54 protein-coding genes (2 of these 54 only partly in view) are annotated in these 57671 nt (G+C 59.0%); 33 read left to right on the forward strand and 21 right to left on the reverse strand.

Annotation, left to right across the window (positions count from 1 at the left end; translation table 11 throughout):
* From HB633_RS00525 to HB633_RS00565, 9 genes are all read left to right on the forward strand, one after another.
* Positions 1 to 152: the end of a gluconate:H+ symporter gene (locus HB633_RS00525; RefSeq protein WP_213776133.1), read on the forward strand. It extends 1234 nt beyond the left edge of the window; 152 of the gene's 1386 nt are visible here — the last part of the coding sequence; the start codon falls outside the window, past its left edge; its stop codon occupies positions 150 to 152.
* 91 nt (positions 153 to 243) lie between these two features.
* The gene (locus tag HB633_RS00530) at positions 244 to 534 is read left to right on the forward strand and encodes a DUF1272 domain-containing protein (protein WP_213776134.1); all 291 of its coding nucleotides are present in this window, start codon (positions 244 to 246) and stop codon (positions 532 to 534) included.
* Between the two features lie 133 nt (positions 535 to 667).
* On the forward strand, positions 668 to 1207 hold the full coding sequence (gene fae, locus HB633_RS00535; RefSeq protein ID WP_213776135.1) for a formaldehyde-activating enzyme: 540 nt from the start codon (positions 668 to 670) through the stop codon (positions 1205 to 1207).
* Positions 1208 to 1255: 48 nt separating this feature from the next.
* Positions 1256 to 2293, forward strand: coding sequence for an aldo/keto reductase (locus HB633_RS00540; RefSeq protein ID WP_213776136.1), 1038 nt, complete (start codon positions 1256 to 1258; stop codon positions 2291 to 2293).
* On the forward strand, positions 2290 to 3735 hold the full coding sequence (locus HB633_RS00545) for an NAD-dependent succinate-semialdehyde dehydrogenase (protein WP_213776137.1): 1446 nt from the start codon (positions 2290 to 2292) through the stop codon (positions 3733 to 3735). Before HB633_RS00540 ends, HB633_RS00545 begins: the two co-directional genes overlap by 4 nt.
* 139 nt (positions 3736 to 3874) lie before the next feature.
* A complete protein-coding gene (locus HB633_RS00550) occupies positions 3875 to 5224 on the forward strand; it encodes an MFS transporter (protein WP_346730250.1) in 1350 nt (449 codons plus the stop codon).
* Between the two features lie 366 nt (positions 5225 to 5590).
* Positions 5591 to 6151: a fimbrial protein gene (locus HB633_RS00555; RefSeq protein WP_213776138.1), complete on the forward strand. Its 561-nt coding sequence runs from the start codon at positions 5591 to 5593 to the stop codon at positions 6149 to 6151.
* An 84-nt stretch (positions 6152 to 6235) separates the two neighbouring features.
* Complete coding sequence (locus HB633_RS00560; RefSeq protein WP_213776139.1) at positions 6236 to 6979, forward strand: fimbria/pilus periplasmic chaperone; 744 nt, start codon at positions 6236 to 6238, stop codon at positions 6977 to 6979.
* Positions 6980 to 7159: 180 nt separating this feature from the next.
* Positions 7160 to 9874: a fimbria/pilus outer membrane usher protein gene (locus HB633_RS00565; RefSeq protein WP_213776140.1), complete on the forward strand. Its 2715-nt coding sequence runs from the start codon at positions 7160 to 7162 to the stop codon at positions 9872 to 9874.
* A gap of 74 nt (positions 9875 to 9948) precedes the next feature.
* Here the strand turns inward: HB633_RS00565 and HB633_RS00570 are convergent, their stop codons facing one another.
* A complete protein-coding gene (locus HB633_RS00570) occupies positions 9949 to 10839 on the reverse strand; it encodes a LysR family transcriptional regulator (RefSeq protein WP_213776141.1) in 891 nt (296 codons plus the stop codon).
* Between the two features lie 284 nt (positions 10840 to 11123).
* Here HB633_RS00570 and HB633_RS00575 point away from each other — a divergent pair, with 284 nt between their 5' ends.
* Positions 11124 to 13505, forward strand: coding sequence for a GNAT family N-acetyltransferase (locus HB633_RS00575; protein WP_213776142.1), 2382 nt, complete (start codon positions 11124 to 11126; stop codon positions 13503 to 13505).
* An 11-nt stretch (positions 13506 to 13516) separates the two neighbouring features.
* On the opposite strand, the gene HB633_RS00580 is transcribed toward HB633_RS00575, so the two are convergent.
* Both HB633_RS00580 and HB633_RS00585 read right to left on the reverse strand, forming a co-directional pair.
* Entirely contained in the window at positions 13517 to 14062 is a 546-nt protein-coding gene (locus HB633_RS00580) for a hypothetical protein (RefSeq protein ID WP_213776143.1), read from the reverse strand.
* Between the two features lie 72 nt (positions 14063 to 14134).
* On the reverse strand, positions 14135 to 14965 hold the full coding sequence (locus HB633_RS00585) for an IclR family transcriptional regulator (protein WP_213776144.1): 831 nt from the start codon (positions 14963 to 14965) through the stop codon (positions 14135 to 14137).
* A gap of 190 nt (positions 14966 to 15155) precedes the next feature.
* Here HB633_RS00585 and HB633_RS00590 point away from each other — a divergent pair, with 190 nt between their 5' ends.
* From HB633_RS00590 to HB633_RS00610, 5 genes are all read left to right on the forward strand, one after another.
* Positions 15156 to 15503, forward strand: coding sequence for a UxaA family hydrolase (locus tag HB633_RS00590; protein ID WP_346730239.1), 348 nt, complete (start codon positions 15156 to 15158; stop codon positions 15501 to 15503).
* Positions 15500 to 16789, forward strand: a complete 1290-nt coding sequence (locus tag HB633_RS00595; RefSeq protein WP_213776146.1) for a UxaA family hydrolase — start codon at positions 15500 to 15502, stop codon at positions 16787 to 16789. The genes HB633_RS00590 and HB633_RS00595 overlap by 4 nt, the downstream gene beginning before the upstream one ends.
* 22 nt (positions 16790 to 16811) lie before the next feature.
* Entirely contained in the window at positions 16812 to 17870 is a 1059-nt protein-coding gene (locus HB633_RS00600) for an aldo/keto reductase (protein ID WP_213776147.1), read from the forward strand.
* Entirely contained in the window at positions 17867 to 18709 is an 843-nt protein-coding gene (locus HB633_RS00605; protein ID WP_213776148.1) for an amidohydrolase family protein, read from the forward strand. The genes HB633_RS00600 and HB633_RS00605 overlap by 4 nt, the downstream gene beginning before the upstream one ends.
* A 213-nt stretch (positions 18710 to 18922) precedes the next feature.
* Entirely contained in the window at positions 18923 to 19771 is an 849-nt protein-coding gene (locus HB633_RS00610) for a fumarylacetoacetate hydrolase family protein (RefSeq protein WP_213776149.1), read from the forward strand.
* 76 nt (positions 19772 to 19847) lie between these two features.
* Here the strand turns inward: HB633_RS00610 and HB633_RS00615 are convergent, their stop codons facing one another.
* Positions 19848 to 20288, reverse strand: coding sequence for a PaaI family thioesterase (locus HB633_RS00615; protein ID WP_213776150.1), 441 nt, complete (start codon positions 20286 to 20288; stop codon positions 19848 to 19850).
* Between the two features lie 266 nt (positions 20289 to 20554).
* Positions 20555 to 21670 carry an AGE family epimerase/isomerase gene (locus HB633_RS00620; RefSeq protein WP_213776151.1) on the reverse strand — a complete coding sequence of 372 codons (1116 nt, stop codon included), beginning with the start codon at positions 21668 to 21670 and terminating at the stop codon, positions 20555 to 20557.
* 161 nt (positions 21671 to 21831) lie between these two features.
* Here HB633_RS00620 and HB633_RS00625 point away from each other — a divergent pair, with 161 nt between their 5' ends.
* The 6 genes from HB633_RS00625 to HB633_RS00650 all read left to right on the forward strand — a co-directional run bounded on the left by HB633_RS00625 (position 21832) and on the right by HB633_RS00650 (position 26122).
* Positions 21832 to 22515 carry an MgtC/SapB family protein gene (locus tag HB633_RS00625; protein WP_213776152.1) on the forward strand — a complete coding sequence of 228 codons (684 nt, stop codon included), beginning with the start codon at positions 21832 to 21834 and terminating at the stop codon, positions 22513 to 22515.
* 139 nt (positions 22516 to 22654) lie between these two features.
* Positions 22655 to 23056, forward strand: a complete 402-nt coding sequence (locus HB633_RS00630; protein ID WP_213776588.1) for a hypothetical protein — start codon at positions 22655 to 22657, stop codon at positions 23054 to 23056.
* A gap of 233 nt (positions 23057 to 23289) precedes the next feature.
* The gene (locus HB633_RS00635) at positions 23290 to 23442 is read left to right on the forward strand and encodes a hypothetical protein (RefSeq protein ID WP_200945775.1); all 153 of its coding nucleotides are present in this window, start codon (positions 23290 to 23292) and stop codon (positions 23440 to 23442) included.
* Positions 23443 to 24047: 605 nt separating this feature from the next.
* The gene (locus HB633_RS00640; protein ID WP_255580680.1) at positions 24048 to 24350 is read left to right on the forward strand and encodes a hypothetical protein; all 303 of its coding nucleotides are present in this window, start codon (positions 24048 to 24050) and stop codon (positions 24348 to 24350) included.
* A 205-nt stretch (positions 24351 to 24555) separates the two neighbouring features.
* Positions 24556 to 25497 carry a 3-hydroxyacyl-CoA dehydrogenase family protein gene (locus HB633_RS00645; RefSeq protein ID WP_213776154.1) on the forward strand — a complete coding sequence of 314 codons (942 nt, stop codon included), beginning with the start codon at positions 24556 to 24558 and terminating at the stop codon, positions 25495 to 25497.
* Entirely contained in the window at positions 25490 to 26122 is a 633-nt protein-coding gene (locus tag HB633_RS00650; RefSeq protein ID WP_213776155.1) for a flavin reductase family protein, read from the forward strand. The genes HB633_RS00645 and HB633_RS00650 overlap by 8 nt, the downstream gene beginning before the upstream one ends.
* A 19-nt stretch (positions 26123 to 26141) precedes the next feature.
* Here the strand turns inward: HB633_RS00650 and HB633_RS00655 are convergent, their stop codons facing one another.
* On the reverse strand, positions 26142 to 28127 hold the full coding sequence (locus tag HB633_RS00655) for a methyl-accepting chemotaxis protein (protein ID WP_213776156.1): 1986 nt from the start codon (positions 28125 to 28127) through the stop codon (positions 26142 to 26144).
* Positions 28128 to 28524: 397 nt separating this feature from the next.
* On the opposite strand from HB633_RS00655, the gene HB633_RS00660 reads away from it, so the two are divergent.
* The 4 genes from HB633_RS00660 (at position 28525) to HB633_RS00675 (ending at position 32690) form a co-directional block, all read left to right on the forward strand.
* On the forward strand, positions 28525 to 29703 hold the full coding sequence (locus tag HB633_RS00660; protein WP_213776157.1) for a glycine betaine/L-proline ABC transporter ATP-binding protein: 1179 nt from the start codon (positions 28525 to 28527) through the stop codon (positions 29701 to 29703).
* Entirely contained in the window at positions 29696 to 30598 is a 903-nt protein-coding gene (gene choW, locus HB633_RS00665) for a choline ABC transporter permease subunit (RefSeq protein WP_213776158.1), read from the forward strand. Before HB633_RS00660 ends, choW begins: the two co-directional genes overlap by 8 nt.
* Before the next feature lie 48 nt (positions 30599 to 30646).
* Positions 30647 to 31660, forward strand: coding sequence for a GlxA family transcriptional regulator (locus HB633_RS00670; RefSeq protein WP_213776159.1), 1014 nt, complete (start codon positions 30647 to 30649; stop codon positions 31658 to 31660).
* Between the two features lie 76 nt (positions 31661 to 31736).
* Positions 31737 to 32690 (forward strand): choline ABC transporter substrate-binding protein, encoded by a 954-nt coding sequence (locus tag HB633_RS00675; protein WP_213776160.1) that lies wholly within the window; start codon positions 31737 to 31739, stop codon positions 32688 to 32690.
* Positions 32691 to 32716: 26 nt separating this feature from the next.
* On the opposite strand, the gene HB633_RS00680 is transcribed toward HB633_RS00675, so the two are convergent.
* From HB633_RS00680 to HB633_RS00685, 3 genes are all read right to left on the reverse strand, one after another.
* Positions 32717 to 33823: a GlxA family transcriptional regulator gene (locus HB633_RS00680; RefSeq protein WP_213776161.1), complete on the reverse strand. Its 1107-nt coding sequence runs from the start codon at positions 33821 to 33823 to the stop codon at positions 32717 to 32719.
* A 206-nt stretch (positions 33824 to 34029) separates the two neighbouring features.
* A complete protein-coding gene (locus tag HB633_RS30725) occupies positions 34030 to 34164 on the reverse strand; it encodes a hypothetical protein (protein ID WP_255580681.1) in 135 nt (44 codons plus the stop codon).
* Positions 34165 to 34401: 237 nt separating this feature from the next.
* Complete coding sequence (locus HB633_RS00685; RefSeq protein WP_213776162.1) at positions 34402 to 34686, reverse strand: hypothetical protein; 285 nt, start codon at positions 34684 to 34686, stop codon at positions 34402 to 34404.
* Between the two features lie 309 nt (positions 34687 to 34995).
* Here HB633_RS00685 and HB633_RS00690 point away from each other — a divergent pair, with 309 nt between their 5' ends.
* Genes HB633_RS00690 through HB633_RS00715 form a run of 7 tightly spaced genes read left to right on the forward strand, consistent with a single transcriptional unit; the run spans position 34996 to position 42357 of the window.
* The gene (locus tag HB633_RS00690; protein WP_213776163.1) at positions 34996 to 36390 is read left to right on the forward strand and encodes an L-serine ammonia-lyase; all 1395 of its coding nucleotides are present in this window, start codon (positions 34996 to 34998) and stop codon (positions 36388 to 36390) included.
* Between the two features lie 52 nt (positions 36391 to 36442).
* Entirely contained in the window at positions 36443 to 37687 is a 1245-nt protein-coding gene (locus tag HB633_RS00695; RefSeq protein ID WP_213776164.1) for a sarcosine oxidase subunit beta family protein, read from the forward strand.
* A gap of 20 nt (positions 37688 to 37707) precedes the next feature.
* A complete protein-coding gene (locus HB633_RS00700) occupies positions 37708 to 38010 on the forward strand; it encodes a sarcosine oxidase subunit delta (RefSeq protein WP_213776165.1) in 303 nt (100 codons plus the stop codon).
* Positions 38007 to 41009: a sarcosine oxidase subunit alpha family protein gene (locus tag HB633_RS00705; protein WP_213776166.1), complete on the forward strand. Its 3003-nt coding sequence runs from the start codon at positions 38007 to 38009 to the stop codon at positions 41007 to 41009. Before HB633_RS00700 ends, HB633_RS00705 begins: the two co-directional genes overlap by 4 nt.
* On the forward strand, positions 40999 to 41649 hold the full coding sequence (locus HB633_RS30730; RefSeq protein ID WP_255580682.1) for a sarcosine oxidase subunit gamma: 651 nt from the start codon (positions 40999 to 41001) through the stop codon (positions 41647 to 41649). Before HB633_RS00705 ends, HB633_RS30730 begins: the two co-directional genes overlap by 11 nt.
* Entirely contained in the window at positions 41646 to 42086 is a 441-nt protein-coding gene (locus tag HB633_RS00710) for a dihydroneopterin aldolase (RefSeq protein WP_346730240.1), read from the forward strand. Before HB633_RS30730 ends, HB633_RS00710 begins: the two co-directional genes overlap by 4 nt.
* Before the next feature lie 7 nt (positions 42087 to 42093).
* Entirely contained in the window at positions 42094 to 42357 is a 264-nt protein-coding gene (locus HB633_RS00715) for a hypothetical protein (protein ID WP_213776168.1), read from the forward strand.
* A 1-nt stretch (position 42358) separates the two neighbouring features.
* Here the strand turns inward: HB633_RS00715 and HB633_RS00720 are convergent, their stop codons facing one another.
* Entirely contained in the window at positions 42359 to 42970 is a 612-nt protein-coding gene (locus tag HB633_RS00720) for a hypothetical protein (protein ID WP_213776169.1), read from the reverse strand.
* Positions 42971 to 43250: 280 nt separating this feature from the next.
* On the opposite strand from HB633_RS00720, the gene HB633_RS00725 reads away from it, so the two are divergent.
* Positions 43251 to 43469 (forward strand): hypothetical protein, encoded by a 219-nt coding sequence (locus HB633_RS00725; protein WP_213776170.1) that lies wholly within the window; start codon positions 43251 to 43253, stop codon positions 43467 to 43469.
* A gap of 105 nt (positions 43470 to 43574) precedes the next feature.
* Here the strand turns inward: HB633_RS00725 and HB633_RS00730 are convergent, their stop codons facing one another.
* The 11 genes from HB633_RS00730 to betI all read right to left on the reverse strand — a co-directional run.
* Complete coding sequence (locus HB633_RS00730; RefSeq protein ID WP_255580683.1) at positions 43575 to 44678, reverse strand: glycosyltransferase family 4 protein; 1104 nt, start codon at positions 44676 to 44678, stop codon at positions 43575 to 43577.
* Positions 44679 to 44715: 37 nt separating this feature from the next.
* A complete protein-coding gene (locus tag HB633_RS00735; protein ID WP_213776171.1) occupies positions 44716 to 45807 on the reverse strand; it encodes a polysaccharide pyruvyl transferase family protein in 1092 nt (363 codons plus the stop codon).
* Positions 45794 to 46849 (reverse strand): glycosyltransferase family 4 protein, encoded by a 1056-nt coding sequence (locus HB633_RS00740; RefSeq protein ID WP_213776172.1) that lies wholly within the window; start codon positions 46847 to 46849, stop codon positions 45794 to 45796. Before HB633_RS00740 ends, HB633_RS00735 begins: the two co-directional genes overlap by 14 nt.
* Complete coding sequence (locus HB633_RS00745) at positions 46846 to 48297, reverse strand: hypothetical protein (protein WP_213776173.1); 1452 nt, start codon at positions 48295 to 48297, stop codon at positions 46846 to 46848. The genes HB633_RS00740 and HB633_RS00745 overlap by 4 nt, the downstream gene beginning before the upstream one ends.
* Positions 48294 to 50531 (reverse strand): polysaccharide biosynthesis tyrosine autokinase, encoded by a 2238-nt coding sequence (locus tag HB633_RS00750; RefSeq protein WP_213776174.1) that lies wholly within the window; start codon positions 50529 to 50531, stop codon positions 48294 to 48296. Before HB633_RS00750 ends, HB633_RS00745 begins: the two co-directional genes overlap by 4 nt.
* Entirely contained in the window at positions 50531 to 50986 is a 456-nt protein-coding gene (locus tag HB633_RS00755) for a low molecular weight protein-tyrosine-phosphatase (protein ID WP_213776175.1), read from the reverse strand. Before HB633_RS00755 ends, HB633_RS00750 begins: the two co-directional genes overlap by 1 nt.
* 4 nt (positions 50987 to 50990) lie before the next feature.
* Complete coding sequence (locus tag HB633_RS00760; RefSeq protein ID WP_213776176.1) at positions 50991 to 52175, reverse strand: polysaccharide biosynthesis/export family protein; 1185 nt, start codon at positions 52173 to 52175, stop codon at positions 50991 to 50993.
* A gap of 61 nt (positions 52176 to 52236) precedes the next feature.
* Entirely contained in the window at positions 52237 to 53625 is a 1389-nt protein-coding gene (locus HB633_RS00765; protein ID WP_213776177.1) for an undecaprenyl-phosphate glucose phosphotransferase, read from the reverse strand.
* Between the two features lie 527 nt (positions 53626 to 54152).
* Positions 54153 to 55841 (reverse strand): choline dehydrogenase, encoded by a 1689-nt coding sequence (gene betA, locus HB633_RS00770; protein WP_213776178.1) that lies wholly within the window; start codon positions 55839 to 55841, stop codon positions 54153 to 54155.
* Between the two features lie 10 nt (positions 55842 to 55851).
* Positions 55852 to 57321 carry a betaine-aldehyde dehydrogenase gene (gene betB / locus HB633_RS00775; protein WP_213776179.1) on the reverse strand — a complete coding sequence of 490 codons (1470 nt, stop codon included), beginning with the start codon at positions 57319 to 57321 and terminating at the stop codon, positions 55852 to 55854.
* Positions 57322 to 57332: 11 nt separating this feature from the next.
* Positions 57333 to 57671, reverse strand: partial view of a transcriptional regulator BetI gene (betI, locus tag HB633_RS00780; protein WP_213776180.1) — the 3' portion only. It continues 261 nt past the right edge of the window; the window shows 339 of its 600 coding nt (coding positions 262–600); its start codon lies off the right edge, out of view; its stop codon occupies positions 57333 to 57335.

A 57671-nucleotide genomic window follows, 5' to 3' on the forward strand; every position in this document is an offset into this window, starting at 1 on the left:
TCTGTCATGTCAACGATGCAGGTTTCTGGATGATTCGCGAATATTTCGGCCTGCAGTTGAAACAGACCGTGTACGTCTGGTCGGTGCTTCAGACCATCGTCTCGGTGGTCGGCCTGGCGCTCACTTTGGTAATGTGGGGCGTGCTGACCTGAATGAGAACATACATGCTGACGTGAATTGTGGGCAGATTGGCGTGGCAAGTGGAACTCCAAACTTAAAATACAAAGAAAGGAGATATCGATAATGCTTGCCCTGCGCCCAACTTGCGAATGCTGCGCAAAGCCGCTCCTCCCGGACGCGCGCGACGCCATGATCTGCAGCTTCGAATGCACATTCTGTGAGTCGTGCGTACTCTCACGGCTTCAAAATGTTTGTCCGAACTGCGGCGGCGGCTTCCAGTTCCGCCCGATTCGTCCAAAAGCGCGACTTGCGAGCCGCCCGGCCTCGACCGAGGTCCATCCCGCAGGCGTAGACGAACAACAACATCGCGCGTTCCTGGACCGCTACGCCGACATCCCGCCCTCCAAACGATAGTCATCGGCCACGCCTCAGGGAATCTACCGATCTGAGCGCCGCTCATACCCGTGCTCAGGAATCATCGATTCCTCCTCGACAGCGCGGGCTCGCACAATCTGTTCATCGATCCACTCCTTGAACGGAAGCCAACATGTCTGCATCCCAATCCGAGCGCAACCTTCACATCGGCGAAGGCTTTGAAGGACCTGGCGTCAATCTCGCCCATATCAACGTCCTAGTCGGACCCCGCAACGGCCCAGCCGGACAGGCGTTCGCAACCGCGCTCTCTACGCCGTCGGCGGGCCACGCGCCGTTTGTCGTCATCGCCAAGCCGGGTGTTCCAACGAAGCCTCTCACGTTGTATGTAAACAAGGCGCAAATCGCCAATGAGTTTCATGGAAACGCGACCTGGGGCGCGTCGCAGGCAGGCATCGCGAAGGCCGTTGCAGAGTCGCTCGAAAACGGCACGTTGCCTCCGGAAGCGGAAAACGATTGGGTGGTCGTATCGGCGAATTGGGTAAATCCAGCGGCCGACGATCTGGACGCTGTGTTCCTCAACAATTACCGCGCGACCAAAAACGCCATCAAGGCCGCCATGGCCGGACTGCCGTCAAAGAGCGACGTGTTCGCCGCCGCACGCGAAGTCTCGAATCCTTTTTACACGCCGCGTTTGCCGCAGGCCGCCCTTTAAATCCGCATACGGGCGCTGCATGCCGGTGCTCGCTTGGAGACTTGAATAATGGAATATGTTCGCCTTGGCCAGTCAGGCCTGAAAGTGTCGCGCCTGTGTCTTGGCACCATGAATATAGGCACGCCGCAATGGAAACCGTGGATCTTCGATGAACAGAAGAGCGAGCCTATCGTTCGCCACGCATTGGAAGCCGGCGTGAACTTTATCGACCTTGCCGATTTTTACTCGGCTGGCGTCGGCGAAGAAGTGGTTGGCAGGATCCTCGGACGTCTCGCGCGACGCGAGGAAATCGTGGTGACCACCAAAGTCGGCTACGACATGGGCGCATACCAAAACGCGGGCGGTCATTCACGCAAGCACGTGCTTGATGGTATCGACGCATCCTTGCGGCGGCTGGGCATGGACTATGTCGACATTTACATGCTGCATTACTTCGATACGTCCACACCCGTAGAAGAAACCATGGCTGCGCTGGACGATATCGTCCGCTCGGGCAAGGCGCGTTACATCGGTGTATCGACCATGTACACGTGGCAGCTCGCAAAAATCATTCAGGTTTGCGAACGAAATGGCTGGCATAAGCCGATCAACATGCAATTGCAGTTGAATCTCGCATACCGCGAAGAAGAGCGCGAGATGATGCCGTATTGCGCGGATCAGGGTTTGGGCGTGTCCGTGTTCAGCCCGCTGGCGCGCGGTCTTTTGACGTGCGACACGGCGTCTACACGCAACCAGACCGACTTTTTTACCTCGCAAATGTACGGCGATACCGCATCGCGTGAGATCGCCGCCTCGGTAGAGCGCGTCGCGACGCAACGCGGCGTGAGCGCCGCGCAAATTGCGCAGGCTTGGGTGCTTCAACGCGCAGGTGTATCGAGCATGCTGGTCGGCGCCGATTCGCCTGCCCAGTTCGACAGCGCACTTAATGCGCTCGGTACGCAACTCGACGGCGACGAGCTGTACGAGCTCGAGCGCAACTACACGCCGTGCGATGTCATCAACGACTACACGGCTGGCCGGCGGATCGCGCGCGAACCCCGCATGCCACAGGGTGATTTCATTCAGGCAATGAAGGACGCAGCATGAATCTACTTCGAAGAGAACATTACATCGATGGTGTATGGCTGAGCAGCGCCGAGACTTATGCGGTCTTCAATCCCGCTACAGGGGAGGTGATCGCGGATGTCGCGAAAGCAGGTGCCCTTCAAACCCAGCAGGCCATACGGGCGGCGGAAGGCGCGTTTCCAGCGTGGCGCGCGCTGACAGCAAAGGAACGGGGTGCTCGCGTGCGGCGCTGGGGCGAACTGATGCTCGAACATCGCGACGCTCTCGCGGATTTGCTTACGCGAGAGCAGGGAAAGCCCCTTGCGGAAGCAAAAGGTGAAGTGGCCTACGCAGCGAGTTTCCTCGAATGGTTTGCTGAAGAAGCGAAGCGCAGTTATGGCGATGTCATTCCGAGCTCCAAGGCCGGATCGAAGATCATTGTCACGCGTGAGCCGGTCGGAGTCGTGGCGGCCATCACGCCCTGGAATTTCCCGCTCGCCATGATTACGCGCAAGGCCGGACCTGCGCTGGCCGCGGGTTGCACGATGGTTCTCAAGCCATCGGAGGAAACCCCGTTGAGCGCGTTGGCGCTTGCCGTGCTCGCTGAAGAAGCAGGCGTGCCGGCGGGCGTGTTCAACGTCATTTCGGGTGACGCGGTGGCAATCGGGGCAGAGTTGACTGCATCGCCAGTGGTACGCAAGTTGTCGTTTACCGGCTCAACGCGAGTCGGCAAGCTTCTGGCTGCCCAATCAGCCGAGACACTGAAGAAGCTTTCACTGGAACTCGGCGGTAACGCGCCGTTCATCGTTTTCGACGACGCCGATCTGGACGCCGCAGTGCAAGGCGCCATGGCATCGAAATTTCGAAACACCGGGCAGACGTGCGTATGTGTGAATCGATTCTTCGTTCAGGCTGGGGTCTATGCTGAGTTCACACGACGCTTGACACTCGCCGTTGTCGGGCTCCGTGTAGGTAATGCACTGGAGCATGAAGTCGATCAAGGCCCGCTTATCAACGATGCAGCACTCAGGAAGGTGAAAGACCATGTGCGCGATGCCGTAACCAAGGGCGCGATTGTCATGACCGGCGGTCGCGGACACTCATTGGGCGGTACGTTTTATGAGCCCACTGTGCTGGCGAACGCCAAGCAAAGTATGTCGATAGCGCAGGAAGAAACGTTCGGGCCGGTCGCTGCCTGCTTCCAGTTCGAGACAGAAGCCGAAGCAATCAAACTTGCCAACGACACTCCCTTTGGACTCGCCGCGTACTTCTATACGCGCGATTTCGGACGCGCGTGGCGGGTTGCGGACGCACTTGAGACGGGCATGGTCGGCGTCAACGAGGGAATCATATCTACCGAGGTCGCACCGTTTGGCGGCATCAAGCAATCGGGTTTGGGCCGCGAAGGTTCTAAATACGGACTCGACGAATATATGGAACTCAAATACACGATGATCAGCGGTCTGATGGCAACGGGAAGCTGATTGTCGCTGATTGGTCGCAGGCGCGCTGTTGCCGTCGCATGTAATCGGCAACGGCGCTACACATCGGTAAGGAGACGCAGTGAGTCATCAGGACACCTCAAGCAGTGCATTCCCCATCGGTCCAGGGCCACACGCAGGCATCGCGCCGATCCACACACACGACACCCCCGCCTCGAAGCCCGTTCTGCTCGATGACATTCCGCTGAACCGCTTTCACGTGAAGATCGCGGGCCTGACATTCGGCGCGCATTTCACCGAGGGCTATGCCTTGGGCACGGTGGGTTACGCGCTGGCATCGATGAACCGGCAGATGCCACTCGATTCCTTCTGGATGGGCGCGATCGGCAGCTCGGCGTTGATCGGCATTTTCCTCGGCAGCCTGATCTTCGGACGTCTGTCAGATCGGCTTGGGCGCCAGCGGATTTTTCTCACCAGCTTCGTCATCATCACGGTGGCAGCATTCCTTCAGTTTTTCGCCACGTCACCGATGGAACTGTTTGCGCTTCGTGTCTTGATCGGCTTCGGCATGGGTGGAGATTTCACCGTGGGTCACGCCATCCTCGCGGAATTCTCGCCTCGCAAGCACCGTGGAGCGCTTCTTGGATCATTCAGCGTCGTGTGGACCGTTGGTTATGTGGTGGCGAACGTCCTTGGCATGTCATACGCAGATGCGGGTCCGTCTGCCTGGCGTTGGCTGCTTGCATCGGCGAGTCTTCCTGCGTTTATCGTGCTGTTGTTGCGCATCGGCACGCCGGAGTCGCCGCGCTGGCTGCTCGGTAAGGGGCGCGTGCAGGAAGCGCGCGCAGTGGTACGCAAGCATTTCGGCCCCGACGTTGTCCTTGAAGCTGAACCGGAAACTCGGGTTATGGGCGGAAAGCAGGGTTATGCTCGACTGTTTCAACCCGACTTGATTCGCAGGACTCTGTTCAACTGTGGATTTTTCGTGTGTCTCGTCATTCCGTATTTCGCGATTTACACATTCCTGCCGGGGATTCTGAAGGTGATCGGGTTGAGCGGCGGTTTCGGCGCGGATTTGTTGCTCAATTCGGTGCTGGTCATAGGCGCGGTGCTTGGGATCTGGCTCACCATCAAGTTGCCTCGCCGGCACTTCCTGATCGGATCGTTCGCCGTGACCTGCGCCATGCTCGTAGCCATGAGCTTGCTGCCGGCGTCAGCAACGCTTGCGATGATCATTGCGTTTGCCGTCTTCACATTAACCATGTCGGCGTTCAGCAATCTGGTGGGCGTATTTCCACCCGAATGCTTTCCGACTGAGGTGCGGGCATCGGGCGTCGGTCTCGCGATTGCGTGCAGCAGGCTTGGCTCGGCTATCGGTACGTTCCTGCTGCCGGTTGGCATCGCGCAGATCGGGTTTCACTACACCATGATGATCCTCGCCGGCGTTTTGTTGATCGGCATGATTGTCTCCATTGCCTGGGCTCCGGAAACACGCAACTTGACACTGCGAGCCGCGAGCGGATCATCATAAGCTTCACGTGTGCTGCCGAAAACACGGGTACAGCACACTAGCTCCCGAAAGTTCTCACCCCAGAAAAAGGCGTCCGCTTGCGGACGCCTTTTCCGTTTGAAGCTGCAACTACATCGCTGAAAAAATCGCGCTGTTTCGATATTAGGAATTCTTAATTTTGTCCTAGTTCTTTCGGAGACTTCCGAGGGCAATCCAAAGCGTCGGGTCTTAATATTCATTCACTCGCAGACGAACCAGCCCATCGCCTCCCACAAGAATCCAGACGATGAACAAGGCAACTCGCACTGCGCGGTCGGCATCAACAGGACACGCAGTCCAAGCGCCGCTAGTTTTCGAAACTCGTTAATTTTTCTATTAGGAAACGTCATGAAATCATTCATCTCCACCGTCGCTGCTGCTGCAACTATCGCGACCATCGCTCTGGCATCGACTGGCGCGAGCGCTGCTGACGGCACGATCACGTTCACCGGTGCAGTGACCGACACAACGTGCTCGATCGATGCAAAAGCCGTTGGTTCAGCCGACAAGAACGTCACGCTGCCGACTGTAACGAACAGCACCCTGGGTTCGAAGGGCTCGACGGCCGGCACGACCGCCGCAACCGACCTGACGTTTGCGCTGAGCGGTTGCTCGACTGAAACGAAGGCGGTCGCACGTTTCGAAAACGGCCCGACGATCGACCAGTCCACCGGTTATCTGACAAACCAGGCTCCTGCCGGTGCGGAAAACGTGCAAGTTCGCTTGCTGAACGCGTCGCATCTGCCCATCAACGTCGTGACGGGCGAGAACAACGATATGGCCGGCAACGGTGCGGCCATCGTGTCGGGCAACGCCGACCTCAAGTATTTCGCTGAGTACTACGCAACGGGCAAGGCCACGGCTGGCCCGGTCAACACGTCGGTTCAGTACACAGTCGATTACCAATAAGTCATATCGACAGGCATCTGCGGGTGCAGATGCCTCTTTTTTCTAAAATTTTCGAGATACGTTTTTTACGGAGATGCATCAATCATGAAGTCCCTCAGGCAAATTGCATGTGGTTTGGGCGTGGTCATGGCCCTGCTTGCCGGAAGCGCGGGCGCAAGCGTGACAGTGGGCGGAACACGCGTGGTGTATCCCCTTGAAAACCGTGAGATGACGGTCAAGCTGACCAATGACCGCAGCGAGCCGTCGCTGGTACAGGTCTGGATGGACAAGGGCAACGCGGCTGCGAAGCCCGGCGACGCAAGCGCGCCCTTCGTGTTGACGCCGCCGATCTTTCGCATGGATGCCGGCAAATCCCAGACGCTGCGCATGATGTACACGGGCGACGCGCTGCCGCAAGACCGCGAATCGGTGTTCTGGCTGAACGTACTCGACGTACCGCCGAAGACCGCAAAGGATTCCGATGTCAACACGCTCCAGTTTGCGTTCCGGACTCGAATCAAAGTGTTTGCGCGTCCGAAGGGCTTGCCTGGAACTGCCGATGACGCGCCTGCAAAAGTGACATGGCAGCTCGTACCCGCAGCCGATAACAAAGGCTACGAGGTGAAGGCGACCAACCCGACGGCCTACTACGTGTCGTTCAGCAAGATCGATGTAATCGGCGCGGGTCAGACCTACGGTAACGATGTAGGCGGCATGGTCGAGCCTCATGGAAATGCACAGTTTCCGATCAAGAACATGAAGACGGCGCCTGCCAATGCCCACGTCAAATTTTCGAGCATCAGCGATTTTGGCGGCGCCGTGTCGCTCGACGCTCCTCTCGCGCCATAAGACGTCGCCCTGATCAGGGCGGCCCTTACCCCGAGTAACTGAAGGCGTCGCGGGCATCAACTGGCCGGCGCCTTCCTCAAGAAAACCATCACGTGTTTGCCAAACGGACTGTCCGAACAGCCCGGCGGGTCAACTCGCGCCCGAATCGACTGAATAGACCGGATTAACGCAGGCCGAATCATGAAACAAGCTGCTCAACACGCTTTCACGCGCCAAAGCCAGGGTGCGTTCCGGCTTCGTCTGAAGCCCATTGCCGCGCTCGCTTTCTCGATGATGGCGTGCGCAACAATTCCGCAGGCAGCGGCCGAGTCGGCCCGATCGGATCAAGGCAAGAACGGTACTGCTGCTGAAGTCAGCTTCGACAACACGTACCTGCGCCAGGATGGAAATGCCCCGATCGACACCAGCCGGTTCACACGCGGCAACGCGGTTTCGCCCGGAACCTATTCGGTTGACCTATTCGTGAACGGGGCCCGCCTGAGCCGCGAAGACATCCGCTTTGTTTCGAACGGTGGCGCATTTGGCTCGAAGCCGTGTTTCAGTCGCGAAATGTTGCAACACGCGGGCATCGATCTGGCCAAGGCGGATGCGGCCAGCGGGCGGGCAGCATCGGAAAAAGCATCGGCAAAAGCAGTGGCGGCGACCACGGCATCGACCCCTGTGGCCAATCCCGACACGTGCGAAGACATCGGTACGCTCGTGCCGGGCGCAACGGTCGATTTCGACTTCACCCAGCAAACGCTCGAACTGAGCGTGCCGCAGGCATATATGCGCAACTCGGCGCGAGGTTACGTCCCGCCCGAACAATGGGACCAGGGCGTCAATGGCGGATTCGTGAGCTACAACGCCAATACATTTCGCACCGACGGCTCGGGGCCAGGCTCGACACAAAGCTACCTTGGCCTCAACGCTGGCATCAACCTGGGCGCATGGCACATCCGCCATCAATCGTCGGTGTCGTCGGGAACGGGGCAGGCCACGCAGTTCGACAACATCGCGACCTACGCACAGCGTGACGTCGAAAAACTCGGCGCGCAACTGACACTTGGCGATGCAAGCACGAGCGGCGAGATCTTCGACAGCGTGTCGTTTCGCGGCGCGCAACTCGCCACCGACGACCGCATGCTGCCCGACTCAATGCGTGGCTACGCGCCGGTCGTGCGCGGTGTCGCGGAAACGAACGCGCGCGTCACGATCCGGCAGAACGGCCAGGTGCTGGAAGAAACGAACGTTGCCCCCGGACCGTTCGAGATCAATGACCTGTATTCAACCGGCTACGGTGGCGACCTTGTGGTGACCGTGACCGAGGCCGATGGCCGCAGCAAGGAGTTCACCGTTCCGTTCGCATCGGTCGCGCAATTGCTGCGTCCCGGCGTCACGCGGTTCAGTGCGACGGCCGGCCAGTTGCGCAACGATTCCCTCGATACCAAACCCGTCTTCGGACAGTTCACGCTGCAACACGGGCTGACGAACATGGTCACGGCTTATGGCGGCGTGGTTGCATCGAGCGGCTATGGCGCGATGAATTTTGGTGGCGCGTTGAACACCGGCATCGGCGCATTTTCGATGGACGTCACCGGCGCCACGACCAGTGTGCCCAACGCCCAGTCCATGCGCGGCACGAGCTTGCGCGTGGGCTACAGCAAGTTCGTCGGGGCGACCAATACGAATGTGTCCGTTGCGGCTTACCGGTTCTCGACGGCAGGCTACTTGAACCTGAACGACGCCGCGTCCATTCGCGATATTGCCGAGCATGGTGGCGACACCAACGCCATGTACCGGCAGCGCAACCGCATGCAGGTATCGGTGAACCAGAAGCTTGGCGATCACGGCACGATGTTCGTCACTGGTTCGTCGCAGAATTACTGGAATCGGGGTGGCACCGATACGTTGTTCCAGGCCGGCTACACCAACGCGTTCAAGTACGGAACCTATAGCCTGACGGCCGGCCGCACGCGAACGATGGACGGGCAGTTATCGAATGAATTCTTGTTGAGCACGACCATCCCGCTTGGACATTCCGCGCACGCGCCGATGTTGACCACGAACGCCTCGTACAACTCGGATGGTGCAACGAACATGCAGGCGAACGTGAGCGGTTCGCTAGGAGCCAACAACCAGTTTTCGTACAACGGTTACGGCACGTACAACGTCGGCGGCAATTCTTCCAACAATGGCAATGCCGGCATGAGTGCAACTTATCGCGCGCCGTACGCCACGGTGAACGCATCCGCGAGCGGTGGCGGCGGCACACGCCAAGTATCGGCGGGCGTGCAGGGTTCGGTCGTTGCGCACCCCGGCGGCGTGACGTTCTCGCAAACGGTGGGCGATACGTTTGGCATCGTGAATGCGCCTGCCGCCGCCGGCGCGGGCGTTACGAATGCACCCGGAACCACGATCGATTCGCGTGGCTATGCAGTGATTCCGTATCTTTCCCCGTACAGCATGAACGTGGTCGATATCGATCCGAAAGGCACGTCCACCGATGTCGAATTTAAATCGACATCGGCACAGGTGGCGCCGCGTGCAGGCTCTATAGTGATGATGAAATACGAGACGGTGAGTGGCCGGGCGGCACTGATTCAAGCGCCGAAACTGGGTGGTGGAACGTTACCATTTGGAGCGAGTGTGGAAGACGAACATGGAAAGATGGTGGGCGTGGTTGGTCAGGACAGCAGAGTATTTGCGCGGGGTCTCGAAGACCAGGGTGCGCTCACGGTAAAGTGGGGCAATGGTCCGGTCGAGCAATGCCGGATCAGCTATACATTGCCAAAGAAAGATCCGAAGGCATATAACCCCGGGTATCTATCAGTGCAATCGCATTGTGTGCCGGGGAGCGAAATGCAGGCGGGCGGGGGTACGCAATCAGGGGCACCAGCCACTGCCGTTCGCTGAAAAAAATCGGCGATTGAAAACACGCAACGTTCCGGCCAGATACGCGCAAGCGTGTTTTTGCGCAATCTGGCCGGTTACGATGGGCCTGCCAACTCACGCGCTTCATCACGCAACCATGCGGCGAACGCGCTCACCGTTTCAGCCTCGCGATGCGCCTCTGGCACATCGAGCCAATATCCAAACGGTCCGATTATTTCCACGTCCGACATTCTCACGAGCGCACCTTCGGCCAGCTCGTCGTCGATCATGTTCAGGTCGACGACCGCAAGCCCGACACCCCGCCGTGCAGCATGTATCGCCTGTTGCAAATTCGAAAATTCAATGCCGTTGTCCGCGTAGCGCGCCGGCATTCCGGCTTTGGCCAACCAGTTCGGCCACAGTTTCAAACGGACATCTTCGTGTAGTACATGCAACGCAGGCAACTCATCCACCAGGCGCTCGACCGGCAAGCGGGCGAATTCAGGCGCGCCGACCAGCGCGTGCCGCTCCATGAGCAACAGCTCGGAGCTGCCTTGCGTGGCAAAGTCGCGTGCCGGTTCACGTCCGAACCGGACGCTGCAATGACACTCGCCGCTTTCCTGTGTGCGTATCGATAAATCCACGTCTGGCAGTTGCTCCGCCAATGCGCCCAGCCGCGACGAAAACCATTGCGTCGCAAAGGTGGGCGGCAGCGACACAACGAGGCGTCTGCGCTCCACGGCGCCGGTCAAATGCCGGGTTCCCCGCTCGATGACATCAAACGCTTCCGTTACCGACGGCATCAACATCACGCCGGCCGGCGTCAGCCTGATTCCCTTGTGGTCGCGTTCGAAAAGCTTCACGCCCAGCGATTCCTCCAGCAGCCGGATTTGCCGGCTAACAGCCCCCTGCGTGACGCACAGCGCTCGCGCTGCGCGATTGAAACTCAAATGACGCGCCGTTTCTTCAAAAAACCGCAGCGCAATTAACGATGGAAGGTGTCGCATAGTGATTCCTTACAGCCAGTCTCTTTGATTGTTGTTATTAGCCAGATGCACGCGCCTCCCTGATCGCGAGGCAAAGTCATTGTCTCGCGTTCGATAAAATTACCTTGATTCCGGGTGCGAAACAATAGACCTTCCGGCCAACGTTGGACTAGCAGTAATTCTCATAAGCGGCTATCAGGAAAGGTCAGAACGCGCGAAGAAAATGCCGGGGAGTAGGCCATTCGGCTAGTAGTTGCCGCGGCCCGAATCGCCTATGCTGGATACATCCCGTTCCAGGAGGCCGCATGACCGTACGCAATCTCGATGCCCTGTTCAGCCCGAAGTCGATCGCCGTGATCGGTGCATCGTTGCGCGCGGGCAGCATCGGCGAAATGGTTTGGTCGCGGCTCAGCAACGCGAAGTTCGCGGGTCCGGTCTGGCCGGTGAACCCTCAACATCGACAGCTCAATGACGTCGCCGTCTTTGCGAGCATCCTGGATTTGCCCGACGCGCCCACCGTAGCGGTGTTATGCACGCCGCCGTCCACATGGCCGGCGATTGTCCGGCAGCTCGGCGAGCGGGGCACTCGGGCGGTGGTGATTGTCGGACAGGCGAGCGAAACAAAGGATCAGGCGGTCAACAGCTGGACAAGCCGGACACTCACCGCCGCACGGCCGTTTCTGTTGCGTGTCGTCGGCCCGGCGAGCCTGGGTGTGATGACGCCGTCGGTGGGCGCCATTCTCGGCGCGCCTTCGTCGCCGGTCGCGGCGGGTGGGGTGGCGTGGGTATCGGCGTCGAACGCGCTGACTAATGGCGTGCTCGGTTGGGCAAACGCCCGCGGCCTTGGGTTTTCCCGAGTGGTGGCGCTGGGAGACGAAGCGGACGTCGACGTTGGGGATACCCTCGATTTCCTGGCAAGCGATGCTCGTACGCGCGCGGTCCTGCTCGCCGTCGAATCGGTGCGGATGGCACGCAAGTTCATGTCGGCGGCACGCGCCGCTGCGCGCAACAAGCCCGTGCTGGTTCTGCGTACCGGACACGACGATCCGTTCGACGCGCTCTACAGTGCCGCATTCCGGCGTGCGGGTCTGGTTCGCGTCGATTCCCTTGACGACCTGCTGGATGAAATCGAAACGCTTGGTGTCGGGCGCGTGGCGGCGAGCGATCGCGCAACCGTGATCACGAGTGACCGGGGCGTCGCCACGCTCGCGTCCGATGCCTTCGCCGCCGCCGGCGACTCGCTTGCGCTCTGGTCCGACACGGCGCGCAAATCTGTCGCCGCGGCCTTGCCGGGGGCGCGGCTCGGCAATCCGCTGCAACTGGGCGATGCCGCCACCGCTATCGACTTTGGCGCGGCGCTCGAGGCGCTGGCGCCGCATCGTGAGACGGGAACTGCGTTTGTTGTCCACGCCCCGACTCATTCCGCGCCGGTCGCCGAGGTCGCGCGCATGATGATCGCGCAAAAGAATCACGCGTATCGCGGGTTGCTGGCGTGCTTTTTTGGTTGTGTCGATGAAGCGACGCGCGACGCCTTGCACGCCCAAGGCATCCCGGTTCACACCACGCCACAGCGGCTCGCAAGGGGGTTCGCCCGGCTGGTCGATTATCGGCTGGGCCGTGAGCTGTTGATGCAGACGCCGGACGGACCGTTGCCCCAGGCGGCAGCCGCGCTGGACAGCGCACAGGCTCAGATTGCGGCCGCGTTGACGGCAGGCGTCGCCGAACTCGACGGCGAGCGTGCATCGCGCGTTCTGGGGCAATTTGGAATTGTCGTGAAAGCGGGTCCAACGGGGCCTCGCACCGACGACGCCATCGAAATCGATGTCCGCTTGCTCAACCATCGGGTATTCGGGCCGGTGTTCGAGTTCAGGGCCGCAGGCGCGCTCGGTTTGCCGGACTCGCTTCACGAGTTCGCCTTTCCGCCACTGAATCCCCTGCTGGCTCGCGATCTCGTGATGCGCTCACCGCGTGCACGCGAGCTTCCAGCCGAGAGCTTGTTGAATGCGCTGACGGCTTTGTCGAATGCGGTATGTGAAATAGAGCAAATCGTTGCCTTGCGCCTGACGGTGCGCGTCACGCGGCAGGCCGTGGTGGTTTATGAACCGCATTTGACGCTTGCCGCGCATCGAACACCGCTGGCCATTCAGCCATATCCGCGCCGGCTGGAAGAAACGCTCGACTGGAACGGCTTGCAGGTCACCGTGCGGCCTATCCGGCCCGACGACGAAGCCGCCCACAGCGCTTTTGTCGCGGCAATGACACCTGAGGATCTGCGCCTGCGTTTCTTTAGCTCGGTACGCAGCTTCGATCACTCACAGCTCGCGCGCATGACGCAAATCGATTACGACCGCGAGATGGCGTTTATTGCGGTGACGGGTGAAAGCGATGCGATGCAGACACTGGGCGTGGCCCGCGCAATAGCCGATCCGGACAACGAGACGGCCGAGTTCGCGGTGGCAGTGCGTTCTGACCAGAAGGGCAGGCGCCTGGGAATGTTGTTGCTGGCGCGGATCATTGCGTATTGCAAGTCGCGCGGTACGCGGTGGCTCGCCGGCGAAGCACTGCGCGAAAACACCGGAATGATCGCGCTCGCGCGCCGCTGCGGTTTCCAGATCACGTCAACAGAAGATCCGGGCGTGGTGGGATTCCGCATGCGGCTGACCGACGCCGGCCCGGCGCCGCCGTAGATCTCCAACGCTTAAGCGGCAAGCTTGGCGAGCGCTTCATCGACCTGTGTTCGCGATACCGCCAGCTCTTCCAGCCACGCATCGGCATAGACGCTGCCGGTTTCGCGTTCCAGACGCGCGATGGTTGCGGCGCAACGAGTCGCGTCCTTGGGTGTTGCAATAAACGACTTGACCGACGCGCCCGACGTGAATGCTTCGAACAACGGCACGCGGATGTCGTCGGGCAATGCGCGGCTTGTCCATTGATACGGCTTGCCGTTGAACGACAACTGCGGAGGCATTACGCGCTCTTTTTTCGCTGCGGGAATCAGGCCGAAGTTGCGGGCGGCATCGGCGATCTGGTCGGCGGTGAAAAGCTCGTCTGCGCTGATGTCGAATTGCTGGATGAACGTTTCGATGCTTTGCATTGCCGCCGCGCGGTCGTCGCGCTTTTTCTGCGCGCGGGCAACAATGTCGCGCAATTCGTCGGCTTCTTCGCTCGTGATCGTGAAGCTGGACTGTTTTTGCTGAAGTTCGGAGAAGCGCTGGAATTCGGGATCGGAGAGAAGTTTCGCCATGGCCTTGCGTAGAAAAAGACGCGGCAGGTCGCGCACAACGACCGGCCGCTTTTTGAGAGGGGCGCCATTCTATCAAGCTGCGCTGGAATCCCGTGCATCGCGCACGCCATCGAGTTCGACTTCAGGTTCGCGATACATCGACAGCGCCGCCGCCGCGTCGCCGAGCATTGCGCTGACGTCGTCAATTGATGGCGCGACGTATTCGTCGATACGCCTGAGAAACGGGCACGTCAGCGTCGCGATGGCATGACCCGACGGCCCCAGCAGCGGAAAACTGACGTCCATCACGCCAAACGTCTGCTGACTCTCCTTATGCAGGAACCCGTCGGCACGGATCTTCGCGTACGCGCTTTCGAGCGCGACCGGGTCCAACGCCGTCTCGCCCTTGACCTGAGTATGTTCAGCGAGCATGTGCGCACGCTGTTCCGCGCTTTGAAACGCCAGCGTCACACGTCCCGAACCGGTATCGATCAAGCCGATGCGCGCGCCAAGCCGCACCGAAATGCCCCAGGTGCCGGGCCCATCGACCTGCGCGATCACCAGAAGGTTGCCCCGGTCGTAGGTCGCAAGATGACAGGACTGCTCGGCGCGGTCGGCGAAACGCTGCATGATCGGCAGCGCTTCTGTGATCAGGCGGTTCATCGGCGGATGGCGATGTGCGAGCGCATACAGCTTGAGGCTCAGCGAATACCGGTCGCCGGCCGGCGAGCGCACCACGTACTGCCGCGCGACCAGCCGCTCGAGCATCCGATACATCTCGCTTGCGTTGCGCCCGAGCGATTTCGTGATCTCGGCGCGCGTCAGGCCATCCTTCTGCTCGGCGAGCAATTCGAGGATATCGAGCCCCTTGTCCAGCGCGGGCGCGCGGTATCGGTCGGAGTCGGAGGGATCTTCTGCCTGCATGTCAGCCTTGTTAAAAGCGATCGATCAGCGATAAACACGAGATGCTAAGGGAAAACACGGACCGTTTCGATGTGCACTTAGCTTGACTTGATCTTGTCCGCATATGAATAATACGTTCACTGATAAACGATTGTACCGATACAAACCCGTACCATCGATATACCGCCGAAACGAATTCAAGGAAGTCTGCGTGCCGCAAACCCCGCACAAACCCACCGACTCACGTTTGATTCTCCAGAGCCCGCAGGACAATTGCCTGATTGCGGGCGCGCGTCTGGAGGCGGGCGAGCGCGTCGAAATCGAAGGGGAAATCGTCACGCTTGCGAAGACCATCGACCTTGGACACAAAGTCGCGCGCTACGCGCTGCGCACCGATCAAAAAGTGCTGCGCTACGGCGCGATCATCGGCCACGTGAGTTCGGATGTTCAGCCCGGCGACCATTTGCACACCCACAATCTCGAGAGCGACTACATCCCGACCTACACGCACGACGCCGGCCACGCGTTTGTGGATCACCGGGAACAGCCAAGCCAATGACAGCATCCATCGCTCCTCAGCTTCAAGGCTTTTTGCGCGCCGACGGCCGCAAGGGCATTCGCAATGTGATCGCGGTTGCGTATCTCGTGGAGTGCGCACATCACGTGGCGCGCGAGATCGTTACGCAGTTTCGTCCCGCATTCGATGCCTTCGATGACCCAAATGCCGAGCAAGAACCACCTGTTCACCTGATCGGCTTCCCCGGTTGCTATCCGAACGGCTATGCCGAGAAGATGATGGAACGGCTGACCACGCATCCGAACGTGGGCGCGGTGCTGTTTGTATCGCTGGGATGCGAGAGCATGAACAAGCACTATCTCGTCGATGCCGTGCGCGCAAGCGGCCGTCCCGCCGAGGTCCTGACCATCCAGGAAAAGGGCGGCACGCGCAGCACGATCCAGAATGGTCTCGACTGGATTCGCGAGACGCGCGCGACGCTCGCAGCCCAGCCAAAAGTCCCGATGGCGCTCGATGAACTCATCGTCGGAACGATTTGCGGCGGTTCCGACGGCACCAGCGGCATCACGGCGAATCCAGCGGTGGGCCGCGCGTTCGATGCGTTTATCGACGCCGGCGCCGCATGCATTTTCGAAGAAACCGGCGAACTTGTCGGCTGCGAATTCCATATGAAAAGCCGCGCGGCGCGGCCGGAACTCGGGCAGGAAATCGTCGCGTGCGTGGACAAGGCTGCGCGCTATTACTCGATCCTCGGGCACGGTTCGTTCGCAGTCGGCAACGCGGATGGCGGCCTCACGACGCAGGAAGAAAAGTCGCTTGGCGCGTACGCGAAGAGCGGTGCATCCCCGATTGTCGGCATCATCAAACCGGGTGACATCCCGCCGGTAGGCGGCCTGTATTTGCTCGATGTCGTGCCGGACGGCGAGCCGCGTTTCGGTTTCCCGAACATCAGCGACAATGCGGAAATCGGCGAATTGATCGCCTGCGGCGCGCATGTGATCCTGTTCACGACCGGTCGCGGATCGGTGGTCGGTTCGGCCATCTCGCCCGTGATCAAGATCTGCGCGAACCCCGCGACGTATCGCAATCTTTCCGGCGATATGGACGTCGATGCCGGCCGGATTCTTGAAGGCCGCGGGACACTCGACGAAGTGGGCCGCGAGGTATTCGATGTCACCGTCAAAGTCGCGGCAGGCGCTGCGTCCAAATCTGAATCGCTGGGTCATCAGGAATTCATCCTGACTTACAAGACGTTCGATCCGGTTGGCCCCGCCTGCTTGCCGGCAAATGCGACGCCGCGGCACGCCGTACCGATTGCTTCGGTTTGATCCACGCATCGACATCCAAGCGATGAACCCAATCACCGGAAATCCCGTCGTGAAAAAGCGCAAGGTTGGAAAAACATCGCTGGAAGTTACAGCGTTGTCGCTGGGCAGCGCGCCGCTTGGCGGCTTGTACAGCGAGTTGTCGGAGGAAGACGCACAAGCCACGGTCGACGCCGCATGGCAAGCCGGCATCCGCTTCTTCGATACCGCGCCGCACTACGGCCACACGAAAGCTGAACATCGCGTAGGGGACGCGTTGCGGCGCTATCCGCGCGAAGACTACGTGCTGTCGACCAAGGTCGGACGTCGCTTTGTCCCTCGCACGACGCCGTACGACGGCAGCGAAGGCTGGGCGAATCCGTTGCCTTTCCAGGCGATCTACGACTACACCTACGGCGGCATTCTTCGTTCATTCGAAGACAGTCAGCAGCGCTTGGGGATCGTGGATATCGACATTGTGCTGATCCATGACATCGGCCGCGTCACGCACGGCGAAAAGAACGCGTTTTACTGGCGGCAACTTACGGACGAAGGCGGTTTTCGTGCGCTTGATGAACTGCGTACATCGCGTGGCGTAAAAGCAGTCGGACTCGGCGTGAACGAAGGCGCGGCGGTGCTGGAAGCGATGGCGGAATTCGATATCGATTGCGCATTGCTTGCCGGCCGATACACGCTTCTGGAGCAAGCCGTCCTCGACGACCTTCTACCTGAATGCGAAAAACGCGACGTCAGCATATTGCTCGGCGGTGCGTTCAACTCGGGCATTCTTGCGCGCGGTTTGACGCACGATGTGCCGCCAAAAGCGATCAACCAGAAGTTCAATTACGGCGATGCGCCGCAGTCGGTCATCGAACGTGTCGATGCGCTGGAACAGATCTGCCGCGAGCATGACGTCGCGTTGTCGAGCGCGGCCCTGCAGTTTCCTTATGCGCATAAAGTTGTCGCCACCGTGCTGATGGGCGCGCGTAACCCGGATGAGGTGCGGCTGAACGCGGCGTCATTCGCCGATCCGTTGCCTGCCGATTTGTGGGATGCGCTGAGAGCAGCGGGACTGCTGCATGCTTCCGCGCCGGTGCCCGTATGAGCGCTGAATTTATCGATGCGCATCAGCATTTTTGGGATCCATCGCGCGGCGACTATGGCTGGTTGACGCCTGAGTTGAGCGGGTTGTATCGCGTGTTTGGTCCCGATGACTTGAAGCCGCTTCGCGAAGCGGCGAACGTTGCGCGGACGGTCGTCGTCCAGGCGGCGCAGACTGTGGATGAGACACGTTATCTGCTCGATCTTGCGCGTAACGATTCATCCATCGCGAGTGTAGTGGGATGGGTCCCGCTCGACGCGCCCAACGCGGCCCGATTGATCGACGAATTAGCGCACGAACCGAAGTTCAAAGCCGTGCGCCCGATGCTTCAGGACCTTCCAGATGATCGCTGGATCGAGAATCCCGCATTGACGCCGGCAATCCATGCGCTGATCAAAAACGATCTTGCTTTTGATGCCCTGATCTTCCCGCGCCACGTTGCATCGCTGAAGATTTTTGCAGAGCGTTTCCCCGACCTGCGAATCGTCATCGATCACGGTGCGAAACCGCAAATCAAGGACGGCGACGCCGGGTGGCAAATCTGGGCAGATGGCATTGCAGAACTGGCTGCGTTGCCTCAAGGATTGCGCTGCAAGCTCTCGGGCCTTGCGACCGAAGCCGCGCCCGGCTGGACGACGGCGACGCTCAAACCATACGTCGATCATCTTCTCAAGCACTTTGGCTCGGATCGCCTCATGTGGGGAAGCGACTGGCCGGTGCTCAATCTGAACGGTGACTATGCAAGATGGAATGACGCAGCGCGGCAATTGACGTTGCATCTGGATGCAGCGCAACAGCAAGCAATTTTCGGCGACACCGCGAAGACGTTCTACCGTTTATAAGACATGAAGAATCGGCACGGTATACGCGGAATTTCGCATCAGCAATCGCAACGAAAGCCGGGAATGGTAAAAAGATGTGTCGCGTGAATGCTATGGTTCTGGTTCTATCGCACGATATTTGAAACGCCGCTCCCGGCGAACCTTGGCCACAAGCGGGCCATACCGAACACCTTATCAACCGAATCAAAACCTGAAACTGAAGGATCACTCACGATGAAACTGCTGCGCTTTGGGCCGAACGGTCAGGAAAAACCGGGTTTGCTGGATCAGAACGGCAAGATTCGCGACTTGTCGGGTGTCGTTGACGACATCGCCGGCGAAACACTATCCGACGCCACGCTCGCGAAACTCCGCGCAATCGATCCATCCACGCTGCCCGAAGTGACGGGCGAACCGCGCATCGGCCCTTGCGTTGCACGCGTGGGCAAGTTCGTGTGTATCGGCTTGAATTACGCCGATCACGCCGCGGAATCCAACCTGCCGGTTCCGACCGAACCGGTGCTGTTCGGCAAGTGGACGAGCGCCATTTGCGGTCCGAACGACAACATCGAAATTCCGCGTGCATCGAAAAAGACCGACTGGGAAGTCGAGCTCGGCGTGGTGATCGGCAAGCACGCGAAGTACGTCAGCGAAGCGGACGCGCTGGATTACGTGGCCGGCTATTGCGTAATCAACGACGTTTCCGAGCGCGAATGGCAGATCGAGCATGGCACGCAATGGGATAAGGGCAAGGGATTTGATACCTTCGGCCCGATCGGTCCGTGGCTCGTTACAAAGGACGAAATCGCCGATGTACAGCATCTCGACATGTGGCTGGAAGTCGACGGACATCGTTATCAGAACGGCAACACCAAGACGATGGTTTTCGGCGTCGCGGAACTGGTGGCGTATCTGTCGAAGGTGATGAGCCTGCAGCCGGGCGATGTCATCTCCACCGGCACGCCTCCGGGCGTGGGAATGGGCGTGAAACCCGCGCCGGTATATCTCAAGGCAGGCCAGACGGTTCGCCTTGGCATCCAGGGTCTGGGCGAACAGCAACAAACCACGGTCGACGCAAAGTAAGCGCGAACCGATAAAAGAAAGGGGCCGTTCCAGCATAAGTTGGAACGGCCCCTTGTTCGTTTTACCGCACAGATAGTCAGGCGCTGACCGGTTCCAGCTCCGCCGCCATTTCGCTGATCCGGTGAATCGTCCCTTGCGCGACTGCAACGAGGCGTTCCGTGCCGCCATCGGTGACATACACGTCGCATTGACATGTGGCCTGCGTCATTCCCGCGTAGATCACGCGCGCGCGGGCCAGCAATGTGCCCGATACCGCTGGCCGCAAATAGTTGATTTTGTACTCGCCGGTGACCACCTTCGGACCCAGGCGCAGTGCGCCGGCGAAGGTCAGGGCGTTATCGACGAGATAACTCACCACGCCGCCGTGCACAAAACCATGTTGCTGCCTCAGTTCATCGCGGATGGTCAGACATAGGGTGAGACTCGTGGAGTCGACCTGCATGAGTTTCGTTCCCAGCAGGGCGCTAAACGGCTGCGCGTTCAACGCGCCCCGTGCGATATCGACAATTTCGGCCATTCGGACACTCCTACATTTGGTTTCGGTCCAGTCAGCTTGAGTCCCACAATCCGCATCGGGGCGAGCGCCGTCGTCGCGGTCCTGCAAAGGACTGTAGGTAGTGCATGTCCACTGCGCAAGGACGATCTCGAATTCGCGGACAAATTACCGGTTTAAACGTGATTTATCAGCGGCTTGAATCCAAAGCAGCGGTTTTTCCGGCTGAAATGCAAAACGCCTCGCGTGAATGGCGAGGCGTTTGAACACGTCAAGACGACGCTGAAGTTTCAAGGCAACGCGTCGTACGCGGTCGCGAGATGGTAGGGCGTGGTCGAAGGCATTTCGGCACGCACGATGACGCCATCGGCCGTCTGGCTTTCAATCCATCCGTTCGGCCGAAGGAAACGCTTTGTGAAGCGTTCGATCTGGGCGGGTAACTGCGCGCGCACCTCAGCGCCGGAATGCGTGGCGAGCGCGCGCAGATATTCGGTCTGCGCCCAGATACGTTGCGTCGAATCGATAACACCGCCGCGCTCATCGACCGATGCAGCCACGCCGCCCGTCACCGGATCCACGCCGGTTTGCTGCACGAAATTGAACGCGCGGAACAACGCCCGGTTCAGCCCAGCCGCTTTGAAAGCCGCGTGTGCGCTACCTTCCACCAAAAACAGCCATTCGAATTGATGCCCGGGTTCAAGCCAGTTGTTGGCGCTCCCAATCGGCAATTCGGCGATGCACCCCGTTTCCTGGTGCACAAAAGCACGCGCGACAGCCGCGCCGAGCTTTTCCAGACGATGATCGAAGACCGCGAAGCCCGTGGTTTGACGCGCGGCAAGCCACGCTTCGGTCAGGTGCATCAACGGATTTTGCAGCGGCGAATTGAGCGAGACGGAAAAGTCTTCGCTCATCGCGGCATGGAACAGATTGCCTTCGGCGCTCATCTGCCGTTCGATGATCGCCGAGGTCTCTTCCAGCGTCGCCAACGCTTTTTGCGCGGCAGCGGGCGACGCGTGACGGGCGTATTCCGCGCACGCAAAAATCACGAACGCGTGCGTATAGAGGTCCTTGTGGCGCTCGTGCGGCGCGCCAACAGCATCGACGCTATAGAACCAACCGCCGTTTTTTCTGTCCTGAAAATAGGTCAGAAGCGAATCGAACAGCGTATCGGCGTGGCCAATGTCCCCCGCGTGCGCGAACACGAACAACTGCCGGGCGCATGCCATGGCGCGGTATCGATGTGCGGGCACGGGCGTTACGCCATCCTTGGCGACGGCTTCGTAAGCGAGACGCATCGCTGGATTGAAGCCCGGTCCGCGCCAGATAGGCAGTACGACGCGCTCATAATGCGCCTTCAGGGTCGCGCCGGTCGGGGGTGTTCCAGCAGTGAAATCTGGGTCGTGCATACGGCTTTATCGATGATGGTTGAGCCCGGCGGCGCTCGCCACCGGACGCGGGCACCAAGGATAAATCAAAACGGCCGCTTGCCGGACCATCATCGACGCGCGAAGGCCCTCGCGGACACATTGCGGCCACCATAAAACGCATTCTAAGGAGAAAACCACTCATGTTAGGCAATATGGAACTCATCGCGCGGCTCATCCTGGCCGCCGCGCTCGGCAGCGTGATCGGCTTCGAGCGGGAGCGGCTGTCGTGGGCGGCCGGGCTGCGCACGCACATGCTCGTGTGCGTTGGATCGACGCTCATCATGATTGTCTCGGCGTTCGGTTTCGCCGATGTCCTCGGCGGCGATCACATCGTCCTCGACCCGTCGCGGATCGCGGCGCAGGTCGTGTCAGGGATTGGCTTTCTCGGCGCGGGCTCCATTCTGCTGCGCGGCGAGATCATCCGCGGTCTCACGACGGCAGCGAGTCTGTGGTCGGTCGCCGCGATCGGGCTCGCCGTCGGCGGCGGGCTCTACACCGCGTCGATAGCTGCAACCATCATCATCCTGATCATTCTTGCGGGCATCAAACCGCTCGAGCGGCGGTTCATATCGGTGAAACAGCGGCGTCAGCTGACGCTGCTCGTGGATCGCGGCACGCTGAATTTTCACGCGCTGCACGAGGCGCTGGGCGCGGGCAGCGTGCGGGTAAAGCAGTTCGTCGTGCAGCAAAGCGATGATTCCGCCGACCTGGATGAAGTGCAGATATCGCTGTCGCGAGTGTCGGCGGCGGAATATCAGGCGATTTGCGCACGGCTGCGCGCCCTTGAAACCGTGCGTGAATTCAAGGAAGAGGGCGCAATGTAGTCATGCGGTCGCCGAAATAATCGGCACCGGCGTGCGACAATGCGCGCTCAAAAAATCCAGCAGACGTTTGGCGCCAGGCCGCTTATTGGCGGCGGTGGTCGCTCGCTTCGCTTTCAGCGTTGTAGTTCATCCTCGACTTATGCCCGATTCCGTTGTAAATCCCGCCCGTTCGAGTGAACCCGCTCCTTCAGCCGATGACCCCGCTATCGGCCAGCCTCGCTCAGTCCGGCCGGCACAGCGCGACGCGACGCCAAACCCCGCGCCATACGGCGCTCCGACGCTCGATCTGTTTGCCGAAGATGCCGAGCGTGCCACGCTCCAGGCGTTGAACACGGACATTCGGCAGGCCACGCTCCCGGGATTCGAACTGCCCGATGTGTTCATGGCGGCCGTTTCGGCGGCATCAGCCTTGCCGGCTACGGCACGGCGCGGGGCTGCATCGGACGATACTGGCGCGTGTGCTTTTCCTGATGGCGCCGCCAGCGCGAACCCAGTGCCGACGCTCGACCTCTTGTTCGATGAGCCGGCCGCCGAATCTTGACATGGTCTCCTGGCGACCATTAAATCGAGCCCCAATTTTGCCCTCATGCGAAGCGGCGATCGAATCCGGTAACACCTACTGATTTCAAGCCAAGCTCCTGAAACAAACGTTGCTAAAACGCATTGATGTAGAAAAACTACGAGAAAAATGTTGCGTTGCGCTAGGAATCGATCAGTGGAAACCCTATAATGATGCCTAAGGGATAACCCTGAACCAACCCACTGGAGTCCGACATGAGCTACCTCTTCGCATTGCTGCAAAAAATCGCATCGCTGTTCGAATCGCCGCACCTTCCCATGGATTCGGACTACTCGTACCAAGCCCGTCAACGCGAAGCAGAGCGCGTTCGGAAGGCACGTGGTACGGTTTTCGGAATTCGTCTGTGAGCTGTCGTGAAAGCAGCGCGGGCTGCGTAGAAAAATAGATCGTTTTATTGGTTTTAGCTTGACATCTGTTTTTCGTAGTGCAGCTCGCCTGTTTTCTCAAGTTTGACGTTCTGTAGTTTTTCTAGCTTAAATTATTTTACCGATAGACCGTCGTTCCGGGTCAATCGTCGCCCAAGCATCTGCTGTCTTCGTTGTCCTATAGCGCCACTGCGCGCGTCTTCGTTTGCCCTCCCTCGCGTTCGCTGCCCACGATCGAACCCGGCATGCACATTACAAATCAATAACTTCGCATGTAGTTGAAAAGCGTTCGTAATGAACGGCTTGCCAGAGCGGTGTTCCATATTTTCGTTGCTTACATAGCGCACGACAAAACCCCTTGCGACGCCATTTCCGATGCGGCTTAAAAACGAATCCAATCAGTGGCTTACCAAGTCAGTAGCGGAGATTTGGTAATGCGCGCGATTGATACGAACACTTACAAGCGCTCACGTCGTGCAATCTGCCGCATGGCTACAGTGTTCTCAACGACGCGGCACTGACGGCACAACGGCCAGTTCCACCGCGCGTCTTTAAAGATGATTCAAGCTGAACATGGGAGAACAGTCATGAAAACCTCACGCACGATCATTGCCGCCATGCTCGCCGGCGGCGCGCTGATGACCGCTACGGCCGCATTCGCTCAAGTCGACAACGGCATGATTCACGGACCGGCAGTCCAACAAAACTACGGCGAGCCGCACATGATGAAAACCGCCGTGGTCATCAATCTGGGCTGGCACGGCGACCGTTACTGGGACGGACACCGTTATTGGCAGCGCGACGAATGGATGCGCCACCATCCGCACGATGCAGGTCCGCGCCATGCGCCGCCGCACGCTGATCGCCACGACGATCATCGTCACGGCTAACCGGATGGGTTGACGCCCGACCGCGTTGCGCGACGAAACCGGCTCGCTGAATAGGCAGCCGGTTTTTTTCGTCCCGAATCCGGCGCTTCGATTCACGTCATAGCCCATTTGGCCGAACCGCGTATTCGAGGCCGCTGCGCTATCCTAGCTGGCACGGGCGGGTGAACACGTCCCGCGAATTGGCTTGGAAAACAGCGGAGAAAACTTGAATCAGATCACTATTGGCGTGGTGGGCAGCGGCCTGATGGGCGTCGGCATTGCAACACAAGCGGCGCTGCACGGCTACGCGACCATCGTCCATGACATCGATGCCGCGCGGCTGGCGTCGGTGCATGCAAAAGCAGAAGCGGTCCTCGACGAATTGATCGACGCCGGCGTGTTCCATGCGGACGATAAAGCTGGCGTGCTTGGGCGCATTGAAACCACCGAAAAGCTGGAGCGCGTGGCGACGGCGGGATTTATCGTGGAAGCGATCCCCGAAGTGCTCGAACTAAAGAACCGGACCTACCGGGCGCTCGAGCCGCTATTGCGTGAGGACGCCATTTTTGCCAGCAACACCAGCGGTTTTCCGCCCGATCTCCTTGCGCAAGTGTTGCAGAACAAAGCGCGTTTTGTGATCGCGCACTTCTGGAATCCCCCGCATACCATCCCCCTCGTTGAAGTTGTACCGGGCACCGAAACCGATCCTGAAGTCACGCGCCGCACCGCAGATTTGATGACGGCCATCGGCATGGAACCGGTTGTGCTGACCAAGGCAATTCCGGGCTTTGTCGGTAACCGATTGCAGTTTGCGGTGTTGCGCGAAGCGCTGGCTATTGTGAGGTCGGGCGCGGCGACCCCGGAAGTCGTGGATGCGGTCATGAAATCGTCGCTCGGCCGTCGATACGGCATGGTCGGGCCGCTGGAAAGCGCGGATCTAGGCGGGCTCGATACGCTGCTGGACATCGGCCTGCATCTCATGCCCGAGCTTGCAAAAGATGAAGACGCCCTGCAATTGATGCGCGAGCGCGTGGAAAAAGGTCATGTGGGCGTGCGCAGCGGGCAGGGCTTCTACGACTGGAACGACGCGCACCACGCGCGCGTGAAGGCTGGGCGCAAGCGCCTGATTCACCACGTTGCAAAGAAATCCAGGAAGAACCATGAGTGACAGCAGCAGCACCTCCGGCACGCATTTTTATCATCCTGACGAAGGACATCAGCTCCGCCATGATCCGTTCAAGGCAATCGTCGCGCCACGGGTCATCGGCTGGATTTCGAGTCGCGATACCGACGGTCGCGTGAACCTCGCGCCTTACAGCTTCTTTGGCGCGTTCGCAACGTTTCCCTACATCATTGGATTTTCGAGCGAGGGGTACAAGGACAGCATCAGGAACATCGAGGAGACCGGCGAGTTCGTGTGGAACCTCTCGAGCAGGCCGCTCGCCGAGCAAATGAACAAGACCTCGGCGCCTGTTTCGCATGAAACCGATGAGTTCGAACTCGCCGGACTGACCAAGGCGCGGGGCGTCAACGTCGCCGTGCCGCACGTGGCCGAATCCCCGGCCGCGCTCGAATGCAAGCTGCTGCAGATCATCCGGTTGAAAGCGCTCGACGGCACGCCAATGAACAACTGGCTTGCACTTGGTCAGGTGGTCGGCGTTCATATCCGCCGCGAATTCCTGAAGGACGGCATCTTCGATACCGCCGCCGCGCAACCGATCATGCGTGCGGGGTATCGTGGGGATTACGCGGGCATCGGCGAAATGTTCGAGATGATCCGGCCGGCTTCGTAACCCGGCGGCCGGCGCATGGTCAAAGCCGGAACACGCTCACCGCGCGGCTGAGCTGCTCGGCTTGCTCGAGCAATTCCGTTGTGGATTGCTCAGCCTCGCCAACCAGCGCTGCGTTTTGCTGTGTCGCTTCGCCGATCTGCGCAACCGCGAGATTCACCTGTTCGATACCGCTCGACTGCTCCCGCGACGCCACGCTGATTTCGCCGATGATCGCATTCACTCGGGCCACGCGTTCCACGATCCCGGTCATCGTGCCGCGTGCTTCTTCGGCAATCCGGTAGCCTGTGGCAACACGGTTAACCGATTCCGCGATCAGCGCCTCGATTTCCTTGACCGCCGCGGCGCTGCGTTGCGCGAGGCCCCGCACTTCCGAGGCCACCACGGCGAAGCCCTTGCCGTGCTCGCCCGCGCGCGCGGCTTCAACGGCCGCGTTCAAAGCGAGAATGTTCGTCTGGAACGCGATTCCTTCGATCACGGAAGTGATGTCCGAGATCTTGCGCGCGGATGCATCGATTTCGCTCATCGTGGTGACCACGCGGCTTACTGCTTCGCCGCCGGCGCGCGCAGCGTCTGAAGCCGATGCCACCAGTTGATCCGCCTGCGCCGTGTTGGCAGCGTTCTGTTGCACGGTCGATGTGATCTGTTCCATGCTCGCGGCGGTTTCCTCGAGACTGCTCGCCTGCGTCGCGATGCGCTGCGAGATGTCGCTGCTGCCTGCCGCAATCCGGCCTGTGCCATCCGACATATCCGCCGATGCACTTCGCACCTGCGTGACGATGCGCGCCAGGCCCGTCGCGATTCCATCGATTGCCGTCATCAACCGGCCGACATCGTCTTCACGCGTGGTCGCGAGGCGCACGCTCAGGTCGCCTGCCGCGATCTGCTCGGAAGCGTGCGTGAGCGCTTCCAGCGGCTGCGTCACGAGCTTGCGCACGGCAAAAAGCAGCACGGCGACAAACCCGGCGATCACCAGCAAACCCAGCAGCAAAAAGCGATGACGCATGGCGCGCATATCGGCGAGCAGTTCGTCGCGATACGCAATTCCGCCGATCACCCACTGCCACTCGGGCACGGAACGAAACACGATTTCCTTCTCGCCGCCATGCACTTGCGGATTCGTAAGCTCGGGCGTGTCAAGTGCGTCGAACGAAAGACGGCCTTCCTTGGCGTCGAGCATTTGCTTGAACGGTGCGATGCGTTCATCGGCTGGTTGGATCGTCGTATCGGCCGTACCGTTCGAACCGCCTACGGCTGGATGCACCAGGAGCTTGCCGCGGTTCGGCCCGTTCGATGCATCGATGACAAAAAAGTAGCCATTCTCACCCACCTTCAGATCGCGGATATTCTGCTGCAGGGTGGCGATTTCCGCGCTGATGTCCACGCCCACGAACAACGCGCCGATCACGCGGCCCGATGCATCGGCAACAGGTTTGTACTCGGTGATGTACTGCTTGCCGAACAGCGACGCCATACCGATAAACCGTTTGCCGCCAAGAATCAGCGCATACGCCGGGCCCTTGCGGTCAAGCAATGTGCCGATGGCACGTTCGCCATCCTGCTTTTTCAGCGATGTCGTCACGCGCACAAAATCGTCACCGGTGCGCGCGAACACCGTCGCGATAGCGCCGCTGCGTTCGAGGAACTGGTCGGGAATCGAGAAATCGAGGTTCATCGGCTTGTCGCCGGCCTTGAACGTTGGCGTCGCCATTCCGCCGATATCGACTTTTTGCGCTTCGTCGAGCGCGAAATCCGTCGGCAGGAAGCTTGCGAACAGTGTCATGGCGCGTTCGACTTCAGCGCTGACGGATTTATCGTAGAGATGGATCATCGTGCTGATTGCACGATTGTCGTCGTCCATGCGGGCGAGGGCCTGGGCATCGATCTCCTGCCCGGCGGAATGCGTCACCGCGATGGTAAAACCGGCCACGACCACGGCCGCCAAAGCACACGCTAGAGCAGCGAACTTCGCGCCGACACTTGCACGGCGGAGGTTGAATTTCGACATAGTTGATTTCTGAGGGACATGTAGGGAATATGAATGGTTATCGGCGGCGCGGCGCGAATCTTGACTCCGGGACGACCGTTCGTATTTACCGGCAAATCCGTCCCCATTTCTGAAATATGATGAACGGGCGCCAAAAGAGCCGTGCGTGCATCGAGAAATCGAATAAAAACGGTCGTCACTTGCTCTGGCGCGACATGCCGAAAACAACCAGAAATCCTGGGTAGCTGCTCGCAAACCCTTGCCCTGCAAGGCTCCGCCTTTTCATCTGCCAGAAAAAGCAAATCAGGGTGTCGTATTTCCACATGTGAGCGTCGGAAATAGTCGGCAACCCGCACTTTTTTCTGGCAACTATGTATAGAGAGCGCGGACGCACGTCCGCCAACCAGGAGAGCGTTCGATGAAATCCGAAAAGGTCGTGGTCGAAAACCTGTGCAAGGTCTTCGGCACGAGCCCGAAGCAGGCGATCGACATGCTTGCCGGCGGCGCAACGAAAGAAGAAGTGTTTGCCAAGACCGGCCAGATTGTGGGCGTCCACAACGTGTCGTTCGATGTGCGCGAGGGCGAGATCTTCGTGCTGATGGGCCTGTCCGGCTCCGGCAAATCGACGCTCATCCGGTTGATCAACCGGCTGGTCGAGCCAACCGTGGGCAAGGTCCTGATCGATGGACGCGACGTTGCTTCCGTTCCCCGCTCGGAACTCACGTCGCTCAGACGCAAGGACATGAGCATGGTGTTCCAGTCGTTCGCGCTGATGCCGCAACGCACGGTTTTATCGAATGCCGCGTTCGGGCTGGAAGTGGCGGGCGTCGGGCGCAAGGAACGCGAAAAACGCGCGATGGGCGTGCTCGAACAGGTGGGTCTTGCACCGTTCGCGCAGAAACTGCCGGCGGAATTGTCGGGCGGGATGCAGCAACGCGTGGGGCTCGCACGGGCGCTGGCCGTGAATCCGTCGCTGATGATCATGGACGAGGCGTTCTCCGCGCTCGATCCGCTCAAGCGCAAGGAAATGCAGAACGTGCTGCTCGACCTGCAGCGCGAACAGCAGCGCACGATCATGTTCGTGTCGCACGATCTGGAGGAGGCGCTGCGCATTGGGACGCGCATCGCGATCATGGAAGGCGGCCGCGTGGTGCAGATCGGCACGCCGCAGGAAATCATTTCGAATCCCGCCGACGACTACGTGCGCGCGTTCTTCGAAGGTATCGATACAAGCCGCTACCTGACCGCCGGCGACCTGATGCAAACCGACGCGGTGCCGCTGATGAAACACGGCTCGCAGATCGACGCGTCGAGCGTCTCGCAAGCGCTCAACGGCAGCGCCGACTATGCGTTCGTGATGGACCAGGAGCGCAAGATTCGCGGTTTCGTGTGCCGCGATTCGGTGGGACAGGCATCGCCGGAAATCAACGTCATTGAATGCATTCAACGCACCACGCCGCTCGACATTGTTGTCAGCCGCGTGGTCGCGAGCCGCGCGCCGCTGCCGGTGGTGGACGCGGACGGATCGTATTGTGGTTCGGTCAACAAGACGAACGTCCTCAAGGCTCTGACTCGACATAGAGGCTCCCATGTCTGAAATTATCCCGCTCGGCAGTTGGGTCGATCACGGCGTCAAATATTTGCTGGACCACGACGCGAAAACCTTCGACGCGATCGGCCGGGTTATCGAGAGCTTCGCGGCGCTGGTCGAACACGGTCTCCAGGCCATTCCGATGTGGCTGATGATGGCGATCTTTGTCGGCATCGGCTTGTGGCGGGTTGGCTGGCGATTTGCACTGTTCGTGTTGTTGTCGCTCTTGTTGATTTACGCGACCGGCTTCTGGGATCAGATGGTGATCACGCTCGGTCTCACGCTCTCGTCCACGTTGATCAGCTTGCTGCTCGGCATTCCGCTCGGAATCTGGACGGCGAAGAGCAAGACCATCGAGACCATCGTGCGTCCCGTGCTCGACCTGATGCAGACCATGCCCGCGTTCGTGTACCTGATTCCGGCGGCCATGCTGTTCGGTCTCGGACGCGTTCCCGGCATCTTGTCGACGGTGATCTTCGCGATGCCGCCTGCCGTGCGTCTCACATCGCTTGGGATCAAGCATGTGAATCGCGAGATCGTGGAAGCGGGTCAGGCGTTCGGATGCACGCCGTGGCAATTGCTTTACAAGGTGCAGTTCCCGAACGCGCTGCCCTCCATCATGACCGGCGTGAACCAGACCATCATGATGGCGTTGTCGATGGTGATCATTGCATCGATGGTCGGAGCCGGTGGTCTCGGCAACGACGTGCTTGCAAGTATTCAGCGGCTGGATATCGGCTTGGGATTCGAAAGCGGCTTGTCGGTGGTGTTGCTCGCGATCATCCTGGACCGCATCACGGAAAGCTTTGGTCGTTCGCCGGGTATGGCGCGCGCACCGTTGCTCTCAGGTATTCGCAGCGTCATGCGTGTGCGGCGCACGCCGGCTGCGCAACAAAGCTGAAGCTTCATATGAAGGCACGCGGTCAAACCAGCCAAGGATAAAAACCCGATGAAGCGCGACGCGATGGTGCCGGACCGGATTCATCCAGCGGGTCAGCCGCCTGATTCGCCGTTATCGAAGCTGTCGCACTTCGGGTTTTTGACGCTGCCAAATTTTTCGATGATCGCTTTCACGAGCGCTATCGAAGTATTACGGATGGCGAACTATGTAGGCCGCGCGGAACATTACACGTGGTCGGTGATTACGCCCGACGGCGAGCCGGCGCGCGCGAGCAATGGCATCACGGTCAAGCCCACGAAGACGCTCGCCGAAGCCGGCATGCCGGACGTGTTGATCGTGTGCGCGGGCTGGCATGTGCGAGATTACGTGGATGAGAAGGTGATCGCGCTGCTGCAGGAAGTTGCACAGCAGGGCATGCCGCTCGGCGGCATTTGCACGGGCGCATACGCGCTGCTCGCGGCGAATTTGTTGGACGGTTACCGTTGCACCGTGCATTGGGAAGACATGTCGCCGCTGCACAAAAGCTACCCTCATGTGCGTTTCGCCGATGAAATCTTTGTCATCGACCGGGATCGTGTGACGTGCACGGGGGGCACCGCGCCGCTTGACCTGATGTTGAACCTGGTCGGCATGCGGCTTGGGCAGGCGCACGCGGCGCAGGTGTCCGAGCAGTTCATCGTGGAACGGATTCGCGGCACGACCGATCATCAACACATACCCGTGGATGCCCGCGTTGGCTTTTCGCGTGCCGAGCTGATCGAAGTCGTGCGGCTGATGGAAGCGAATATCGAAGAGCCGCTTTCACTCGAAGAACTGGCACGGCTCGTGAAACTTTCGCAACGGCATTTGCAGCGCATGTTCAAGATGTTCCTGAGCGTATCGCCGACGCATTATTACCTGACGCTGCGGCTTCGGCGCGCGCGCGAACTATTGCGAAACAGCGACGCCTCTATCTCGCGCGTCACCGCGATCTGCGGTTTTCATTCGCCTTGTCATTTCAGCAAGGCATATCGCGCGCAGTTTGGCCACGCGCCGAGCATCGAGCGCAGGCAATCAGCTTGATCACCTGTTTCAAACGTGACGCGCTTGGTCGAGCGCGGCATTGTCGTGTCTGCAGTTTCCACAACATGGAGAAAATATGAAACTTCACGGAATTGCGTCGTCGTGTGCGCTGGTGGTCTTATTGAATGTCGCGTCGTCCGGCGGCGCGTATGCCGCTGATGCGGCAGCGTGCCAGAACGTTCGTTTCGCCGATGTCGGCTGGACCGATATTGCCGCTACAACGGGGCTCGCGACCACTGTGCTGCAAGGTCTTGGATACAAGCCCACGAAGACGATTGCTTCCGTGCCGATCACGTTTGCCGGTATCAAGAACAAGCAGATCGATGTGTTCCTCGGCTACTGGTCGCCGACGATGGACCCGATCGTCCAGCCTTTCACGAAGGCAAGTCAGATCAAGGTCTTGCCCACACCCAATTTGACCGGCGCGAAATACACGCTGGCCGTTCCCGATTATGCGTACCAGGGAGGCCTGAAGTCCTTCAACGATATCGCCAAGAACTACGACAAGCTCGACGGCAAGATCTACGGCATCGAGCCGGGTAACGATGGCAACGCGTTGATCAAGAAGATGATCGACTCGAACCAATATGGACTCGGCAAGTTCAAGATGGTCGAGTCGAGCGAAGCCGGCATGCTGGTTGAAGTGGGCCGCGCGATTCGCGAGAAGAAGTGGATTGTGTTTCTCGGATGGGAGCCGCATCCCATGAATGTATCGATGAAGATCGATTATTTGAGTGGCGGCGATGACGTGTTCGGCGCGAATTACGGCGAAGCGAAAGTGCTCACGGTGACACCGCCGGATTATGCCGCGCGATGCCCGAACGTGGCGCATCTGGTCGATAACCTGAAGTTCTCAACGGACATCGAGAATCACGTGATGACCCCGATCATGAACAAGACCGATCCGAACAAGGCCGCGAAAGATTGGTTGAAGGCGAATCCGGCAGTACTGGACAAATGGCTGGCCGGGGTCAAGACGTTCGATGGGAAGGATGGACTGGCCGCGGTCAAAACTTATGTAGCGCAGTAAGCTTCGCTCGCGCGGGTTGAGCGGCTTCAGATAGCCCGCGCGCGTCCGGGAAACGTCTCATCGAAATCCGCGGCGAGTTCCAGCGTCGCAACGCTCGCTGCGTCTTCCGGTGCGGCCGTGCCGCGTTGCTCGCGATACATCATCGGCGCAAGCCCGAACTGTTTCCTGAACTCGCGGCCGAGATGCGATGCATCGGAAAACCCGCAACTCGATGCAATGTCGGCGACGGTTTTATCGGAACTGGTCAAAAGCCACGCGGCCGTGCGTAACCTGACTTGCTTTGCATAAGCCTGAGGCGCTTTTCCCGTCTCGGCCTTGAACAATCTCTCCAGTTGCCGGGTCGATAAATCCAGCTTGTGCGCAAGCTCATCGAGCGTCAGGGATCGTCCTACGTGCTGCTCCATCAGCAGTATTGCGCGCTTCACTTTTGGGTGCGTGGCAGGTGCAAGACCTGGGGGATGCGGTTGAGGCGCGTTGCCTTTTTGCATGTCGTCGACGAGCAGGATACGCAGCGCTTTCTGCACCGTCGCCGCCTCGAAATGGCGCAGCAATATTGCTGCCGCAACGTCAATCGATGCGCGTCCGCCCGAACATGTAATGCGCCGGTGATCCATGACGAATAACCGGTCCGCGACAAGCATGTCCTCATTTACCCCGGGAAATCGTTCCACGAAATCCCAATAGTGAAACCAGCTAACGCAAATTCGATAACCATCCAGCACGCCCGCGCGCATCAACGAAAACACGCCCGTGCAAATCCCGACGAGAGTGGCGTCCGTGGTGGCGGCGCGGCGAATGAATTGCAGCGTGGCGTCGCTTGCGCCCGTGCCGGAATGCAACAGACCGCCCACTACCACAACGTAATCGAACGTTTCGGCGCGATCGAAGGTTTCCCACGGTGTGATCTGAATGCCGCAACTTGCGCGCACGGGTGCGAGCGTCTCGCCGATCACGCTCCACGAGCACCTTACCGGTTTGCTGAAATCCCCTTCATCGGCGGAAAGACGGAGTAGATCGACAAAGCCGGAAAACGCGGTAAGCGTGAAGTTCGGCAACAAGACAATGCCGAAGCGGATGCGCTGTTTGGATGCCGTATCGGGCGATTGAGCGGGAAGAAGGTCAGCGGGATTCATGCGCTTGCCGTGGATATGCAGCCAAAATCAGGGAATGCGGATAAGAAACGCGACACAATGATAAAGCAGCATATCACTGCCATTAAGCGTTGAAATTTCGAACTGTCCAAAAGAAAACGGCTTGCCCGGCAACGAGCAAGCCGTTTATCTATAACCGTTAGCTGGCCAAACACTCCCGCCACAGGCTATTAAACCATCGCCGATACTTAGTGAGCCGTATGCGTAACGTGCTTGGCTTTCGGAAACTTGTGGTGATGATGCGGCTTTGCGTAAGAGACAGCCGGAGCCGCAACTGCAGCAACAATAAGAACGGCGAGGAATTTCTTCAGAAGATTGTTCATGAGGCGAACCTGATGGCGAGGGTTTGACGAAGGTTTTCAAGGCGCATTGCAAAACGCCAACACAGTGTAGCGCAGCGTTTCTTCAACCAGAAATGGTCTGTAATGCCCGCCGCAAAAGTGTTGTATTGCTGCCGACGATAAACTTACGAATCGCCTTCATCGTGCCGACCGCTGCCCCAGGGTACGGGAATTCGCGTGGGCAAGGAACGCTGCACAGCGTTCCCTTCGACCACAGCCTTATGAGCCCGAACCTCTTGCCGTGACCGGTGCCGCCGGTCCACTCGGCGTTGCGGTGCCAAGGCCGGGCGTGTCGCTTTTGCCCATGGACGTCGAGCTCTTGTGCTTCATCGTCTTGTGGTGCGTCATTCCGGTCGTACCCGACCCAGCCGGCTGGTTTGTCGTCTGGGCGTTGTCACCTGCTTGTAAGCCGGTGGCGGAGCTGGGCGGATTGTTCTGGGCGAATGCCGTGCTGGATACGCAGAGTACGGCGCCGATCGCGCATGCCATTGAGAAGTGCTTCATGCCTGGATTCCTTTCTGTAAGGCGGGAGACGTCCATGGATCGTTTGATACCGAACAAGCGGACGCTCACTTGCTTGCTCAATGCCTATTCAGCATGTGACGTGCCACCACCATCGCGCAGCTTGATTCACTTGCCAGTTTCCGACGCTGATTGTCGCTAATACGCCCGTTCACGCCCCATGATCCAATTGAGTTCAAGCGCTGACGCCGCCGTCCCACGTGCATGCCGTTTTTGTTCTATCGGAGGAAATTGACGTGCGGTGCAATGACTACCTGGTGATTCCCACGCATTCCACTCACAAGGCAAGCCATGAACGTCAGCGTCTTCGATCTGTTCAAGATCGGCATCGGTCCGTCGAGTTCGCACACGGTCGGCCCGATGATCGCGGCGTGCAGGTTTGCATCGCATATCGAAGATGCGAATCTCCTGGCGTTCGTGCGCCGCGTGCGCGTGGATTTGTTCGGTTCTTTGGGCGCGACCGGCAAGGGCCATGGCACCGATAAAGCCGTGCTTCTCGGACTCGAAGGTTATCTCCCCGACTCGATCGATCCGGATGCGATCGAACCGCGTCTGCGGGCGATCCGCGAGTGCAAGACGCTGATGCTGCTCGGCAAGCACGAAGTGAAGTTCGACGAACGCGAACATCTCGGGTTTTTCCGCAAGCTGATGCCGGGCGCGCCGGGATCGAGCGTCGTGCATCCAAACGGCATGCGCTTCCAGGCCTTCGATGAAAACGGTCAGCTCGTCGTCGAGAAAGAGTACTACTCGGTTGGTGGCGGCTTCGTGATCAATCGCGAGGGAACGCGCGTGAACGGCGTGCAGTCGGGCGGCGAGGTGCCGCATCCGTTTCGCACCGGCGACGACCTGATGCGCGTGTGCCGCGAAACGGGTTTATCGATTGCGCAAGTGACGATGTTCAACGAATGCGCGTCGCGCCCGGAAAGCGAAGTACGCGAAGGCTTGCTTGCGATCTGGCGCGTGATGGCGGCGTGCGTCGAGCGCGGCTGCAAGGTTCGCGGCGAGCTGCCGGGACCGATGCACGTCAAACGCCGGGCGGCTGATCTCTCGGCGCAATTGCGCAACCGCTCTGAAGAATCGCTGCGCGATCCGCTCTCCATGCTCGACTGGGTCAACCTGTACGCCATGGCCGTGAACGAGGAGAACGCGGCCGGCGGGCGCGTGGTGACAGCGCCTACGAACGGCGCGGCCGGCGTGATCCCTGCAGTGCTGCACTACTACGTGAAGTTCATGCACAACGCGACCGATGAAGGCATTGTCACGTTCTTGCTGACGGCCGCGGCGATCGGGATCATCTACAAGGAAACGGCATCCATATCCGGTGCCGAAGTCGGTTGTCAGGGCGAAGTGGGCGTGGCGTGTTCCATGGCGGCCGCCGCGCTTGCAGCGGTCATGGGCGGCACGCCGACGCAAGTCGAGAACGCCGCGGAAATCGGCATGGAACACAACCTCGGCATGACCTGCGATCCGGTTGGCGGCCTGGTGCAGATTCCGTGTATTGAACGCAATGCAATGGGCGCGATCAAGGCCCTCAACGCTGCGCGTATGGCGATGAAAGGCGACGGCACGCACTACGTGTCTCTTGACAACGTGATCAAGACCATGCGCGAGACCGGCGCTGACATGAAGACGAAATACAAAGAGACGTCGCGCGGCGGATTGGCCGTGAACGTCATCGAGTGTTGAAATCAAAAGGTTGCGAGTGAGTTTGCAACATCAACAAGTTCAAGGAAACACCATGAGCCGCTATTCGATATTCAGCCTGCTGCGCAACGGCATGTCGTATCACGAGAACTGGGAACGCCAGTGGAAAAGCCCTGAGCCGAAACAGGAATACGACGTGGTGATCGTAGGCGGCGGCGGGCATGGTCTCGCCACGGCTTATTACCTCGCGAAAGAGCATGGCGTGCGCAACATCGCGGTGCTGGAGAAAGGGTGGATTGGCGGCGGGAACACGGCGCGCAATACGACCATCGTGCGATCGAATTATCTGTGGGACGAATCTGCCGCACTCTACGAGAAAGCGATGCAGCTTTGGGAAGGCCTCTCGCAAGACCTGAACTACAACGTGATGTTCAGCCAGCGTGGCGTGATGAACCTCGCGCATACGTTGCAGGATGTTCGGGATACTGAACGTCGCGTGAACGCGAACCGCCTGAATGGCGTCGATGCCGAATTTCTCACGCCCGAACAGATCAAGCAGATCGAACCGACCATCAACCTGAATAGCCGATACCCCGTGCTCGGCGCATCCATCCAGCGCCGCGGCGGGGTTGCACGTCACGATGCGGTTGCGTGGGGCTATGCGCGCGGCGCGGATCAGGCCGGCGTGGATATCGTGCAGAACTGCCAGGTCACGGGCATCCGTCGTAACGGCAGTCAGGTGGTCGGCGTCGATACAACCAAGGGTTTCATCAAGGCCAAAAAGGTCGCTGTCGTCGCGGCAGGCAACACTTCGACGCTTGCCGACATGGCTGGCATTCGCTTGCCGCTCGAAAGCCATCCGCTGCAGGCGCTGGTCTCCGAACCGATCAAACCCGTGGTGAACACGGTCGTGATGTCGAACGCGGTGCACGCCTACATCAGCCAGTCCGACAAAGGCGATCTGGTGATCGGTGCGGGTGTGGATCAGTACACGGGCTTCGGTCAGCGTGGCAGCTTTCACATCATTGAAGGGACGCTTGAGGCGATCGTCGAAATGTTCCCCGTGTTCTCGCGCGTGCGGATGAACCGTCAGTGGGGCGGGATTGTGGATGTATCGCCGGACGCGTGCCCGATCATCAGCAAGACCGACGTCAAGGGCCTGTATTTCAATTGCGGATGGGGTACGGGTGGCTTCAAGGCGACCCCGGGTTCCGGTTGGGCATATGCCCACACGATTGCGAATGACGAGCCGCATCCGTTGAACGCACCGTTTTCCATCGACCGTTTTTATACCGGTCATCTCATCGACGAGCACGGCGCCGCCGCTGTCGCCCACTAATCTGCCCTGAGAGAAAAGACATGTTGCTGATCGAATGCCCTTGGTGCGGACCGCGTGCCGAAACCGAATTCTCGTGCGGCGGCGAAGCGGACATTGCGCGACCGCTCGACACCGAAAAGCTCACCGACAAAGAATGGGGCGACTACCTGTTCATGCGCAAGAATCCGCGCGGTGTGCATCGTGAGCAATGGATGCATGCGCAAGGATGCCGCCGCTGGTTCATGGCGCAGCGCGATACCGTGAGCTACGCGTTCCAGGGTTATGACACATTCGCGCGGCCGCTCGCCGTGATGGAATCGAAAGAAGAAGGACAAGCGAAATGAGCCAGAAAGACCGACTCGCCACGGGCGGGCGCATCAACCGCGCAATCTCGCTCACGTTCACGTTCAATGGCAAGACGTATCAGGGTCATCAAGGCGATACGCTCGCCTCTGCGCTGCTTGCCAACGGCGTGCATTTCGTGGCGCGCAGCTGGAAGTATCATCGGCCGCGCGGCATTGTGACCGCGGACGTCGCCGAGCCGAATGCAGTTGTCCAGCTCGAAACCGGCGCGTACACCGTGCCGAATGCACGCGCCACTGAGATTGAGCTGTATCAGGGACTGGTCGCGACGAGCGTGAACGCAAAGCCGAGCATCGAAAACGATCGCATGGCTGTGAACCAGAAGATCGCGCGTTTCATCCCGGCGGGTTTTTACTACAAGACCTTCATGTGGCCGCGCAAGTTCTGGCCGAAGTACGAAGAAGTGATCCGCGATGCAGCCGGTCTCGGCAAGGCGCCGGAACAGGTCGATGCGGATCGCTACGACAAGTGCTTCGCGCATTGCGACGTGCTGGTGGTCGGCGCTGGCCCGTCCGGTCTTGCCGCGGCACACGCGGCGGCTTTGTCTGGGGCACGTGTGTTTCTGGTCGACGACCAGCCTGAACTTGGTGGCTCGTTGCTGTCCTGCCGTGCGGAAATCGATGGCGCGCCGGGCTTGAAATGGGTGCAGAAGATCGAGGCCGAACTGCGCAAGATGCCAGACGTGAAGATCCTGTGCCGGAGCACGGCGTTTGGTTATCAGGACCACAACCTCGTCACCGTCACGCAACGTCTGACTGAACATCTGCCGGTATCGATGAGGAAGGGCACGCGTGAACTGCTTTGGAAAATTCGCGCCAAGCGCGTGATTCTCGCGACTGGCGCGCAGGAACGTCCTATCGTGTTCGGCAACAACGATCTGCCGGGCGTGATGCTGTCATCGGCGGTATCTTCGTATTTGCATCGATACGCCGTGCTGCCAGGACGCAACGCGGTTGTGTTCACGAACAACGATAGTGGCTATCAATGCGCGCTCGATCTCAAGGCGGCAGGCGCACAAGTCACGGTCGTCGACCCGCGTCTCGCCGATGAAAAAGGCGCGTTGCAGGCTCAGGCAAAACGCTATGGCGTGAAGGTGCTGAATGGCTCGGTCGTCACGGCTGCGCAAGGCAAGCTGCGGGTGGCATCGGTTGAGATCAGCGCTTATTCCAACGGCACTGTGGGCGTAAAGCAGGCGGATCTGCCCTGTGATTTGCTCGCGATGTCCGGCGGCTGGAGCCCCATCCTGCACTTATTCGCGCAGTCTGGCGGCAAGGCGCACTGGCACGACGAAAAACTGTGCTTCGTACCGGGCAAGGCCATGCAAGCCGAGAGCAGCGTGGGTGGTTGCGCGGGTGAATTCACGCTTGCCCGTTCGATTCGGTTTGCCGTTGACGCCGGCGTTGATGCAGCGCGCGCCATCGGCTTGATCGTCGCCCGTCCCACGCCCGTACAAGTTGCCGAGATCAGCGAAGCACCGTTGACGCCGCTGTGGCTCGTCGGTGGCCGTGAGTTGGCGACACGGGGTCCTAAACAATTTATCGACTATCAAAACGATGTTTCCGCCGCCGATATCTTCCTGGCGGCGCGCGAAGGTTTCGAGTCCGTGGAGCACGTAAAGCGCTACACGGCAATGGGCTTCGGCACTGATCAAGGCAAGCTCGGCAATATCAACGGCATGGCGATCCTCGCGCAGGCGTTGAACAAGACCATTCCTGAAACGGGTACGACGACATTCCGCCCGAACTATACGCCGGTGACATTCGGTACGTTTGCCGGACGCGAGCTTGGCGAGTTTCTCGATCCGGTTCGCAAGACTGCAGTGCACGAGTGGCACGTCGAAAATGGCGCCGCGTTCGAAGACGTCGGCAACTGGAAGCGGCCGTGGTACTACCCGCGTCCAGGTGAAGACATGCACGCAGCGGTCGCGCGTGAGTCGCTTGCCACGCGTACGAGCGTGGGCATTCTGGATGCATCGACGCTTGGCAAGATCGACATTCAAGGTCCCGATGCAGCCAAACTGCTCAACTGGGTGTACACGAATCCGTGGAGCAAGCTGGAAGTGGGCAAGTGCCGTTACGGATTGATGCTCGATGAAAACGGCATGATCTTCGACGATGGCGTGACCGTTCGCCTTGCGGACCAGCATTACATGATGACCACTACAACCGGCGGCGCGGCACGCGTTCTGACGTGGCTCGAACGCTGGCTGCAAACCGAGTGGCCCGACATGCGCGTGCGTCTGGCGTCGGTGACGGATCACTGGGCGACGTTCGCCGTGGTCGGTCCGAACAGCCGCAAAGTCTTGCAGAAGGTCTGCCACGATATCGACTTCGCGAACGCTGCGTTTCCGTTCATGAGTTATCGGGAAGGGACGGTCGCGGGTGCGGCGTCGCGTGTCATGCGCATCAGCTTCTCCGGCGAACTCGCATACGAAATCAACGTGCCTGCAAACGTCGGACGTGCAGTGTGGGAAGCCTTGATGGCAGCCGGCGCCGAGTTCGATATCACGCCTTACGGCACGGAAACCATGCACGTGTTGCGTGCGGAGAAGGGCTACATCATCGTGGGTCAGGATACCGACGGTTCCATGACACCGTACGACCTCGGCATGGGCGGTCTCGTCGCAAAGTCGAAGGACTTTCTCGGCAAACGTTCGCTGACGCGCTCGGATACGGCTAAAGCAGGACGCAAGCAGCTGGTCGGATTGCTCGCCGAAGACGGGTCGTTCGTGATTCCGGAAGGCTCGCAGATCGTCGCGGGTCCGTTCAGCGGCGAAACCGCGCCAATGCTCGGTCACGTCACATCCAGCTATTTCAGCCCTATTCTAAAGCGCTCGATTGCGATGGCGGTCATCAAGGGCGGTCTCGACAAGATCGGTGAATCGGTGATGATCCCGCTTGCTGGCGGCAAACAGATGCCGGCGAAAATCACCAGCTCGGTGTTCTACGACAGCGAAGGAGCACGTCAACATGTGGAATGAAAACGGTAGTAACCAGACGGTCGTGGATCGCGCAATCGGGCAGGGCGTGTGGCAGGAGTCCCCGCTCGTGGGCGTCGATAACTTGCTCAAGAAACATCAGGCGGCCACATCGAAGGCGTTTCGTCTGGTCGAGCGGCCTTTCCTTGAACTCGTGAATTTGCGCGGCGATCTGCGTGATGCAGCGTTTGTCGCCGCCGTTGAAAACGTACTGGGCTGCAAACCGCCCGAGAAGGCGAACACCACGGCGACGGGCAACGGCTACGATCTGTTGTGGCTTGGTCCCGACGAATGGCTCGTGCGATCGGTTGCGTCGCACTCGGCCACGCAAGCGGCGCCCATGGAAGCAAAACTGCGCGACGCGTTCAAGGGCTTGTATGCGGCCGCCGTAGATATAGGCAGCGGTTACACCGTTCTCGAGATCAGCGGTGCACGTACCCGCGATGTCCTCGCCCGCGGTTGTCCGCTCGATTTGCATCCGCGTTTGTTCGGCATGGGCCAATGCGCGCAAAGTCATTATTTCAAAGCATCGGTGACGATCATTCCGACAGGAGAAGACAGCTTCGATCTCGTGATCCGCCGCAGCTTCGCGGACTATTTCGTGAAGATCATGCTCGACGCGGCAGAGCCGCTGATGTCGTGAAACCATATGAACCGATTGAGCCTGCGGGCCGTGGCTGGCGCATCGTGGTCGATGAGCTGGTCGTACCTACGCGCGTCGGGTTATACGATCGTGAGTATCTTGCGCCGCAGCCTGTAGCTATCGATGCAAGCCTTCATTATCGTGGCGTCCCGGTTGAAGGGGATACGGACGGCCTGATCGATTACGAAGGATGGTGCGCACGCGTCTCGGCGTATCTGGAAAGCAAAGCGCATACGCGCTTGCTTGAAACACTCGCGGTCGAAGTGGCGACGTTGTCCTTTACCGAGTGGCCGGCACTCGATGCATTGACGCTGCTTTTGTACAAGCCGAAGATCCGCGAAGGCACACGCCGTGTGGGCGTTGAACTTGACTGGCATCGGGCCGACTTCGACGCGTGGCGCGTATCTTCCGGGCGGCACACGGCGGCACTTCGCTAAAACGGCAATGACTTCCACGCGCGTTGAAACCGCCGGGCTATCGCAACTCGCCTGCGAGCATAACGACGCGCATGCGGCGCTTGCGCTGCTCGATCGCAGTATTGCGCTGGGGCACAGGCGCATTGCATTGATCCGATATCTACATGCGCAATATCTCGATGCACCGCTTTCTACGCGGCATCATGAATACGTGCAGAGGATCGCGCAGCGTTTCAGCGCGGAGACCATCGCGCGAATTGCGATGGCGGCTCGCGCCCGGCTTGAGCAATAAGTCATTGACTACCCGTAACGTGCATGGATCGCTTCAGCACGATCAGCGAAGCAAATAGAACCGAACCGCAGGACACCACCACCGACAACGCCGCCCCGACCACACCAAACACAAGGCAAAGACAAGAGAGCAAGGCAAGCGATGCACCAACTTCCAATGTCGACAAGATGACGAAGGTACGTTTGCTGATCGAAAATACGGTTATCGATGTCAGCCTGCATGCAAACATCAGCGCTGCACCGGTGAAGATCAGCAAAAGGAACAGGCATTGCCTTGCAGGTGCGCCAAGACTTGCTGTGGGGAACAGTTTGATCTTGAAGGCGGAAAACGTAGCTAAGGCGAGCAATGCGACGGCCGCGATTGCAAGACCGAGCATCGACATTCGAGAAACATGTCTGCGGAAATCGGTGAACCATCCAAGCATTCGCGCATGCAGTACCAGCGCCAACGCCTGCCCAAAATTGAACGCGAGGTTGTGCACGCTTTTCGCCCCACGATAAAGCGCCGCACCCGCAGGTCCGAGAAGCATCGCAGCGATGATAATGTCAATGTGCTTTGCTCCCGAGAAGATTGCGTTCGAATACCAACTGCTGATCAGCTCTTTACCGCCCAAGCTCGCCAGTTGCCGCAGTGCGGCCGGACCTGCCGATGCGGTTGCTTCATGCTTGCGCGAAAGCAAGTAAGCGCAGAGCAGCATCGTTCCATATGAACCTTCAACGAGCAAAAGCAGGTCGGGCAAATAGAGCGACCACGACGGATGTGTTGCGATGAGCCAGACCACGGCGCACCGAAACAGAGCCGACACGGTAGAGACAGCGCATATGGCGCCATTTCCGCCGTTGAGCCGCAAGTATCCCAGAGCAAAATGCGAAGTCGCGTAACCAACGGGCGCAATGATCAGCATCGGCAAGATCTGCGGTAATGCGATTGCTCCCGAGCCGGACATTGCCCACGCTGCAATGCTAAAGAACAAAGCAGAGCCTGCTGCGCTAACCGTGTCGAGAAATAGCAAGCTAGGAAAACGCTCGCGAATTTTCGTGACGCTATACAGTCGTGCAGAACCGAAATTGAATATATCGATTGAAACGAAGAACAACGCCAAGAGAGCGTAGGAGCGCCCTAGCCACGCTGCATCGAGATATCTCAGTGCGTACACCACGGCGACAAAATTGCTAGCGGCCGGCAAGGCCGACCCGAGCATGACATAGACCCAATCCTTACGCATTGCAATGTGCCTTGATCAGCTCGTCGCAATAGCTGCGGTAGTGAATTTGCAATGCCGAATACGCGAACGGCCGCGCCGTTTCCCGCGCCGCTTTTGCGCGCGCTGCCAGCAATGACCGGTCGAGAGCCAGCGCCTCAATGTTCGATACCAGCGCGGCAACGTCGCCGGGCTCGACCATGCAGGCCTCACTCAACACTTCGGGAATCCCCCCCACACGCGATGCAATGACGGGCGTGCCTGCAGCCATCGCCTCAAGGAGCGCGCGAGGCATGCCTTCCTGATAGGACGGCAGTACGAACAGGTCGTGTTTTGCGACATGGTCCACCACGCGGTCGGCATCGATCAAGCCGAGGAACGCAATGTGATCGTCGAGTCCAAGCTGCGCAGCTTGCGCTTCGAATTCGCTGCGAAGCGCGCCATCGCCTATCAACGTGAGTTCCGCCGCGACTCCTCGTCGACGCAACTCCGCCATCGCTTCCAGCAGGACACTGTGGCCCTTGCTGTGGTTATGCATCATCGCAGTGTTGACCAATTTCAGCCGGCCATCGGGGGCAGGGGGATGAGGCGACGGAATATCAAACAATGCATCTTGCAGATAAACATCGCTGAAACCAAACATCATGTCCGAGCGTTTCGCGGGATAGTTGCGCTGTAAATAATCACTCGTGACATAACGCACGCTAACCGCGTGACGCGCGGCTAAGCGCGTGGTCCAGCAATGCACGATCCGTGCAATGCGTCGTAATGGATGTTTCGACGCAGACGTGCTGAAGTAGTCCGCTGGATCGGCGACGACTTCTACTGAAAAGCGCTTGCCGCCGATAAGACAAATCAACAAGGCAAGCGACGCAATATTCCCGGGAAATCTGATCAATACAATGGACGCTGCAACCAGCTGTCGATAAAGCCTCGTCAGCAGCCGCGGCAAGCTTGTGATCAGGCCACGCACTCCTCGATTCGCACCAAGGTCCACGAATGAAACATGTTCGCCCACTACGCTTTCGCCGACTGCCTCAGTTGTGGGAAATGCACGCGCGACAATGACAACGTCATCGAAACTCTCAGCGAAGCGTGCGCCAAAACGCGCATAACTCATGTGGGGGCTCACGGCCGTGTTACCGACCCGACGAAAGTTACCGTCCATGATCAGCGTTATCGAACGTGCGCAGTTCATCTTTGATCGCCTCCACAAAATGTTGATGGCTGCGTTGCACATTCGATTCGATGCGCGTCCAGTAATCCTCGTCGCCTTTCTCGAGCAACTGGACCGCGTTCGCGACCGCAACCGGATCGAAGTCGCTTGCGTGGAATACGAGGTCGTCGAGTCCGAGATCGCTGAACGCCGCGCGTCCTTTGCGTTCGTACGCAAGATGCACGCTTGGAACACCGGCAAGCACGCTTTCCAGACTTCCGTGAAGCCGCACCGAAACCACGATGGCGTCACGTTGCGCAAGTACGTCCTTGAGCATCACCGCATTGTCTACGCCGAGGTGTTCGCGATAAAAAACATCGTCGCTATTGCCGCGACCACGGGCCTGGACCGCGAGCTTTGCGTTGGGTAGCAGTGTCATGAGTCCGCGAATACGTTCAATGTACGCGTCGCGATAAGGCTTGCCTTGCAGGTCACGGAACACAAGATAGAGTGGCGGCGCAGCGGCCCGTGCGCGCCGCAACGTGCCAGCCTCCGCCTCCCGCGCAATCTCCAGCACCACGAGGTCGCCGGTTCGCGTGGCGCCCGGATGCGAGAGTTCTGACACGCTTTTATCATCGCGCAAGAAGATGCGCTCCACGTGGTTGCGCACGATCCGGGCGAGCGCTTTCCCAGCGAACGTGTCGAACGGTCCAACGCTTTGCGGAAAGTAGATCCGACGACTCGGACCGCCATACGAAGACGCAAGAATCTGACTTCCATGCGCAATCAACGACTTCCATCCTTCCAGTCCGCTTGATGCACGCAGGTAGCCGCCGCCTACGCCAAAATAAACTGTACGTCGACGCGAGACGAGATCACGAACCCGTCTGCGCAGAAACTCGCCGAGCGAAATCAGCTTGACGTTTGCGTCGTCGAGATATCCCTCGAACGACGCTTTGTCGAGGCATACCACGGTGACCGTTCTGGTCACGCCCGAAGCGCGAATTGCCTTGAGACTGAGCTTGACCAGCAGTCCGTCACCGCTGTTATGCGAGCTATATGCGTGCAGCAAATAGTAATCAGGAACGTTCATAGCAACTCATCATGGTGTTGAGGAAACGGTCGATTTGAAACGTACTTTCGAACACGTGACGCGCGTTGGTGCCCATCCTTCTGCATTCGTCGAGCGTGAGCCGGTTGAGGTTATCGGCCAGGCACGCGCCCGTGAGATCGCGAAGAATGACGCCGTTGTACCCACGGATTACCTGCTCGGGCAACGAACTTTCGCCCGATACAACGATCACCTTGCCGGCACGCATGGCCTCAATGGGCACGAGTGCGAGTCCTTCCCATCGCGATGGAACTACGATTACGTCCATCTCGTGCATTGCTTGTCGAGTGCCCGTAGCGTCGAGCCAGCCGTGATACCTGATGCGAGTATCGTTACCGGTCTCGATACCACCACGCACCGCTGTGCCGAACGCATGCAATTCGAGTCTTGCATCGAGGAGCGGCAATGCTTCGAGAACGACATCAAAGCCTTTCTGATAATCAAGGCGTCCGAAATAACCGACCTTGATTGAATCGATATCGGGCCTGTGCTCAGGAATCTGGAAACGATCTTCGGAGGCAATTCCTGTATAGATAAATTCGATTTTTTCCGCCGGAATCCGATATTTACGTGCCGCGCGCAATTCGTCAAATGACATGCAAAGTATCTGGTCACATCGCTGTGCGAGTACGCGCTCGACGAGACCATACGCCCACTTGGCAGGTGTCGTCACGTCGGTTTTGAGAAAGGGCCACGCATGCGGCGTGTAGAGGATTCTGACGGCGGGATGATTTCGCAATCGTACGTACATGCCGGGAAACGAACTGTGGCAATGAACAACATCGGCATGCAATGACGCAATGCGCAGCTGCAGTGCTTTGGATATGGACCAGAATTTAACCGGGTTGCGGCTTGATGCATAGTCGATCACATCGACGCCGTCCAGCTTCACGCCTCCGTCGACTTTGCTCGTGTCGCAAAGGAGCGTGATCTCGTGGCCAAGATCCCGTTGCTTCGCAGCGAGCGTACGTACGTACGTAGCAATGCCGCCGGTCCAGGTTTCGACTACGTGAACAATCTTCATGATGCGGGCCCTCCCAACGTGTTTGCTTCGTTGCGGCCTTCGGAGAACCTCAAAACAAAGGCCATCGGGAGATCGAACAACACGATCCAACGTACGATGTAGTACGCAATAACGTTGGAATCAAATAGAAAAAACAGAAATGGCAACGGCATCAATACGATCTTCAGCGGCAGCCACTTTCGCTTGCGCGGACCGCCTGTCGAATTGACCGCTACCAGCAAGAACGCGGGTAACAAGAAGGAAAGCACGTACCCGATCAAGCCAAAATTCGCAAGGAATTCGCCGGGCATGCCGAATAACAACGTGGTCTCGTCATCGCCGGACGATTGCACCTCGTTCACGATGCCGCTCTTCTCTTCCGCGAACGTTGCTGGACGGTCTTCCCACAAGGCCTTGGGTACCACCGATGCAGCAGCGCCGGCGAAGCTTCGCCCCATCGGCAAGTCGTAGGTGTTCTTCGTTACTGTTTCGATTGTCTGCGTCTGCACATCGAAGCGCGACAGATCCCGAAACAGAAAGAAGCTAACGGGGCCCATGCTGAGTTGCAGCGAACGCTGGTCGGCGAAACGTTCAGTCAGATTGCCGAGGTCCGAATAGTCGACGCCGAACTTGATCGGCATCAGCACCAACGCGATCACGGCCATCAGGATGGCCGACATCTTCGCTGCGCGACGGCTGATCGGGGTGACCAGAAAATGGTAGATCAATGCGGCGAATAGATAGACGAAGATGATGCCCTGACGGTTGCCAAACACGCCCGATGACAGCCAGCCCAACACGCCAAGCTGCGCGAAGGCGATGGTGGTCATCAACTTGCTGCATCGTGGGCGTAGTGTCAGGCAGACAAAGATCCACAGCGGCGCGGTATTCGCCAGGGCCTGAACAATGCCCAGTCCGCCGAGCGGGTCGTATCCGGTCACGCTGCTTTGAAGCCGTTCGTCGTATAGCTGGACAATCTTTGCGTAGCCGCCGAGCTTCACGTAAATGAACACGATTGCCGCAATGGAAGCCAGCGCAAAGAAATAGACCAGTCCCGTGACACCGGTACGAACACTCGACGTGTTGTCTTGCTCGGTCAGGCGGCGTTGAGCCAGATCCAGCGAAAATTTCAGAACCCAGACTCCTGCCACGCTCAAGAAGAACCACAACACAACAGATGCGCTGTCCTGCTTTAGAAGGTCGAGATAAATCGCGTCGCCCGCGGCCAATTGCCATGTAGGCAAAACGCAGAACGTCATGAGCAAAAAGAGCTTGAACAGGCGCAGCATTTCGTTGCGCGGTCGGATCGCAAGAATGCTCACTGCCAGAATCGCGGAGAGCGCGGCGGTCGTCGCGCTGACCTTGCCGAGAAAGACCGCGGTGATTGAGACGATCACCGCGACTGCGGCAAGCACGAGCATGAGAATTGACGGCTGCGCCGCGCGCAGCGTCAGACTGGACGGTTTCATTTCGGCGTCCGCTTGTCAGTCTTGCCGTATTCGTACGCGACGTAGCGGTATTGGCCGTACTTCGAACCGTATCGAAGACCTTTCGCGTCCAGACCGTTGAAGATCACGCCTTTCACTGCGACGTTCGCCTGTTCGAGTTGCTTGGTTGTTTCAAGCAACTCGCCAATAGTCGTGCGTTTGAAGCGACCGACCAGAAATACCGTTGCGCAATGAGCCGCAATGTTGGCGGTATCGGACACGGCGAGGACCGGGGGTGTGTCGACGATCACGAGATCGTATCTTGCGCTGAGTTCGTCAAGCAGATGAAGCATGCGGTCGTTCTGTACGAGATCAGCCGAGTTGGGCGGCAATGCGCCCGTGCTGATGAAATCCAGCCCCGGCACTACTTCGCGATGCAGCACCTGATCGATGGTCGCAGTTTGTATCAGCACATCCGAGAGACCGGATGTGCGTTGCTTGCCAAAGTATTGATTGAGGTAACCCTTGCGCAGGTCGGCGTCGACCAGCAGGACGCGTTTGCCTGCGGCGGCAACCACGGCGGCAAGGTTCGCCGATACAAACGACTTCCCAATAGACTCCGTAGGACCGGTGATCACCACGCGGTTATTTTCCGCGCCAAGCATTGCAAACTGCAGTGCGGTGCGAAAGCTGCGCAGACTCTCAATCGGTGCGTCGTTCGGATGGGAAACCGCCAGCAAGTGCATGCCTGGCGCGCGTCCCTGGACATCCTTCGCAAGCATGCTTTGTGCGGGCGAGAACGGAACCGACCCGTACACTTTCATACCGGTGTGCTGCTCGATTTCGTGCGCGTTGGACAAGCCGCCGAAGAGGCCGTCGCGCAGGAATGCAGCGGCTACGCCGAGCATCAGTCCGATGATCCCGGCTAACGCCAGCACCATCCCCTTGCGTGGTTTGACAGGTTCTTCCGGAACGCTCGCGTAATCGATTTGTCGGACCGTACCGACTTTCCCGGCCTTGACGAGCTTCAAACGCTCGACGTTGTTCACGACGTTGACGTATGTATCGCTGTCCACCTGAAGATCGCGCATGAGACGCAGGGATTCCTGCTCGATGTTGGGCAGCCCCTTCATGCGCGTGGCAATACTGCTGTTTTTTGCGCTCACCGCCGCGATCTGTTTGTCGAGCGCACGCAGCGCGGGGTGCCCAGGCGCGAATCGCGTCATCATTTCGGCCTGCTTTTGCTTGAGTTCAAGCAAGCTGGTCTCTGACGCAACGCTTTCCTGCAAGTATGCCGTGCCCTCCTGGCTTAGATTGAAGGTGCCGCTCTTGTTGCGAAGTGCGTTGTAGCGTTCTTCCGATTCGCTCAGCTTGGCCTTGAGGCGCGGCATCTGTCCTTCTAGGTAGGTCAGCGAGCTTTGCGCCTCAGCCGTTTTTCGTTCGACGTTCTGCGTGACATATTCCTGCCCGATCTGGTTCAGTATGGATGCGGTCAAAGCAGGGTCCTTGCCGCGAAGCGACGCACCGATAATGCCGCTTTGCTTGCCCTTCGGTTCAATGTCGAGGTTCTGCTGCAGGTTGGCGATGGTCTTGGGCTGCGAGTTGCGCACAAGCGTAAATTGAGCTCCGGGCTTGGCATGCAGTTCCGTTACGAGCAGGCGAACCGTGCCTATCTGCTGCGTGACTTGCAATGCGACGCCTACGTGTCCCTTGATGGGTTGATCGAAGTCGGGATGATCAAGCTGGTAATTGTCGTTGCCCAGCGTGGTAAGGGTGAGCTTGTCACCTTCAATCGCCTTGGGGACATCGAAGGTCGCAAGCTGCAGGGACTCGGCACCCCATACATAGCCGCCCTTGCCGAACAGGCCCGGTGTTGACATGCCCTTGTTTCTGCTGGCAATCCATGCACCGACTACCGGGAGATATTTGGGCTTGGCGTCAATGTAAAGCTGCAGCGTGTCGACTGCCTTTCCGACAACCATTCGCGAACGCAGGATTTCAAGCTCCGCGGCGGCTTGGGTCTTGACGTCGAAGAGAGCGGACGCGTCACCGAGCAGGCTGCCCGCGCTCATGCCGTTGTCTTCAACCTGGATCATCATGTCAGCTTCATACACCGGGGGTGCGATGACCGCATACGCTGCGCCAAGGGCAAGCGTGACTGCGGTTACCGCGCCAATAAGGCGGCGGTTCGCGAGCAGGACGTCGAGATAACGGACAAGGTCGAGTTCTTCGACCGGCGACATCGGTGCTGCAGATTTTGTTGTTTCAGGTTTCATCAGGATTGCTCCGCATTCGGTTGATATAGCGCCCGAATCGCGGGCACCCAGCTGTCGACGCTCTGCTCGATCAGACGGAGCGCATGTTCAAAAGACGATCGCGGTTGGCGATACGGGTCGGGAATATCCACCCGTTCGTGTTCTCCGATACAAAACACCTTTCCCGCCGACGTCGGATAACGTCGATGCACCTCTTGCTGCTGTGCGCGGTCCATGACAAGAATCAGGTCCGCGTGGATCACCAGCGGTGTGCTGACCTGCTGCCCGCGATGCGATGTGATGTCGAGGCCGGCTTCGTCCATCAATGCAACGGAGAGCGCGTCCGCAGGTGCGCCCATCACCGCGTCCAGCCCGGCGGAATGGATCGTCATGCCAGGCAATGCCCGCGATAAAAGCGCGGCCGCCATGGGGCTTCGGCATATGTTGCCAATGCACAATACGAGTATGTTTTTCATGGCGTCACTTCGCCACGATGGCTGCGGTGAGGCCAGCGTTGATCGCAGGCATCAGCAAGCTGAGAACGCGGCTGAAGCGTACGAGGTTGCCGCTGTCTACATACACAACATCGCGCGGCTGCAGATCGAACTGGTTAGCCAGGATCATCGCGACAGGGGATTTGGCATCGAGATGGAAGACTTTTGGTTTGTCACCAACCGAGCCACGGATCACATAGACCTGTCCGGGATTTGACGACGCCAGGTTGACGCTTCCAGCCTGAGCTAAAGCGTCCGACAGACTCAGCTTGCCGTTGCGCATGGGCAACGCGGTAGTCGGCTTGTTTACTTCGCCCATGACGAAGACACCGCTTTCATCGCGTGCCGGCACACGCAGGACGTCACCGCTTCTGAGCACGACGTTGGAAGGGTTCTGGCCACGTTCAAGCAACTGCGAAAGGTTGATGGGATGCGAAACACCATCGCGCACCAGCACCATGCGGCTTTGGTCCGCGGTTGGGCTGAAGCCGCCTGCACGGCTGATGGCCTCGTACAGTCCCATAGGGATGTCGTTTATTGATTGCGGCCCCGGCGTATGAATTTCTCCGTCTACATAAACTTGCGATGCGCGATAAGACGCAACACGAAGCGTGACTTGCGGTTCGACAAACGATTTTTTCAGCGCTTTCGCCAATGCTGCCTGCGCTTCTTCTGCGCTGAGCCCGGCCACGTGCACACGACCTGCATACGGGAACATGACGTCGCCGCGTTGATCGATGACGAAACCTGCCACAGGATCAGCGGCCCGTGTCGTGGTCTGTGTCGGCGCGATTTGCGCAGCAGCCAGTTCAGGATGATCCCAAACGGTGATCTGCAATACATCTCCCGCGCCGAGCACATATGGCGAGGCGGGCGAAATCAGCGACTCGTCCAGAGACGACGCGTTACGTATCTCATCACGCAGCTGTTTGATCAAGCTCACGTCTATTTCGCTCATGAGCGGTTGCGCTTCCGTTGCCATTGCCGTGTTCGTTTCTTCGGTGCCGGTCGTCTGTGTTGGTCCGGAGGTGCTTATGCTTGTGCTTGCGGCGGTGCTTGCATCCATGTTCCAGCCGGGCACGGTCGCACAGGCCGACAGCAGCGTGCCGGCGGCGCCGAGCGCTGCCAGTCTGAGCACGCTCGTGCGGATAGTTAAGATCGGTTTGTTCATGAGGTCCTTCCCTTCAGTTCATTGATGTTTGGCTCGTGGCGCGTTTTGTCTAAAGCGGGCATTAGTAAGCATTGCTATGCCTGAGCCCTTTGAGAATCGTCGCGGCCACAATGCGCATGTCCAGCGCGAAGGACCAGTTGCGCAGGTAGTACAGGTCGTGGTCCACGCGACCCTGCATTTTTTCGATGCGATCTGTTTCACCGCGAAAGCCGTTGACCTGTGCCCAGCCGGTAATGCCGGGCTTGATGCGGTATCGATGGATGTAGTCATCGACTACGGTCTGATACAACGCGTCATGTTCGATTGCGTGGGGCCGCGGACCGACCACCGACATATCGCCCATGAGCACGTTGATGAATTGCGGCAGTTCGTCGAGACTCGTTCTGCGCAGGAAGGCGCCAACCCGCGTCACACGCGGATCGTTGCGTGTTGCCTGCTTCACGGTGCCCTCGTCATGGCTGTGCATGCTCATCGAACGAAACTTGAAGATCCGGAAGACTTGACCGTCTGCGCCTTTCCGGCGCTGCGTGAAGAACACCGGACCCGGCGACGAGAGTTTTACGGCCAGCGCAATCACGAGCATCAGCGGTGATAGCAGCATCAGTGCGAGCGCTGCGAAAACACGATCGAAGATGTCCTTGTTGGCGAGCGCCAGCGGTGATAGCGGCGATGCAACCAGGTTGATGGCGGGCATACCGATTAGATCGATGACGCCGCCGTCGAACAGGCTAAGGCTGCGGACGTCGGGGAAAAATCGGATATTGATCAGGTCGTTCCTGAATTCTTCGACGAGCCTGGTGATCAGCGGCTGTTCGGACAGAGGCATTGCGAGCCACAGCTCGCGAACGTTGTCGGTGCGTATATGGCGCACGAGCGTGTGGGCAGACGCATAGCGCGGGATCACGGCGTTGGGTACGTGATACGTTGCATGTGGATCGAACGTCATGACGGCGTGAAAGCCTGAATCAACTGAGCTTTCCATCTTGCGGATGAGCGCATCGCAATTAGCGCTTGCGCCGACGATTGCAACGCTGCGCAGATTGGATTTCGCATGCCGTGCTCGCGCGAGAACAGCACGGGCAATCAGGCGCGACAGAGCCAATGCGGCTGCCGTCATGAATGTCCAGTAGCCAAACCAGAGACGCGAGACCAGATCGGCGCGATGGATATAGAACGTCACGAGCAATCCGCAAAGTTGCGTCGTTGCCCAAGCCATGGTGATCTGGCCAAGGAGGCTTCCGAGCGACTTTTTCGATTGATCGTCGTAGACGCGAAACGCATGAAACACGCCGAGCGAAAGCGCTACCGAGAAAGCGGTGGTGGATGCACCGATTGCCGCGGTGCCGGATGTGGCCGAGTCGCTAAAGCGGATTTGATATGCAAGTGCTGCACCGATCAGAATGAGCAGGACGTCGAATAGGCGGTTGAGGATTCCGTTGAGTTTCAGCATGCTTGCCCCCGGTCGAAAAGGGACACGAGGAAACGGTCCAGCGATATGCAGGCGATCGACTTCGTCATCAGGACAATGCAAGCATTAAGCTCATTGCATTTGATGGATCGCCCTGTATTTTTGAAAGTCATCGTGATCACTTTATTAGAGGTCGTTTAAAGAATTGCGCTGATGCTGATTTACTTCGTAAAGCAATAAGCAATCGCGAAACAATCCGATTCAATTTGCGACACCAAAGGCGCAGGTATGCGTCCAACGGCAAACCAGGAGGGAACCTTATTGCCGGAGAGCGGTGCGCTGTTATCGAGTGATCACATTCTCGGGGAGCGGAAGCGGGATTCTGATCGGATGGCTCTTAAAGAGCTGGGGGCGCGCTCTTAAAGAAAGTGTTTCGGAGATTGGAATTCAACTGCTCTGGGTAAGCATTAATCATCCGCAATTGGCGAACGTAATCCGAAAAGCAAAAAGGCGTCCCGGCTATCAAGCCGGGATGCCTCAAGTTGCTTGCTGAAACCGCCAGGTCACGACTACATTGCGGCGACTGCTTCTGTGTTGCGCGCCTTCGCTCCACGCGCGATGAAATACGGCGTATCCACACGCTCCAGAGGCGCATGACCGCGAATCGCATCGGCTATCTTTTCTGCGAGCATGATGGTCGGCGCGTTCAGATTGCCAGTCACGATCTGCGGCATGATTGACGCATCAACCACGCGTAACGATTCGATTCCATGGACGCGGCCTTCGGTATCTACCACGGCCATATCGTCATAACCCATCTTGCACGAGCACGACGGATGGTAAGCCGTTTCCGCGCGCTGCCTCACGAAGGCATCGAGTTGATCATCGGTTTTCAGGTCGGTGCCGGGATGGAGCTCGCGCCCGCAATATTTATTCAATGCCGGCTGATGCATGATTTCGCGCGTGATACGGATTGCATCGCGGAATTCACGCCAGTCGAGCGGGTCCGACATGTAGTTGAACAGGATGCTCGGATGCGCGTTCGGATCGCGCGACTTCAATTTCACACGCCCTCGGCTGGGTGAACGCATCGATCCGACGTGCGCCTGGAAACCGTGCATCTTGATTGGGTTCGAACCGTTGTAGTTGATCGCGACCGGAAGGAAGTGATACTGGATGTTTGGCCAGAGGTCGTCGTCGCGCGTGCGGATAAAGCCACCCGCCTCGAACTGATTGCTCGCACCAATGCCTGTGCCCTTCAACATCCATTCGATGCCAATCGGCGGCTGGTTCCACCACTGCAACGCGGGGTACAGCGACACGGGTTCGAGGCATTCGTACTGCATGTACATCTCCAGATGATCCTGGAGATTTTCGCCCACACCGGGCAGGTCGTGGACCAATGGGACATCGAGTTCACGCAACCACGACGAGCGTCCGACACCCGAGCGCTGCAGCAACTGCGGCGATGCAATCGCGCCGCTGCACACGAGCACTTCGCGGCGCACATGTGCGCTTACGCGTTCGCCGCCATGAAGATACGCGACGCCAATGGCTCTTTTTCCCGAGAACAACACGCGGTCTGTCACTGCATGCGTGACGATGGTGAGATTTGGACGGCCTTTCGCGCGGTCGAGATAGCCTCGCGCCGTGCTCGATCTGCGGCCTTGTGGCGTGACTGTTCTGTCCATCGGACCGAAGCCTTCCTGGCTGTAGCCATTGAGGTCGTCGGTACGCGGATAGCCTGCTTGCACGCCGGCTTCGACCATCGCGGCGAACAAGGGATTGTTGCCGGGCTTCGATGTCGTCACGTGGACCGGACCATCGTCGCCGTGATATGGATTGGCTCCGGCATCGCGCGTTTCAGCCTTGCGGAAATACGGCAAGCAATCGGAATAGGTCCAGTCCTCGAGGCCTTTTCGCTCGGCCCAACCGTCGTAGTCAAGCGCGTTACCGCGGATATAACACATGCCGTTGATCAGCGACGATCCACCCAGCCCCTTGCCGCGTCCGCACTCCATGCGGCGATTGTTCATGTGCGGTTCGGGATCGGTTTCATAGGCCCAGTTATACCGGCGGCCCTGAAGCGGATAGGCGAGCGCCGCCGGCATTTGCGTGCGAAAGTCAAAACGATAATCCGGACCGCCTGCTTCGAGCAAGAGCACGGTCACGTCTGCGTCTTCTGTAAGACGCGATGCCAGCACGTTACCCGCCGAACCCGCGCCCACGATGATGTAATCGAACTCCTTCGCGCTCATCGACCGCTCCTCAGAACACAGGTTGGTAGGGACCCATCTCAACTTGAACGGATTTGATGCTCGTGTAGTGCTCGAGCGTGGTGATGCCGTTTTCGCGTCCAACGCCCGATTGCTTGTAGCCGCCAACGGGCATTTCCGCAGGCGATTCGCCCCACGTATTGATCCAGCAGATGCCAGCCTGGATTGCGTGGATCACGCGATGCGCACGCGCAAGATTCTCGGTGACCACACCTGCCGCCAATCCATACGATGTTGCATTCGCCCGGTCGATTACTTCGGTTTCCTCATCGAAGCTCAGGATGCTCATGACAGGCCCGAAGATTTCTTCGCGCACGATGCGCATGCCATCTTGGCAATCGGTGAAGACGGTCGGTTCGACATATTGTCCTTGAGCGAATGCACCATGCGCGATCCGCGATCCGCCCGCCAGCAGCCGTGCCCCCTCTTTCTTGCCGCTTTCGATAAACCCAAGCACCTTGTGCAACTGTGCCGCGCTGACCAGCGGTCCGAAATTGGTGTTGGCGTCTGTTGGCGATCCAATACGAATGCGCTTGATGCGTTCTAGAACGAGTGCTTCGAATTGCGCATATACCGTGCGCTGGACAAATACGCGCGTGCCGTTTGTGCAAACCTGGCCTGAGCTGAAGAAGTTGGCGCTCATGGCAATGTCTGCGGCGCGTTCTAGATTGGCGTCATCGAAAACAATCAGGGGCGACTTGCCGCCAAGTTCCATCGTGACTTCTTTCAACGATGAATCGCCGGCCATCGACATGACTTTCTTGCCGGTTTCCACACCGCCCGTGAACGATATCTTCGCTATGTCAGGATGTGCCGCGAGCATCGCGCCGACGCGGCCGTCGCCTTGCACAACATTGAATACTCCTGCAGGAACCCCGGCTTCCGTGAAGATCTCGGCAAGCTTCAACGTGCTCAACGGCGTGACCTCGCTCGGCTTGAAGATCATCGCGTTGCCGGCGGCGAGGGCGGGCGCTGCCTTCCAGCACGCGATCTGGATCGGGTAGTTCCATGCGCCGATTCCCGCGCAAACGCCGAGCGGTTCGCGCCGCGTATATACGAACGATGTCGGGCGCAGCGGGATCTGCCTGCCTTCTATGGCCGTTGCGAGTCCGGCGTAGTACTCGATCACATCGGCGCCCGTGACGATATCCACTGCGCTTGTTTCCGCGACCGGCTTGCCTGTGTCGCGTGTTTCGAGCGCGGCAAGCTCGTCGTTGCGATCACGAAGGATTTGCACCGCACGACGCAGGACGCGCGAGCGCTGCATGGCGGTCATGGCAGCCCATTCACGCTGGCCGTCATGCGCCGATCGCACGGCGCGATCGATATCGGCTTCGCTCGCCTGTTGCACGCTTGCAAGCGTTTCGCCGGTGGCCGGATCGATGGTGTCGAAGGTTTCGCCGCTGGTGGCGTCGACGTAAGCGCCGCCAATGTACAAGCGCTGCAATTCGAATGCGGGCATGGCGTGATCCTTTAGGTAAAAGTGCGGCCGCGTGTCTCGAGCACGAGGTCGATGTAGTCGTTGGCGAGCCGAACCGCGGCCTTGGTGTCGAAGGGGTCTCCCGACAATGCCCCGCGCAACCATAAGCCGTCGATCAGCGCAGCCAGGCCGCTTGCAGCACGACGCGCTGCAACACGCGGTAGAACCTTGGAGAAATCGGCGCACAGGTTGGAGTAGAGACGGCGCGTATTGATGCGTTGAAGGCGCTGCAGTTGGGGTTTGTGCATGCTTTCCGACCAGAAAGCAAGCCACGTCTTTGTTACCGGATTGCTGACCTGCGCTGCATCGAAATTCGCGGCCACGACGGCACG

Origin of the sequence: Caballeronia sp. dw_276, assembly GCF_018449635.1 — a bacterium.
Taxonomy (GTDB): domain Bacteria; phylum Pseudomonadota; class Gammaproteobacteria; order Burkholderiales; family Burkholderiaceae; genus Caballeronia.

What these genes read in the sequence shown, in the direction of transcription:
- HB633_RS00530 (WP_213776134.1), top strand. Translation starts at nt 244, where the DNA reads ATGCTTGCCCTGCGCCCAACTTGCGAATGCTGCGCAAAGCCGCTCCTC.
- fae (WP_213776135.1), top strand. Translation starts at nt 668, where the DNA reads ATGTCTGCATCCCAATCCGAGCGCAACCTTCACATCGGCGAAGGCTTT.
- HB633_RS00540 (WP_213776136.1), top strand. Translation starts at nt 1,256, where the DNA reads ATGGAATATGTTCGCCTTGGCCAGTCAGGCCTGAAAGTGTCGCGCCTG.
- HB633_RS00545 (WP_213776137.1), top strand. Translation starts at nt 2,290, where the DNA reads ATGAATCTACTTCGAAGAGAACATTACATCGATGGTGTATGGCTGAGC.
- HB633_RS00555 (WP_213776138.1), top strand. Translation starts at nt 5,591, where the DNA reads ATGAAATCATTCATCTCCACCGTCGCTGCTGCTGCAACTATCGCGACC.
- HB633_RS00560 (WP_213776139.1), top strand. Translation starts at nt 6,236, where the DNA reads ATGAAGTCCCTCAGGCAAATTGCATGTGGTTTGGGCGTGGTCATGGCC.
- HB633_RS00565 (WP_213776140.1), top strand. Translation starts at nt 7,160, where the DNA reads ATGAAACAAGCTGCTCAACACGCTTTCACGCGCCAAAGCCAGGGTGCG.
- HB633_RS00570 (WP_213776141.1), bottom strand. Translation starts at nt 10,839, where the DNA reads ATGCGACACCTTCCATCGTTAATTGCGCTGCGGTTTTTTGAAGAAACG.
- HB633_RS00575 (WP_213776142.1), top strand. Translation starts at nt 11,124, where the DNA reads ATGACCGTACGCAATCTCGATGCCCTGTTCAGCCCGAAGTCGATCGCC.
- HB633_RS00580 (WP_213776143.1), bottom strand. Translation starts at nt 14,062, where the DNA reads ATGGCGAAACTTCTCTCCGATCCCGAATTCCAGCGCTTCTCCGAACTT.
- HB633_RS00585 (WP_213776144.1), bottom strand. Translation starts at nt 14,965, where the DNA reads ATGCAGGCAGAAGATCCCTCCGACTCCGACCGATACCGCGCGCCCGCG.
- HB633_RS00595 (WP_213776146.1), top strand. Translation starts at nt 15,500, where the DNA reads ATGACAGCATCCATCGCTCCTCAGCTTCAAGGCTTTTTGCGCGCCGAC.
- HB633_RS00600 (WP_213776147.1), top strand. Translation starts at nt 16,812, where the DNA reads ATGAACCCAATCACCGGAAATCCCGTCGTGAAAAAGCGCAAGGTTGGA.
- HB633_RS00605 (WP_213776148.1), top strand. Translation starts at nt 17,867, where the DNA reads ATGAGCGCTGAATTTATCGATGCGCATCAGCATTTTTGGGATCCATCG.
- HB633_RS00610 (WP_213776149.1), top strand. Translation starts at nt 18,923, where the DNA reads ATGAAACTGCTGCGCTTTGGGCCGAACGGTCAGGAAAAACCGGGTTTG.
- HB633_RS00615 (WP_213776150.1), bottom strand. Translation starts at nt 20,288, where the DNA reads ATGGCCGAAATTGTCGATATCGCACGGGGCGCGTTGAACGCGCAGCCG.
- HB633_RS00620 (WP_213776151.1), bottom strand. Translation starts at nt 21,670, where the DNA reads ATGCACGACCCAGATTTCACTGCTGGAACACCCCCGACCGGCGCGACC.
- HB633_RS00625 (WP_213776152.1), top strand. Translation starts at nt 21,832, where the DNA reads ATGTTAGGCAATATGGAACTCATCGCGCGGCTCATCCTGGCCGCCGCG.
- HB633_RS00630 (WP_213776588.1), top strand. Translation starts at nt 22,655, where the DNA reads ATGCCCGATTCCGTTGTAAATCCCGCCCGTTCGAGTGAACCCGCTCCT.
- HB633_RS00635 (WP_200945775.1), top strand. Translation starts at nt 23,290, where the DNA reads ATGAGCTACCTCTTCGCATTGCTGCAAAAAATCGCATCGCTGTTCGAA.
- HB633_RS00640 (WP_255580680.1), top strand. Translation starts at nt 24,048, where the DNA reads ATGAAAACCTCACGCACGATCATTGCCGCCATGCTCGCCGGCGGCGCG.
- HB633_RS00650 (WP_213776155.1), top strand. Translation starts at nt 25,490, where the DNA reads ATGAGTGACAGCAGCAGCACCTCCGGCACGCATTTTTATCATCCTGAC.
- HB633_RS00655 (WP_213776156.1), bottom strand. Translation starts at nt 28,127, where the DNA reads ATGTCGAAATTCAACCTCCGCCGTGCAAGTGTCGGCGCGAAGTTCGCT.
- HB633_RS00660 (WP_213776157.1), top strand. Translation starts at nt 28,525, where the DNA reads ATGAAATCCGAAAAGGTCGTGGTCGAAAACCTGTGCAAGGTCTTCGGC.
- choW (WP_213776158.1), top strand. Translation starts at nt 29,696, where the DNA reads ATGTCTGAAATTATCCCGCTCGGCAGTTGGGTCGATCACGGCGTCAAA.
- HB633_RS00670 (WP_213776159.1), top strand. Translation starts at nt 30,647, where the DNA reads ATGAAGCGCGACGCGATGGTGCCGGACCGGATTCATCCAGCGGGTCAG.
- HB633_RS00675 (WP_213776160.1), top strand. Translation starts at nt 31,737, where the DNA reads ATGAAACTTCACGGAATTGCGTCGTCGTGTGCGCTGGTGGTCTTATTG.
- HB633_RS00680 (WP_213776161.1), bottom strand. Translation starts at nt 33,823, where the DNA reads ATGAATCCCGCTGACCTTCTTCCCGCTCAATCGCCCGATACGGCATCC.
- HB633_RS30725 (WP_255580681.1), bottom strand. Translation starts at nt 34,164, where the DNA reads ATGAACAATCTTCTGAAGAAATTCCTCGCCGTTCTTATTGTTGCTGCA.
- HB633_RS00685 (WP_213776162.1), bottom strand. Translation starts at nt 34,686, where the DNA reads ATGAAGCACTTCTCAATGGCATGCGCGATCGGCGCCGTACTCTGCGTA.
- HB633_RS00690 (WP_213776163.1), top strand. Translation starts at nt 34,996, where the DNA reads ATGAACGTCAGCGTCTTCGATCTGTTCAAGATCGGCATCGGTCCGTCG.
- HB633_RS00695 (WP_213776164.1), top strand. Translation starts at nt 36,443, where the DNA reads ATGAGCCGCTATTCGATATTCAGCCTGCTGCGCAACGGCATGTCGTAT.
- HB633_RS00700 (WP_213776165.1), top strand. Translation starts at nt 37,708, where the DNA reads ATGTTGCTGATCGAATGCCCTTGGTGCGGACCGCGTGCCGAAACCGAA.
- HB633_RS00705 (WP_213776166.1), top strand. Translation starts at nt 38,007, where the DNA reads ATGAGCCAGAAAGACCGACTCGCCACGGGCGGGCGCATCAACCGCGCA.
- HB633_RS30730 (WP_255580682.1), top strand. Translation starts at nt 40,999, where the DNA reads ATGTGGAATGAAAACGGTAGTAACCAGACGGTCGTGGATCGCGCAATC.
- HB633_RS00715 (WP_213776168.1), top strand. Translation starts at nt 42,094, where the DNA reads ATGACTTCCACGCGCGTTGAAACCGCCGGGCTATCGCAACTCGCCTGC.
- HB633_RS00725 (WP_213776170.1), top strand. Translation starts at nt 43,251, where the DNA reads ATGATCAGCATCGGCAAGATCTGCGGTAATGCGATTGCTCCCGAGCCG.
- HB633_RS00730 (WP_255580683.1), bottom strand. Translation starts at nt 44,678, where the DNA reads ATGAGTTATGCGCGTTTTGGCGCACGCTTCGCTGAGAGTTTCGATGAC.
- HB633_RS00735 (WP_213776171.1), bottom strand. Translation starts at nt 45,807, where the DNA reads ATGAACGTTCCTGATTACTATTTGCTGCACGCATATAGCTCGCATAAC.
- HB633_RS00740 (WP_213776172.1), bottom strand. Translation starts at nt 46,849, where the DNA reads ATGAAGATTGTTCACGTAGTCGAAACCTGGACCGGCGGCATTGCTACG.
- HB633_RS00745 (WP_213776173.1), bottom strand. Translation starts at nt 48,297, where the DNA reads ATGAAACCGTCCAGTCTGACGCTGCGCGCGGCGCAGCCGTCAATTCTC.
- HB633_RS00750 (WP_213776174.1), bottom strand. Translation starts at nt 50,531, where the DNA reads ATGAAACCTGAAACAACAAAATCTGCAGCACCGATGTCGCCGGTCGAA.
- HB633_RS00755 (WP_213776175.1), bottom strand. Translation starts at nt 50,986, where the DNA reads ATGAAAAACATACTCGTATTGTGCATTGGCAACATATGCCGAAGCCCC.
- HB633_RS00760 (WP_213776176.1), bottom strand. Translation starts at nt 52,175, where the DNA reads ATGAACAAACCGATCTTAACTATCCGCACGAGCGTGCTCAGACTGGCA.
- HB633_RS00765 (WP_213776177.1), bottom strand. Translation starts at nt 53,625, where the DNA reads ATGCTGAAACTCAACGGAATCCTCAACCGCCTATTCGACGTCCTGCTC.
- betA (WP_213776178.1), bottom strand. Translation starts at nt 55,841, where the DNA reads ATGAGCGCGAAGGAGTTCGATTACATCATCGTGGGCGCGGGTTCGGCG.
- betB (WP_213776179.1), bottom strand. Translation starts at nt 57,321, where the DNA reads ATGCCCGCATTCGAATTGCAGCGCTTGTACATTGGCGGCGCTTACGTC.